At 61.3% G+C, this 57,671-nt stretch carries 43 protein-coding genes, 1 other RNA gene and 2 pseudogenes (1 of these 46 only partly in view); 33 read left to right on the top strand and 13 right to left on the bottom strand.

Going from position 1 to position 57,671, the window contains the following annotated elements:
* The 3 genes from WH303_RS14105 to WH303_RS14095 form a co-directional block, all read right to left on the bottom strand.
* Positions 1-698, bottom strand: partial view of a FecR domain-containing protein gene (locus WH303_RS14105; protein ID WP_021025562.1) — the 5' portion only. It extends 259 nt beyond the left edge of the window; 698 of the gene's 957 nt are visible here — the first part of the coding sequence; its start codon is at positions 696-698; the stop codon falls past the left edge of the window.
* On the bottom strand, positions 698-1,201 hold the full coding sequence (locus tag WH303_RS14100; RefSeq protein WP_021025561.1) for a sigma-70 family RNA polymerase sigma factor: 504 nt from the start codon (positions 1,199-1,201) through the stop codon (positions 698-700). Before WH303_RS14100 ends, WH303_RS14105 begins: the two co-directional genes overlap by 1 nt.
* A 123-nt stretch (positions 1,202-1,324) precedes the next feature.
* Positions 1,325-1,987, bottom strand: coding sequence for a TetR/AcrR family transcriptional regulator (locus WH303_RS14095; RefSeq protein WP_021025560.1), 663 nt, complete (start codon positions 1,985-1,987; stop codon positions 1,325-1,327).
* A 259-nt stretch (positions 1,988-2,246) separates the two neighbouring features.
* On the opposite strand from WH303_RS14095, the gene WH303_RS14090 reads away from it, so the two are divergent.
* The 7 genes from WH303_RS14090 (at position 2,247) to WH303_RS14060 (ending at position 13,669) form a co-directional block, all read left to right on the top strand.
* Positions 2,247-3,323, top strand: a complete 1,077-nt coding sequence (locus WH303_RS14090; protein WP_021025559.1) for an alcohol dehydrogenase — start codon at positions 2,247-2,249, stop codon at positions 3,321-3,323.
* A gap of 25 nt (positions 3,324-3,348) precedes the next feature.
* Positions 3,349-4,779: an NAD-dependent succinate-semialdehyde dehydrogenase gene (locus tag WH303_RS14085; protein ID WP_339519238.1), complete on the top strand. Its 1,431-nt coding sequence runs from the start codon at positions 3,349-3,351 to the stop codon at positions 4,777-4,779.
* Positions 4,780-4,846: 67 nt separating this feature from the next.
* A complete protein-coding gene (locus WH303_RS14080) occupies positions 4,847-8,128 on the top strand; it encodes a carboxyl transferase domain-containing protein (RefSeq protein ID WP_339519236.1) in 3,282 nt (1,093 codons plus the stop codon).
* A 58-nt stretch (positions 8,129-8,186) separates the two neighbouring features.
* Entirely contained in the window at positions 8,187-9,812 is a 1,626-nt protein-coding gene (locus tag WH303_RS14075; protein ID WP_339519234.1) for an AMP-binding protein, read from the top strand.
* Positions 9,809-11,623, top strand: a complete 1,815-nt coding sequence (locus WH303_RS14070; protein ID WP_339519232.1) for a class I adenylate-forming enzyme family protein — start codon at positions 9,809-9,811, stop codon at positions 11,621-11,623. Before WH303_RS14075 ends, WH303_RS14070 begins: the two co-directional genes overlap by 4 nt.
* A 155-nt stretch (positions 11,624-11,778) precedes the next feature.
* Complete coding sequence (locus WH303_RS14065) at positions 11,779-12,990, top strand: ABC transporter substrate-binding protein (protein ID WP_339519230.1); 1,212 nt, start codon at positions 11,779-11,781, stop codon at positions 12,988-12,990.
* 193 nt (positions 12,991-13,183) lie between these two features.
* The gene (locus WH303_RS14060) at positions 13,184-13,669 is read left to right on the top strand and encodes a toxin-activating lysine-acyltransferase (RefSeq protein ID WP_339519229.1); all 486 of its coding nucleotides are present in this window, start codon (positions 13,184-13,186) and stop codon (positions 13,667-13,669) included.
* Positions 13,670-13,786: 117 nt separating this feature from the next.
* On the opposite strand, the gene WH303_RS14055 is transcribed toward WH303_RS14060, so the two are convergent.
* On the bottom strand, positions 13,787-16,477 hold the full coding sequence (locus tag WH303_RS14055) for a DUF5979 domain-containing protein (protein ID WP_339519227.1): 2,691 nt from the start codon (positions 16,475-16,477) through the stop codon (positions 13,787-13,789).
* A 651-nt stretch (positions 16,478-17,128) separates the two neighbouring features.
* Here WH303_RS14055 and WH303_RS14050 point away from each other — a divergent pair.
* The 4 genes from WH303_RS14050 to WH303_RS14035 all read left to right on the top strand — a co-directional run bounded on the left by WH303_RS14050 (position 17,129) and on the right by WH303_RS14035 (position 21,263).
* The gene (locus WH303_RS14050) at positions 17,129-18,310 is read left to right on the top strand and encodes a hypothetical protein (protein WP_339519226.1); all 1,182 of its coding nucleotides are present in this window, start codon (positions 17,129-17,131) and stop codon (positions 18,308-18,310) included.
* Positions 18,311-18,593: 283 nt separating this feature from the next.
* Positions 18,594-19,172, top strand: coding sequence for an IPTL-CTERM sorting domain-containing protein (locus WH303_RS14045; RefSeq protein WP_339519225.1), 579 nt, complete (start codon positions 18,594-18,596; stop codon positions 19,170-19,172).
* A gap of 165 nt (positions 19,173-19,337) precedes the next feature.
* Positions 19,338-20,198, top strand: coding sequence for a hypothetical protein (locus WH303_RS14040; RefSeq protein WP_339519224.1), 861 nt, complete (start codon positions 19,338-19,340; stop codon positions 20,196-20,198).
* Between the two features lie 495 nt (positions 20,199-20,693).
* Complete coding sequence (locus tag WH303_RS14035) at positions 20,694-21,263, top strand: hypothetical protein (RefSeq protein WP_339519223.1); 570 nt, start codon at positions 20,694-20,696, stop codon at positions 21,261-21,263.
* A gap of 39 nt (positions 21,264-21,302) precedes the next feature.
* Here WH303_RS14035 and WH303_RS14030 read toward each other — a convergent pair whose 3' ends face one another.
* The 3 genes from WH303_RS14030 to WH303_RS14020 are packed head-to-tail and all read right to left on the bottom strand — an operon-like array spanning position 21,303 to position 25,893.
* Entirely contained in the window at positions 21,303-22,403 is a 1,101-nt protein-coding gene (locus WH303_RS14030) for a siderophore-interacting protein (protein WP_339519221.1), read from the bottom strand.
* On the bottom strand, positions 22,400-23,686 hold the full coding sequence (locus WH303_RS14025; protein WP_339519220.1) for an MFS transporter: 1,287 nt from the start codon (positions 23,684-23,686) through the stop codon (positions 22,400-22,402). The genes WH303_RS14030 and WH303_RS14025 overlap by 4 nt, the downstream gene beginning before the upstream one ends.
* A complete protein-coding gene (locus WH303_RS14020) occupies positions 23,686-25,893 on the bottom strand; it encodes a TonB-dependent receptor (protein WP_339519218.1) in 2,208 nt (735 codons plus the stop codon). The genes WH303_RS14025 and WH303_RS14020 overlap by 1 nt, the downstream gene beginning before the upstream one ends.
* Positions 25,894-26,045: 152 nt before the next feature.
* Between WH303_RS14020 and WH303_RS14015 the strand changes: the two genes are divergently transcribed.
* Together WH303_RS14015 and WH303_RS14010 are read left to right on the top strand one after the other, a co-directional pair.
* Entirely contained in the window at positions 26,046-26,753 is a 708-nt protein-coding gene (locus WH303_RS14015) for a Crp/Fnr family transcriptional regulator (protein WP_339519216.1), read from the top strand.
* A 291-nt stretch (positions 26,754-27,044) separates the two neighbouring features.
* Positions 27,045-27,911, top strand: coding sequence for a hypothetical protein (locus WH303_RS14010; protein ID WP_339519214.1), 867 nt, complete (start codon positions 27,045-27,047; stop codon positions 27,909-27,911).
* 613 nt (positions 27,912-28,524) lie between these two features.
* On the opposite strand, the gene ssrA is transcribed toward WH303_RS14010, so the two are convergent.
* From ssrA to ompA, 4 genes are all read right to left on the bottom strand, one after another.
* Positions 28,525-28,902: a transfer-messenger RNA gene (gene ssrA / locus WH303_RS14005) on the bottom strand.
* Positions 28,903-28,914: 12 nt separating this feature from the next.
* The gene (locus WH303_RS14000) at positions 28,915-29,580 is read right to left on the bottom strand and encodes an HAD-IA family hydrolase (protein WP_021027342.1); all 666 of its coding nucleotides are present in this window, start codon (positions 29,578-29,580) and stop codon (positions 28,915-28,917) included.
* Entirely contained in the window at positions 29,580-30,290 is a 711-nt protein-coding gene (ubiG, locus tag WH303_RS13995) for a bifunctional 2-polyprenyl-6-hydroxyphenol methylase/3-demethylubiquinol 3-O-methyltransferase UbiG (RefSeq protein ID WP_339519212.1), read from the bottom strand. The genes WH303_RS14000 and ubiG overlap by 1 nt, the downstream gene beginning before the upstream one ends.
* A gap of 84 nt (positions 30,291-30,374) precedes the next feature.
* Entirely contained in the window at positions 30,375-31,031 is a 657-nt protein-coding gene (gene ompA, locus WH303_RS13990; RefSeq protein WP_312986727.1) for an outer membrane protein OmpA, read from the bottom strand.
* A 227-nt stretch (positions 31,032-31,258) separates the two neighbouring features.
* Here ompA and gyrA point away from each other — a divergent pair, with 227 nt between their 5' ends.
* From gyrA to WH303_RS13915, 15 genes and pseudogenes are all read left to right on the top strand, one after another.
* A complete protein-coding gene (gyrA, locus tag WH303_RS13985) occupies positions 31,259-34,135 on the top strand; it encodes a DNA gyrase subunit A (protein WP_339519211.1) in 2,877 nt (958 codons plus the stop codon).
* A 103-nt stretch (positions 34,136-34,238) separates the two neighbouring features.
* Positions 34,239-35,342, top strand: coding sequence for a 3-phosphoserine/phosphohydroxythreonine transaminase (serC, locus tag WH303_RS13980; protein ID WP_339519210.1), 1,104 nt, complete (start codon positions 34,239-34,241; stop codon positions 35,340-35,342).
* 98 nt (positions 35,343-35,440) lie between these two features.
* On the top strand, positions 35,441-36,541 hold the full coding sequence (gene pheA / locus WH303_RS13975) for a prephenate dehydratase (protein ID WP_021027337.1): 1,101 nt from the start codon (positions 35,441-35,443) through the stop codon (positions 36,539-36,541).
* Between the two features lie 22 nt (positions 36,542-36,563).
* The gene (locus WH303_RS13970) at positions 36,564-37,457 is read left to right on the top strand and encodes a prephenate dehydrogenase (RefSeq protein WP_043340473.1); all 894 of its coding nucleotides are present in this window, start codon (positions 36,564-36,566) and stop codon (positions 37,455-37,457) included.
* Between the two features lie 146 nt (positions 37,458-37,603).
* A complete protein-coding gene (locus WH303_RS13965) occupies positions 37,604-39,691 on the top strand; it encodes a bifunctional 3-phosphoshikimate 1-carboxyvinyltransferase/cytidylate kinase (RefSeq protein ID WP_339519209.1) in 2,088 nt (695 codons plus the stop codon).
* 202 nt (positions 39,692-39,893) lie between these two features.
* Entirely contained in the window at positions 39,894-41,576 is a 1,683-nt protein-coding gene (gene rpsA / locus WH303_RS13960; RefSeq protein ID WP_021027334.1) for a 30S ribosomal protein S1, read from the top strand.
* A gap of 126 nt (positions 41,577-41,702) precedes the next feature.
* Positions 41,703-42,029 (top strand): integration host factor subunit beta, encoded by a 327-nt coding sequence (locus WH303_RS13955; protein WP_021027333.1) that lies wholly within the window; start codon positions 41,703-41,705, stop codon positions 42,027-42,029.
* Positions 42,030-42,292: 263 nt separating this feature from the next.
* Positions 42,293-43,507, top strand: coding sequence for a tyrosine-type recombinase/integrase (locus WH303_RS13950; protein WP_198833919.1), 1,215 nt, complete (start codon positions 42,293-42,295; stop codon positions 43,505-43,507).
* A 38-nt stretch (positions 43,508-43,545) separates the two neighbouring features.
* Positions 43,546-43,905, top strand: a complete 360-nt coding sequence (locus WH303_RS13945; RefSeq protein ID WP_103458166.1) for a type II toxin-antitoxin system RelE/ParE family toxin — start codon at positions 43,546-43,548, stop codon at positions 43,903-43,905.
* Between the two features lie 3 nt (positions 43,906-43,908).
* Positions 43,909-44,229, top strand: a complete 321-nt coding sequence (locus WH303_RS13940; RefSeq protein WP_103458167.1) for a helix-turn-helix domain-containing protein — start codon at positions 43,909-43,911, stop codon at positions 44,227-44,229.
* 34 nt (positions 44,230-44,263) lie between these two features.
* Positions 44,264-45,244: an ABC-three component system protein gene (locus WH303_RS13935; RefSeq protein ID WP_103458168.1), complete on the top strand. Its 981-nt coding sequence runs from the start codon at positions 44,264-44,266 to the stop codon at positions 45,242-45,244.
* Entirely contained in the window at positions 45,213-45,461 is a 249-nt protein-coding gene (locus tag WH303_RS13930; protein WP_103458169.1) for an ABC-three component system middle component 8, read from the top strand. Before WH303_RS13935 ends, WH303_RS13930 begins: the two co-directional genes overlap by 32 nt.
* Complete coding sequence (locus WH303_RS13925) at positions 45,448-47,244, top strand: DUF2326 domain-containing protein (protein ID WP_339519205.1); 1,797 nt, start codon at positions 45,448-45,450, stop codon at positions 47,242-47,244. Before WH303_RS13930 ends, WH303_RS13925 begins: the two co-directional genes overlap by 14 nt.
* A 258-nt stretch (positions 47,245-47,502) precedes the next feature.
* Positions 47,503-48,621, top strand: coding sequence for a hypothetical protein (locus WH303_RS13920; protein WP_339519204.1), 1,119 nt, complete (start codon positions 47,503-47,505; stop codon positions 48,619-48,621).
* A 198-nt stretch (positions 48,622-48,819) separates the two neighbouring features.
* Positions 48,820-49,204, top strand: a pseudogene (locus tag WH303_RS13915) (transposase); the annotation flags it as partial.
* Here the strand turns inward: WH303_RS13915 and WH303_RS13910 are convergent.
* Positions 49,155-49,331, bottom strand: a complete 177-nt coding sequence (locus tag WH303_RS13910) for a hypothetical protein (protein WP_339519360.1) — start codon at positions 49,329-49,331, stop codon at positions 49,155-49,157. The pseudogene WH303_RS13915 and the gene WH303_RS13910 overlap by 50 nt on opposite strands.
* An 11-nt stretch (positions 49,332-49,342) precedes the next feature.
* Here WH303_RS13910 and WH303_RS13905 point away from each other — a divergent pair, with 11 nt between their 5' ends.
* Positions 49,343-52,339, top strand: coding sequence for a TrlF family AAA-like ATPase (locus WH303_RS13905; RefSeq protein WP_339519203.1), 2,997 nt, complete (start codon positions 49,343-49,345; stop codon positions 52,337-52,339).
* Positions 52,340-52,492: 153 nt separating this feature from the next.
* Positions 52,493-54,094 (top strand): hypothetical protein, encoded by a 1,602-nt coding sequence (locus tag WH303_RS13900; protein WP_339519202.1) that lies wholly within the window; start codon positions 52,493-52,495, stop codon positions 54,092-54,094.
* 39 nt (positions 54,095-54,133) lie between these two features.
* On the opposite strand, the gene WH303_RS13895 is transcribed toward WH303_RS13900, so the two are convergent.
* Entirely contained in the window at positions 54,134-55,225 is a 1,092-nt protein-coding gene (locus WH303_RS13895; RefSeq protein WP_339519200.1) for a DUF3800 domain-containing protein, read from the bottom strand.
* 724 nt (positions 55,226-55,949) lie between these two features.
* On the opposite strand from WH303_RS13895, the gene WH303_RS13890 reads away from it, so the two are divergent.
* The 3 genes and pseudogenes from WH303_RS13890 (at position 55,950) to WH303_RS13880 (ending at position 57,566) form a co-directional block, all read left to right on the top strand.
* Positions 55,950-56,777 carry a DUF932 domain-containing protein gene (locus WH303_RS13890; protein WP_339519198.1) on the top strand — a complete coding sequence of 276 codons (828 nt, stop codon included), beginning with the start codon at positions 55,950-55,952 and terminating at the stop codon, positions 56,775-56,777.
* A gap of 81 nt (positions 56,778-56,858) precedes the next feature.
* Positions 56,859-57,293: pseudogene (locus tag WH303_RS13885) on the top strand (ParB N-terminal domain-containing protein); the annotation flags it as partial.
* A gap of 63 nt (positions 57,294-57,356) precedes the next feature.
* The gene (locus WH303_RS13880; RefSeq protein ID WP_339519196.1) at positions 57,357-57,566 is read left to right on the top strand and encodes a hypothetical protein; all 210 of its coding nucleotides are present in this window, start codon (positions 57,357-57,359) and stop codon (positions 57,564-57,566) included.
* Positions 57,567-57,671 lie beyond the last annotated feature (105 nt).

Below are 57,671 nucleotides of genomic sequence, written 5' to 3'. Positions count from 1 at the left end.
TGCGGGCCGATATGGCTGGTGCTGAAATCAGCGGTGTGCCCTTCTTGCAGCACTTGGGTGGCGCCCTGCTGGTTGGTGATGGCGACGGCGTGGCTAAAGACCGCCACGCGGCTGGTGCCCGCATCCACACGGCGCACGCTAAAGCGTGTGCCCAGCGCCTGCACGGTGCCTTGCCGTGTCTCCACGACAAAGGGGCGGTAGCTGGGCGATGGGTCAGCCTGCGTGGTCACCAAAATCTCGCCGCCGAGCAGCCGCACCCGGCGCTCCTTCGCGTTGAAATGGACGGCCACCGCGCTGGCGGTGTTGAGCGTCAAGGTAGAGCCATCGGGCAGCAGCATGGAGCGCGACTGCCCCACGGCGGTGGCCTGGTCGGCCATCCAGTCGCGCCAAGATAGCTCTCGCCAGGCCAACCAGCCGGCCGGGGCCGCCACCAGCAAGCCGCCCAGCCAGGCCAGACTCTTGCGCCGGTCGGGCCGCTGCACGGCAGTCAAGGTTTGCTGGCAGACCTCGGCAGGTACCTGGGCAAACACGCCCAGCATGGCTTCGGCCTTGTGCCAGGCGGCCTCATGCGCGGGGCTTTGGCTGCGCCATTGCTCAAAACGGGCCTGCTCCTTGGCCGTGGGCGTTTCGTAGCGCAGCACGATGAGCCAATCGGCCGCTTCGCTGAGCAAGGTGTTTTGTGCGGCAACGCCGGCCATCACGCGGCCTCCAGGCACAGCAGCAAGGCCTTGTGGATATGGCGGCGCACGGTGATCACCGGCATCGCGACCTGGTCGGAGATCTGCTGCAGGCTCAGGCCCTCGAGCTGCGCCAGTAAGAACACCTGGCGCGTCTTGGGCGCCAGGCCTGCCAGCAGCCGGTCGATCTGCACCAAGGCTTCGATGACCTGCAGCTGGGTCTCGGGCGATGGCGCATGCGGCTCGGGCAAGGCCTGCAAGGTTTCCAGGTAGGCGCGCTCGATCTCGCGCCGGCGCCACAAATCGACGACCAGGCCCTTGGCCACATGGGTCAGGAAGGCGCGCGGCTCGTCAGCAGCGTCCACATTGCGGGGCGACACCATGAGCCGAATGAAGGTGTCATGGGCCAGGTCGGCCGCGTCGCCCGCATTGCCCAGACGGCGCCGCAGCCAGGACTGCAGCCAGGCGTGGTGGTTTTTGTAGAGCGCTTCGATGGGCGAAGCCGAGTATCCGGGAGATGCCATGCGATATCCGCGCCCTGCTGCCACAGTGAATAGTTGAGAATGAATCTCAATTATATTCAAATGTAAAGACCGTCTTTACGCAGGACATTCGCGGCCGCCTGGCGCGCCAGCGGCGCGGGTAGATCAGCGCTGCGGCGCTGCCGGCACCGGCAGCACATACTGCCCCGTCCAGCCGACCAGGCGCAGCGCCATCTGCGTCATCTCCTGGCACAGCGCCTCGATGGACAGCTTGCCATTGGGCTGGTACCAGCGGTGCGTCCACTGCACCATGCCGCTGATCGCAAAGGCGGTCACCTTGGGGTTGCCGACCTGGAAAACGCCGGCCTCCACGCCGTTGACGATGAGCCGCGTCACCAGCGCATCAAAGCCGTGGTACTTGCTGCGGATATCGCTGATTTTTTCCGGGCTCAGGCTTTTTTCCTCTTCGAGCAGGATCACCGAGAAGGTGCTGAGCTCAATCTTGCGGCGCGTATAGGTGTCGATAAAAAACTCGAAGCGCCGCACCGGGTCCTTGTCCTCCAATTGCTCGCACTGGCTCACCGCCTCGTAAAGGCCGGCAAACACCTTGTCGAAAAGCCGCTCGAGCAGCTCGTGCTTGGACTTGAAGCGCTTGTAGATAAAGGGCTTGGTCACGCCGATCGAGGCCGCAATCTCGTCGAGCGTCGCGCTCTTGAAGCCGCGCTTGTAGAACAACTCGGCGGCGGCATTGATGATCAAGGTGTCCTTGTATTCCTGGATCTGGTTTTTGGCATCGCCTGCGTTGGTGTCGGTGGGTTGAAGCTGCACTGCTGAATATCTCCTGGTGGGCGTGGGGGCTGCGGCGGTGGCGCGCGCCGGCACGCTGTACGCATGGCCCCAGCATAGTGGAAAGGCGGGTGGTTTTGCACAAGATGCCAAGCAGCATCCATGCGTGAAATCCCCAATAGTACCAATCGATACTGATCAGTATCTTTGGGCTTTTCCAACGCTGAACAGCCGCTCCAGGCCCATGCCGACGCGCCGCGCCAGCAGCCACAGAGCCCCGTTGATTACAGGAGACAAGCGCATGTCGAACGCAACCGCCAGCCCTGGCGAACAGCTGAGTTACCAGGTCGTCGATTTTGGCCAGCCGCTGCAACTGGCCCGCCGCGCCATCGCTGCGCCCCAAGGCAGCGAGGTGCTGGTGCGCATCAGCGCCTGCGGCGTCTGCCACAGCGATCTGCACATGGCCGAGGGCTTTTTTGACCTGGGCGACGGCCGCCACTTCGGCCTGGAAAAAGTGCTCAAGCCGCCGCGCACCCTGGGCCATGAGATCGTCGGCAGCGTGGCCGCCAACGGGCCCGATGCCCAAGGCGCGCTGGGCCGCTCGGTGATCGTCTTCCCCTGGATTGGCTGCGGCCAGTGTGCGCTCTGCGCCCGGGGCGATGAACACATGTGCGCCCGCCCCGAGAGCCTGGGCACCACGCGCGATGGGGGCTTCAGCACCCATGTGCGCGTGCCCCACCCGCGCTACCTGATCGACCATGCCGGCATTGATGCCGCCTTTGCCGCCACCCTGGCCTGCTCGGGGCTGACGGCCTACTCGGCCCTGAAAAAAGTGGCACCAGCGACCGAGCAGGCGCCGCTGGTCATCATCGGCGCGGGCGGCGTGGGCCTGGCGGCGGTGGCGCTGGCCAAGGCCTTGCATGGCCTGGGGCCCATCGTTGTCGATATCGACCCGGCCAAGCGCCAGGCTGCGCTGGATGCCGGCGCCAGCCGTGTGGTGGACCCGGCAGAAGCCGATGCCGCCAAGACCCTGGCGCGCTCGAGCGCCGAAGGCGTGTCGGCAGTGCTCGATTTTGTCGGCTCCACGCGCACGTTCGAGTTTGCCAATGCCGTCGTCGGCAAGGGCGGCAAGATTCTTATCGTGGGCCTCTTTGGCGGCAGCGCCAGCATCCAGCTGCCGCTGATCCCCATGCGCGCCATCTCCATCGGCGGCTCCTATGTGGGCTCACTGGCCGAGCTGCGCGAGCTGGTGGCGCTGGCCCAGCAAGGGGTGCTGCCGTCCTTGCCGCTCAGCAGCCGCCCGCTGGGCGATGTGCAGACCGTGCTGGACGAGCTGCGTGCCGGCAAGGTCACCGGCCGCGCCATCTTGCAAAGCTGAAGCCAGAAAGAACCAGGAGCACCGCATGAACTACCAAGTCCAATTGCTGATCGACGGCCAGTGGCGCGACAGCAGCAGCCAGGAATGGCTGGACATCACCAACCCCGCCGATGAAAGCACGATTGGCCGCGTGACCAAGGCCAGCCGCGCCGACCTGGATGCCGCGCTGGCCGCCGCCCAGACCGGCTTTGCCGCCTGGCGCAAAACCTCGGTGATGGAGCGCTCGACCTATCTGCGCAAGGCCGCCGCGCTGGTGCGCGAGCATGCCGAAGAGATGGCGCTGATGCTGGTGCATGAGCAAGGCAAGCGCCTGACCGAGGCGCGCATCGAGCTCTCGGGCGCCAGCGAGGTGCTGGAATGGTTTGCCGAAGAGGCACGCCGCTGCTACGGCAGCATGATCCCGCCGCGCTCGCCCGAGCTGCGCCAGTATGTACAGCATGAGCCGGTGGGCCCGGTGGCGGCGTTCACGCCCTGGAACTTCCCGATCAACCAGGCCGTGCGCAAGATTGCCGCCGCGCTGGCTGCCGGCTGCTCGATCATCGTCAAGGGCTCGGAAGAAACGCCGGTGGCCCTCGCCCGCTTTGTCCAGGTGCTGGAGCAAGCCGGCCTGCCCGCAGGCGTGCTGGGCCTGGTCTATGGCGTGCCAGGTGATATCTCCGAGCACCTGATTGCCTCGCCCGTGGTGCGCAAGATCTCGTTCACCGGCTCCACCTCGGTGGGCAAACTCCTGAGCGCGCAAGCGGGCGCGGCGATGAAGCGCGTGTCGATGGAGCTGGGCGGCCATGCGCCCGCCATCATTTGCGACGATGCCGACCTGGCGCGCAGCCTCAAGCTCTTGGGCGTGCAGAAGTTCTGGAACGCCGGCCAGGCCTGCATCTCGCCGTCGCGCTTTATGGTGCAGGCCCCCATGTATGACGAGGCCATCGCCGGCTTTCAGCGCATTGCCGAAGGCTATGTGATGGGCAATGGCCTGGACAAGGCCACCCGCATGGGCCCGCTGGCCAACCCGCGCCGTGTGGCCGCCATGCAGGCGCTGGTGGATGACGCGGTGGCCAAGGGCGCCCGCCTGGTGACGGGCGGCAAGGCGCCAGATGGCAAGGGCTACTTTTTTACGCCCACGGTGCTGGCCGATGTGCCGCAGCACGCCCGTATCTTCAACGAAGAGCCTTTTGGCCCGATTGCCGCCTTTGCCCGCTTTGACAGCGATGCCCAGGCGCTGCAAGAGGCCAACCGCCTGCCCTGGGGCCTGGCCGCCTATGTGTTCACCGGCTCGGCTACGCGCGGCGAGTGGTTCAAGAACGAGATCGAAAGCGGCCTGGTCGGCATCAACTCGATCGCGATGGGCTACCCCGAGCAGCCGTTTGGCGGCGTCAAGGATTCGGGCTATGCCAGCGAAGGCGGCGCCGATGCGCTGGCCTTCTACCTCAGCAGCAAGTTTGTCAGCCAGACCATCTGAGCGCGCGGGCCCGCAGCCTGCGGGCCCCTTGCGCGGCGCACCGCGATTGAAGAGACAAGGGAGTTCCATGCACAAGGTATTGATCGCCAACCGGGGGGAGATTGCGGTGCGCATTGCGCGCACGGCCGCAGACCGGGGCATCGCAAGCGTTGCGGTCTACGCCAGCGACGATGCAGCCAGCCTGCACCGGCGCGCGGCCGACCACGCCCGCGCGCTGGGCACCCAGGGCGCAGCCGCCTATCTGAACGGCGCGCATCTGATCGAGATTGCCCGCCAGGAAGGCTGCGACGCCATCCACCCCGGCTACGGCTTTTTGAGCGAGAACGCGGCCTTTGCGCAGGCCTGCAGGGCAGCGGGTCTGCGCTTTATCGGCCCCTCGGCCCAGGCGCTGGAGACCTTTGGCGACAAGGCCCAGGCGCGCGCGCTGGCAGAGCGCGAACAGGTGCCGGTGGCGCAAGGCACGCACAGCGCCACCAGCCTGGCGCAGGCCCAGGCCTTCATGCAGCAGCTGGGCGGGCCGGTGATGCTCAAGGCGCTGGCAGGCGGCGGCGGGCGGGGCATGCGCGCGGTGATGGCCGTGGAAGACCTGGGCGCAGCCTTTGACCGCTGCAGCTCCGAAGCGCTGAGCGCCTTTGGCCGCAGCGATCTGTATGTGGAGCAGCTCATCGGCGGCGCCCGCCATATTGAGGTGCAGATCGTGGGCGACGGCAGCGGCGCGGTGCAGCACCTGTTTGAGCGCGATTGCACTTTGCAGCGCCGCCACCAGAAGCTGCTGGAGATTGCACCCAGCCCCTTTATCAGCGAAGCGCTGCGCGCGCAGCTCGTGCAGCACGCCTGCCGCCTGGGCGCAGCGCTGCATTACCAGGGCCTGGGCACGGTGGAGTTCCTCGTCGACAGCCGCAGCGGCCAGTACATCTTTATCGAATGCAACCCGCGCCTGCAGGTGGAGCACACCATCACCGAGGCCATCACCGGGCTGGACCTGGTGGCGCTGCAGTTTGCGCTGGCCGATGGCGCCAGCCTGCAGGACCTGGGCCTGGACCAGGCAATGCCGCTGCCCCGCCAGTTTGCGCTGCAGGCGCGTGTGAACATGGAGAGCATGCAGCCCGATGCCCAGGCCCTGCCCACCGGCGGCACCTTGGCGCGCTTTGAGCCGCCCACCGGCCCGGGCGTGCGCGTGGACAGCTTTGGCTATACCGGCTACGAGACCTCGGGCAACTATGACTCCCTGCTCGCCAAGGTCATCGTCAGCGGCCCCAGCCAGTTTGGCGTGCTCTGCGCCAAGGCCGAGCGTGCGCTGGCCGAGTTCCATATCCAGGGCCTGGAGACCAACCTGGACTACCTGCGTGCGCTGCTGCGCGATGCGCAGGTGCTGCGTGGAGATATCGACACCACCTATGTGGAACGCCAAGGCCCGGCGCTGCATGCAGCGGCCACCGCGCTGGCAGCACAGCGCCAGGCTGACCCACAGAGCACCAGCCAGAACGCCGCACAGACCGGCACCAGCGACGAGCCCGCGTTGCCCGTAGGTGCCCATGCGGTGCGCGCTGCGATGCGCGGGCGGCTGATTGCGCTGGAGCGGGATGCCGATACGGTGCAGGCCAAGGGTGCCTCGGTGGCGGTGCTGGAGGCCATGAAGCTCGAGCACAGCGTGGACCTGGCCCAGGGCGGCCGCTTTGTGGCGCGCGCGGCGCTGCTGGGCGAGGTGGTGGCGGCGGGCACCCTGCTCGGCTGGGTGCTGCCCGATGCATCGGCCGATGCGCTGGCCGCAGAGCAGCAACAGGCCGACCTCGATGCCATCCGCCCCGACCTGGCCAAGGTGCTGCAGCGCCAGCAGGGCCTGATGGATGCGGCCCGCCCCGAAGCGGTGGCCAAGCGCCGGCGCCACGGCAAGAACACCGCACGCGAGAACCTGGAGCAGTTGCTCGATGCCGGCAGCCTGGTGGAATACGGCGGCCTGACCCTGGCCATGCAGCGCGGGCGCCGCAGCGAGGAAGAGCTGATTCGCCTCAGCCCCGCGGACGGCACCATCACCGGCCTGGGCCGCATCAACGGCCCGCAGTTTGGGCCCGAACAGTCGCGCTGCGCGGTGATGGCCTATGACTACACGGTGTTTGCCGGCACCCAGGGCTTTATGGCCCACCGCAAGATGGACCGCATCGTGCATACCAGCGAACGCCTGGGTCTGCCCTTTGTGCTGTTTGCCGAAGGCGGCGGCGGGAGGCCCGGCGACACCGACTATGTGGGCGTGTCGGGGCTGGAGTTCACGACCTTCACGCACATGGCACGGCTGTCGGGCAAGGTGCCCACCATCGGCGTGGTCTCGGGCCGCTGCTTTGCCGGCAATGCCGCCTTGCTGGGCTGCTGCGATGTGATCATCGCGACGCAGGATGCCAGCATCGGCATGGCCGGCCCGGCGATGATCGAAGGCGGCGGTCTGGGCGTGGTGGCGGCCGACGACGTAGGGCCCGTGGACGTTCAGACACGCAATGGCGTGATCGACCTGCTGGCGCGCGACGAGACCGAGGCGGTGACCCTGGCCCAGACCTACCTGGGCTTTGTGCAGGGCAAGCTGCCGCCCGGCGCGCATGCCGACCAGCGCCTGCTGCGCGCGCTGGTGCCCGAGAACCGGGTCAAGGGCTACGACATCCGCGCGGTGGTGCAGACCTTGTTTGATAGCGGCAGTTTTCTGGAACTGCGCGAGCACTTTGGCCGCAGCGTCGTCACCGGCTTTGCCCGGCTGGAAGGCCAGGCCGTGGGCGTGCTGGCCAACGATGGCAGCCACCTGGGCGGCGCGCTCGATGCCAACAGCGCAGACAAAATATCGCGCTTTCTGGAGCTGTGCGACAACTACGGCCTGCCGGTCGTGTCGCTGTGCGATACGCCGGGCTTCATGGTCGGGCCCGAGAGCGAAAAGGCTGCAGCCGTGCGGCACTTTGCCCGCATCTTTGTGACGGCCAGCCATATCAAGGTACCCGTGCTGGCCATTGTGCTGCGCAAGGCCTATGGCCTGGGCGCGCAGGCCATGCTGGGCGGCAACCTGTTTGTGCCGGTGGCCACCGTGGCCTGGCCCACCGGCGAGCTGGGGCCCATGGGCATCGAAGGCTCGGTGCGCCTGGCCTACCGGCGCGAGTTGGAAGCGCTGGAGGACGCTGCCGAGAAGGCCGCCTACTTCCAGGCCAAGACCGATGAGATCTACGCCCAGGGCAAGGCGCTGAACGTGGCCAGCTACAACGAGATCGACGATGTGATCGACCCGGCGCAGACACGCAACTGGCTGGCCAGCATGCTCGCCAGCCTGCCAGCAGCCAGCCCTGGGCGGGAGGCATCGGGGGTATCGCCCTGGTAGGCCCCACCCAACCACTGCGACCGAGATCCCCAAAAACACCAGGACCGTAGGAGACACCATGAGCCCCATCGCATACCGGCAACAAGAAAAGCCCTTGCATGAGTACCTGCGCCAGCATGCGCGCACCCAGCCCGACAAGCCCGCCTTTATCTGGTACGGAACCGCCATCAGCTGGGCCCAGCTGGACCAGATGAGCGATACCTTTGCGCACCAGCTGCAGCAGCGCGGCGTGGCCAAGGGGGACCGGGTGGCCCTGTTCATGCAGAACTGCCCGCAGTACGTGATTGCGCATATCGGCATCCAGAAGCTCGGCGCGGTGGTGGGGCCCTGCAGCCCGCTGTTCAAGGGCCATGAGCTGGAGTACCAGCTCTCTGACCTGGGCGCCAAGGTGATCGTCGCAGCCGATGTGCTCTACGAGATCGTGCAGGCGGCGCGCCCCAAGACGGCGATTGACCATGTGTTCCTGACCCACTACGCCGACCTGCTGCCGGCCCAGCCGACGATCGACCTGCCCGCCGAGATCGGCACGCCCAAGCGCCATATCGATGGCACGACAGACTTTGTGGACTGCTTGCGCGCGCCCCTGCCCGCGCCCGATGTGGGCCCGCTGGACATGGACGATGTGGTGCTGATGACCTATACCTCAGGGACGACCGGCCTGCCCAAGGGGGCGATGCTGAGCTACCGCAATGCGCTGTTCAAGGCCCATGCGGCAGCGGACAACAACCCGATCCGCGATGACGACACCATGCTGGCCGTCGCGCCGCTCAACCACATTGCGGGCATGCTGATCGGCCTCAATGTCACGCTCTACACCGGCATCCGCTGCGTGCTGCTGTACCGCTTTGACCCCGTGCAGGTGCTGCAGGCGCTGGCGCGCTACCGGGTGACCTGGTGGTACAGCGTGGCGAGCATGAATGCGGCGGTGATGCAGGTTGACGCAGCGCACAGCTACGACCTCAGCGCGCTGCGCATCAACCCCAGCACCAGCTTTGGCATCACCATCAACCAGGCGCTGGCCGAGCAGTGGCGCGGCTTTGCGCCCAACTGCCAGCTGTTTGAGGTGACCTATGGCATGTCCGAAACCCACACCTGGGACACCTCGATGCCCGTCGATGCCATCAAATGGGGCGCGCACGGCATTCCGATCGACGGGGTGGAATGCCGCGTGATCGATGCGGGCACCGGCCAGGACCTGCCCGCCGGCCAGGTGGGCGAGCTGGTCTTGCGCAGCCCGGGCAACTTCAAGGGCTACTGGAACAAGCCCGAGGCGACGGCCAGTACCTTGAAGGACGGCTGGGTGCATACCGGCGATATGGCCAAAATCGACAGCGATGGCTACCTGACCTTTGCCGGCCGCTTCAAGGAGATGATCAAGGTCTCGGGCTACAGCGTCTTCCCCGAGGAGGTCGAGTCCATCATGATCAAGCACCCTTCGGTGGCGCAGGTGGCGGTGATCGGCATCGATGACCCAAACAAAGGCCAGGCGGTCAAGGCGGTGGTGATTACCCGCAAGGGCGCGCCGGCAGTGAGCGCGCAGCAGCTGATCGACTGGTGCCGCGAGCAGATGTCGGTCTACAAGGCACCGCGCGAGATCGAGTTTCGGGATGCGCTGCCGACGACGGGCACCGGCAAGGTGCTGCGGCGCCTGTTGAAAGATCCGCAGAAAGCGAGCGCCGCATGAACGCGCAAGCCCACCCCGTTGCGGCGCTGGACAACCAGGCGCTTTTGGAACTCTTGCAGCGCGATGGCGAACTGGTCACCGAGCGCCTGGCGCACTGGGCACGTACCAAGGGTGACCAGCTCTTCTACCTGTATGGCGAAGACGATGTGCGCTTGAGCTATGCCGAGTTTGACCGCATCACCGATGCCATCGCTGGCAACCTGGCAGCTGCCGGTATCGGCCGGGGCATGCCAGTGTCGGTATTCATGCGCAACCAGCTCATCAGCGCCTTGGCGATGTTTGGCATCTGGAAGGCGGGCGCCGTGTTTGCACCGATCAATTTTGGGCTGACCGAGCGCCTGCTGGCCTACCAGATTGGCGACACCCAGCCGGTGATGCTGCTGGCCGAGCGCGCACTGGTACCGGCGCTCAACGCGATCGTCGACGAGCTGGCCCAGGTCGCGCCCTTGGCCCATGTGGTGGTCTACGAGCCGCCCGCCGGCAGCCATGATGCGGTGACAGGCGGCGTGGCCTACCGCGGCCCGCAGGTGGAGACGGACTGGGCCGCGCTGCTGCAGCCCGCAGCCAAACCGGATGTGGCCCTGGCCTATGACGACCTGTGCAACATCATCTACACCTCGGGCACGACCGGGCCATCGAAAGGCGTGGTGCAAAGCCACCGCTGGATGAACCAGTACACCTTCCTGTTCCGCCAGATGCTCAACGGCCATGACGTGGTCTACAACGACTTGCCGATGTACCACGTGGGCGGCGCGGTGTTCAATGTGGTGCGGGCGGTGTGGGCCGGCAGTGGCCTGGCCTGCTGGGACCGCTTCAGCCCCAATGATTTCTGGCGCCGCATTGCGCTGAGCGGCGCCACCAGCGCGGTGCTGGTGGACACGATGATCTCCTGGCTGGCCAAGGCGCCGCCAGCGGCGACCGACCACCACAACAGCCTCAACAAGGTCTATATGCAGCCGCTGCCCCAGCGCCATGCAGAGATTGCGCGCCGCTTTGGCTTTGACTTTGTGACCGCCGGCTTTGGTCAGACGGAGTCGGGCATGTCCTGCTTCACGGTCATCGAAGAGACGGACGCCAGCTGCGAATCCCCGCCCGCCTACCGGCGCGGCCAGACGCGCGAGGCCATCCGCGCGCAGGCGGCAGCCCTGGGCCTGGAACTGCTGGGCCCCGCGCAAGCGGGCCAGGTGGGCAAGGGCTACCTGGGCCATCCGAGCCTCTTTGTAGAGGCCGCCGTGCTGGACGAACGCGATGGCGAGTGCCCTGTGGGCGTGGCTGGGCAGCTGGCTTTTCGGTCGAAGCTGCCCTATTACCTGCTGGTCGAATACCTGGGCAAGCCCCAGGCCACCGCCAAGGCCTTTCGCAATCTCTGGTTCCACACCGGCGACTCAGCGCTGCGCCATGCCGATGGCAGCCTGAGCTTTGTCGACCGCATGGGCGACCGCATCCGCGTGCGGGGCGAGAACATCTCGTCCTTCCATATCGAGGACATGGTTAACCAGTACCCGGCCGTCGAAATGACGGCCGCCTTTGCCATTCCCGCGCACGAGGGCGATGAGGACGATGTCGTCGTCTATGTCGTGGCGCGCGAGCAGCAGCTGATCGACCGCCAGGCGCTGCACGCCTGGTGCGACAGCAAGATGCCCAAGTTCATGCGGCCGCGCCATATCCGCGTGGTCGAGCAGTTCCCGCGCACGCTGACGCAAAAGATCGAGAAGTTCAAGCTCAAGGCGATGATCCTGGCCGAGCTGCAGGGCCAGCCTGCCAACGAGACAGCGGCCACGCCACCCACCAAGGAGCGCCGCATGACCTGACACCTCCGCCCTGCCCCAGCTGGCTTTGTGCCAAACCCTTTGTGTGATCCGCTACGCCGTGCCCACCAGGCCCAACCCCTTGCCCTGAACCCTTTGACAGCGGGGCAAACCCACCTGGCCGTGGCCAACGATAAAAATACCAGGAGACCATTTCCATGAAGTTCAGAACCACTTGTTTGACGACCCTGCTTGCATCTGTTGGCCTGGCCTCTGGCGCATGGGCGCAGGGCATTTCCGACAACGCCGTGCGCATTGGCGTGATCAGCGACACCTCCAGCGCCTACGCCGATATTGGCGGCAAGGGCACGGTCGCGGCGGCCACGATGGCGATCAAGGATTTTGGCGGCACGGTGCTGGGCAAGCCCATCGAGCTGCTGTCGGTGGACCACCAGAACAAGGCCGACATTGGCGCCACCCGCGCCCGCGAGTGGTTTGACCGCGAGAACGTGGACATGGTCATCGGCCTGGGCAACACGGCGGTGCACAACGCAGTCGCCACCGTGGCCAAGGAAAAGAACAAGGTGCTGATCAACACCGAGGCGGGCTCGAGCTCGATCACCGGCGAGAACTGCGCGGCCAACATCGTGCACTACACCTACGACACCTATGCCACGGCCAACAGCACCGTCAAAGCGGTGACCGAAGGCGGCGCCAAGAGCTGGTACATCGTGGCGGTGGACTATGCCTTTGGCCAGGCATTGTCGAACGACATCACGGCCGCCGTCGACAAGAACGGCGGCAAAGTGATCGGCACGGTCAAGCACCCGCTCAATGCGCCCGATTTCTCGTCCTACATGCTGACGGCGCAGGCCTCCAAGTCCGATGTGATTGCGCTGGCCAATGGCGTGAACGACACCATCAACTCCATCAAGAGCGCCCGCCAGTTCGGCATCACCGACAAGCAAAAGGTGGCCGCTGCGCTGATGTTCATCTCGGACGTGCATGCGCTGGGCCTGAAGACCGCCCAGGGCATGTATGCGACAACCGCCTTCTACTGGGACCGCACGCTCGAGAGCCGCGCCTGGTCGCAAAAGTACTTCAAGGTCATGAATAGGATGCCGACCATGGCCCAGGCCGGCACCTACTCGGCGGTGATGCACTACCTCAAGGCGGTCGAAGCTGCGGGCACCGACGAGACCGCTGCGGTAATGACCGCGATGAAGAAGATGCCTATCAAGGACTTTTTCAGCGACGACGGCAAGATCCGCGAGGACGGCCGCATGGTGCATGACATGTACCTGGTGCAGGTCAAAAAGCCCGAGGAGTCCAAGGCGCCTTGGGACTACTACAAGATCATCGCCACCATCCCGGGCGACCAGGCCTTCCGGCCGCTGTCCGAGGGCAAGTGTCCGCTGGTCAAGTCTTGATGGGCATCAGCCACTGACGGCCCCCAGCGCTGCGCCCCGGCACATCTGGCTCAGCCATTAGCTGGGCTGCTGCGGCAGCGGCTGGCTCATGGCCGGCCGCTGCGCACCATGCCCAGCCAACTGCAACGCCCTGCTCACGATGCCCCTGGGCTGCGCGTATATTGTCAGCCTAGGGAAACTTTTGGAGCCTTGCATGCTGTTGGATGGTGTTCGCGTCATAGCACCCAGTTGCTACCCCGAAGACGCATGGAATGAGGCGGAGGTTCTAGGCGGCATGGTGTGGCTGTGGAACCAGCACAGCTACTACCGCCAGGGCTCGGTCGAATCGGCGATGGAAATACTGACCGCGATCATCGCTTCGCGCCATTTCTGCTTCTTTGTCAAAGACCAGCAACCTTTGGGCTATGTCAATTGGGCCTTTCTGAACGAGCAGGACGAGCAGGCTTACATCCACAAAACCGAGCCGTATGCGGCTTTTTTGAACCGTCCCCACGATGGCATCACGCCAGTGCGCATGTGGATGCTATCCTGGTTCTTTCCCGCGGGCGGCAGCACAGTCGCCAAGCGCCTGCTGAGAAAGCATGTGCTCAAGGCGGAGCGGGCCTATTTCCTCTACCACAAGCCCGCCGCAGGCACGGTAACGACCAAGTTTTTCTCCGGCCTGGAGCGGGGCCGCTGAATTGGCACTGCAGGCCGAGCGCTGCGCACAGCACCCCATAAAGCCACACTGCTTGAACAAGCAGCATGGCTTTGCTGGGGCTAGCGGTTCATCGGTACCCGCCTTCGGCACTGGCGCTTATGGCTTGGGCTGCCTCTCAGCGCGTTGGCGCCGCCAGGCCAGCATGCCGATCAGGGCGGCCAGCCCTCCCAAGGCCAAAGGCGCATTGACGGGTACACGGGCCAGATCACCCGTGCCTCTGGCCAGCTGGTTGCTAATGGTGGCGGTGGCCGTCTGCCCGGCCACGATGCGGCCAGGCTGGGTATAGACAGGTGGCGCCCAGACCAGGCCATCGGGGGCCGCCGGCAAGGTTTCAGTCACCGTGCATTGGCTCCCTTCTGGCACTGCAATCGGGGCGGCACTGCCCTGGTTACCCGCCACAGCGATGCTGCCAGCGGTGTTGAAGTTCGGGCTGACGCAGGCGACGCTGAAGCTGATGCTGCCGCTGTACGCAGCAGCACCTGCAGGCACGAACACCGCCTTGTTCACCTGCAGCGTCCCCATGGCCTGCATCGTATTGGACAGCGTATTGGTAATGGTGGCGGTCTGCTCCTGGCCAGCGAGCACCGGGGTGATCGCCGAGTAAGCCGGTGGCCCCCAGGCATAGCCAGCCGGTGCTGCAGGCAAGGTCTCACTCAATGCGCACTGGCTGCCCGCTGGCACCGTGATGGCGCTGGATGCACCCAGGTTGTTGGCCACGGTGATGCTGCCATGGTGCGTCGCGCCGCTGTCGCAGCTTAGCGCAAAATCAATGCTGCCATTAAAGGGCGCGGCGCCCGCCGGTGCGTTAACCTCTTTGCGCACCACAATGGATCCAGTGCCAAGCCTGGACTGCAAGTACCAGTTGTTGCCCACCTTGACCAGCGCATAAACAAAGCTGCCCTGCGCGATGGAGCCACCATCGAGTGTGAAGGTCGCGGCGGAATTGCCCGAGACCTCGACCACTAAGATCCCGTTCCCGGTGGTGAGCGCGCCTGCGCAAGCCGCGCCCGCCGCAGGTGTTACCTTGAGCACCGTGCTGCCACTGGTGTCTCCCACCACCTTCAGCACATCGGAGGGTGCACTGCTGTCGCCCAGACAGGTATCGACCGCCAGCACTGCCGCATTGCTGCCGCTATAGCTGGGCTGGATGGTCAGCACATCATTGGGCTCGCTGTCCACCAAGTTGGTGGTCGATGCATCCGAGTTGACCGGTCCGTTCATCACAAAGGCCCCAGCACCCGCCTTGAAGGCATCCAGCCGCGAGCCTGCCGCCATGCCAAAGCTGGTGTAGGTGGAGGTTTTGTCGCCGTTCGTCTTCTCGGCCAGGGCCCAGACGGAGGCATGGTTTAGCGCGATATCGAGGCTGGAGTTGACATAGGACTTGTTGCTCAGCCCTCTTGCCACGCTGGCGTTGTCCAAGCTCAACAGGGCCGAACTGGCCGCCGCCGAGCTGCGGTACTGGATGATGTCCACCAGATAGCCATTGCTCGCTGCAGTCAGGTCTGAGCCTTTGTCAAACAGCATCTGCACATCCTGCTGCCCGCTGTCGACCAGCAGCAGTGGCGCCGTCGCCGACTGGGTCGTTAGCGTGGCTTTGCCAAATTGCGCCTGGATGCCTTGCGAATCCACGCTGGTGCCCCAGTCATCAATCCCGATGGCCAGCGCAGAACGGCTGGCCTGGATGTTGGCAGAGCTGTTGGCGCCGTTTGCCAGCAACTGCGAGCCGGTGACGGCCAGCTTGATGGCCGGGCTCATATAGGGCTCGCTGCCTCCCAGCGCCGGGTCCATCGTGATCTGCATCGCCCCCTGAGACGTGACCAAGCCCTTGCCGGTACCGATGGCCCGCGATTTGCCAATTTTGATGGCGCTGCTGTCGGCGACCGCGCCGCTTCTGGTCAACGTGATCGTGCTGTCGTTGAGCACCACCTGCGAAACGGCCTCACCGCCACTGCTGGCGGCAGCCCCGGACACATAAATGCCCTCCAGGCGTGCACCGGTCATCGACATACCGAGCCGCCCCTTGATCTCGATCTTGCCCGAGCTGCCATTGCCCGCATCCTGGTAGGCGCCCTGGATGGCCCGCAGGCCGGCGTTCAGGATGGGGTTCTTGGTTCCTCCCGACGAAGTCTGGTTGAGGGTCAGGTTATCGAGCGTCACCGTCGTGAAAGTGCCGTTGCGTGCGGTATTGCCCGTCCCTCCTTCGCCCGACACCACGCTGGACCCGGCCAGCACGCCATAGATCGCGGCACCACCGGTGGTATTGCCTCCGCTATAGCTCATGGCCGCTGTGATGTTGGTATTGGCCGCACTGATGTTGACACCACTGTGGCTGCCGATGCTGGTCGCATTGTCTGTCGTCGCCACATCCAGCGTGATATTGCCCGCCTGCATGGACGCATTTCTCGCTCCAGGTGCACCTGGGCCGGTAGCGTACTGGTTGCCGATGCCGCCATAGCCCCCACTGACATGGGCTTGGACATTGGCATTGCCAATGGTCAGCACGCCATCCAGGTTGGAGCGGGCTAGCAGGTAAAAGCTGGCAGTGGCTGGCTGCGTCAGCAATCCTGCCGTAGCTGGCACCACGGTGCAGGTGGCATCGGCCCCTGAGTTGCCTGGCAGGTAGGAGCCATCGGCTGCCTGGCTGCAGTTTTGTGCCTGGGCCAGCGCTGCAGTGCACAGCAACACAGCGCTCACCGTCGTTTGCTTGCCTGCACGCTTGGTGATTTCGGAGCATGCCACCCAGGCCCCGAGCGCTGCGCTCCACTTGCTGGTGTAGGTTTTATTCATGTCACTCCTTTGAATTATCCGTCGACAGAATATCCATCAACAAAATACAAATAACACTTGATTGTGGGCCTCTTCAAACGGAATGTCGAGAATCGAACACCCCCACTGAATGTCAATCAATGTGAATACAGCAGCAGCGCCTGATTTAGCCCGGATGCTTCAGACACAACAAGAAACAGATCTATTGATTCAGCTCAAGAAAATACGCTCTTGGTTGCACCCGCTGGCACTTTGAAGAGCACACCACCCGGCACGACGAGATGGCAAGCATTTGACTTTCATGAAAAAAGTACCACCTCGGTGATCAATGTCGATCAGCCTACCCACCGGAATCCCTGGCTTTCTCAGTTCTCCCTTTTCAGTTTCCGCCTATACCGCAATTTATGCCCCCGGGAATTTCCATTACGCCCCTTTAAAATACGTCCCTGGCATAGGCAAGTTATCACTGAAAATCTGACACAGCTACAAATGTCAATTAATGTCATCCGATCAATTAATTGATCACCTAATGCTATAAATTAAATCTAATTTAAATCCCAGGCACCGCCATTTGCTGCCTGCGCACGTCCTATACCGTCGCTGTTGACCATGCTTTTGAACTTACCGATTCTTTCTTCTTCGCTCATGGGTCTGGCCTTGGCGGCCCCATTGATGGCCCAGGCCCAACTGGTCTACCGGCCAGACAGCCCGCTCGGTATTCCCACCTTTACCTGCAGCAACGCCTCCGAGCCCTTTCTGACAGCAGCGGCACTCAAGGATCCGGGGCAGGTGCTCAACACCCAAGCCACCAGCATCAGCGACCGAGGCAACCAGCAGCGCTGGGCCTATGCCTTCAATCCCGCAGCGCCGGGCTCGCACACCATTCCACAAGCCACGGCCGGGGCCACCGAAGAGATCCCCACGTCGCTGACCTTTGCCGGCAATGCAGTGCCCGCCGCGCTCAGCAGCCTGCCCACCATGGCCTGGCAGCATTTCTCGGGCCGTGAGGTGTTTGCTTATAGCGGCGGCACGCTAACAAGCCCCCAACTGGGCACCGCCCAATCGCTCAGCTCGGTGGGCTTCTACCTGGCCAATCCCAATGGGGGCGCGCCCTCCAACCAGACGCGGTTCTTGCGCTACCAGTTCTATCTGGCACCTGAGGCCGATGCGGCCACCTACCAGCTGAGCTTGAGCGGCGTGGGCGCCGATGACCAGATTGCCGGCTACTACATCAACGGCGTGCTGAGCGGCACCAGTCCAGTGCTGGGCGCAGGTCCCACTGCGGATCTGCAGTGGAAAACGGGCCTCAATACGCTGACCGTGGCCCTCTATGACACCATCCCATCAGCTACACGCTTGGTCGTAGGCGGCGCGACTGCGTCTGCCTGCATTCCGCAAACCCTTGCCGTAACGCTGGCCGTGCAGGCGCCGCTCATCACCACCGCGCAGACGCAGGTGCTGAGTGGCATCGCAACGTCGGCGGCACCGGGCGGCGGCGCATCCACGCCCTTGCCCCCGGGCACCACCATCACCTTGCAACTCTCCGGCCCCGATGGATTTAGCACCAGCCAGACCACCACCGTCATCGGCAGTGGTGGCGCGTATTCACTGACCTGGCCGGCTGGCCTGGCGCCCGGCAACTACGAGGTCATTGCCCTCCTCAGCGACCAGCCAGGCGTGCAATCGAGCGTGGGCAGCTTTACCGTGCAAGCGGTGGTCGTGCCGCCCCCTCCGCCACCGCCGCCGCCCACCACGCCGCAGGCTGTGCCAGCGCTGGCGCCCTGGGCCACCATCGGCTTGGGAGCGTTGCTTGCCCTGCTGGGCAGGCAGCGCCTGCGCCGCCGTACAGGCTGATCCGATCCAAGGCCGCCTTCGGGCGGCTTTATTTATCTATCTGATGGATCATGACAACAATTAGCTGCATATCCATTTATTTTTAGAGAGAGTGCCTACCACGTCACAAGGACGAGCGCGGAGGTGCTTGGGGGGAGATGACAGCTAGGAAATGGCTTTTTTCTCAATAAACTGAGATTTAGACAACGAAATGCAGATTTTTCTTGAAAACCAGCAAATATAAGGATTGCTATTTAAGTTACATTTTGTTAACTTCGTCTCCTTTTACACCGAGGGAGACACCATGAACAAACTTTTGGCATCCGCCGCGCTGGCGCTCAGTTCTCTGGCGTTCACTGCCGCCGCCCAAGCCGCGCCGCTGCAGTGGACCTTGAAGGACGTGACCTTTGACGATGGCGGCACGGCCACCGGCTCTTTTGTGTATGACGCCGACAGCGACACCTACAGCAATGTGCAGCTGAGCACCACGGCAGGCAGTGTCGGAGGAGCCTCAGAATTTCGCAGCAAATGTGTCACGCCCCACTGCATCAACGCCTTGCCGGAGCTCATCTTTGTCGCCTCCAGCAACCAGAGCGACCTGACCAATGTGCCCTACCTCGATATTGAACCGTCGGCACCTCTCACCAATACGCCGGGTACGGTCGAGCTGGTGTTTGGCATGTCCACCACCTGCGGCAATGCAGCCTGCTCCACCAATGGCCCCGGATTGCGCGCGTTCTTCAGTGGCCAGCTCGTTGGGATACCCTATATCGCTCCACCTGCTGCACCCAACAGCGTTCCGACGCTGAACCAATGGGGCCTGGCCGGACTCAGCATGCTATTGGCTGCATGGGCCTTGCTGTATCGCCGCCGCCCATCCTGATATAGGGCGGTTCCTTTTCCCCCGGATATCAAGCCATCTGCACTGGTCCTTTACCCAGCCCTGCCTGCGAGTAAACCTCCAAGGGTGCCTCAAGACACTCCCTGACATTTAGGCAAGCAATATGTAAGGATAAGTTGATAGAATGTAAAGATTAACAACGGGGATATGATGATTTTCAAGAAGATTGCATTGGTTGGCGCCTTGCTCGGCACTGGTTTGGCACAGGCCTTTGCGCCGCAAACAGGCACCTGGATTGTGACCAGCGAAGTCAATGGCAAGCCAGGCCGTGGCTTGGCGATTGATGTGCAGGACAATACCTTGGTCATGCAAATGTACGCGTATGATGCAAGTGGTAACGCTACGTTCTATATGACCAGCGGCACCTTGGCGAATGACCGCTATTCTGCGCCCCTGAACAAATACCGTGGCGGCCGTTATCTGGGCAGCGGAGACCTGTCGGGCAAAGAAGACGGCAGTGCTGGCAACGTTTCGATCCGCTTTGAGTCGGGCACCAAGGGGTACATCACCCTGCCTGGCGAGACCGAGAAAGAGATCTCCCGCTTCAATTTCGCCTATGGCAATAATCCAGAAGGCCTCAAAGGAATCTGGATTTTCAGCCCACTCAATTCGCTGACGCCGACCTCGGACTTTTTCAGACTTGAAAAAGTGCAGGCCCCAACGGCCGATGGCAATGGCGTGATCACTACCGCTGCAGGCACTTTTGGCTGCGAATACCAAGTATCTGGAAGCGCTGCCGGAACGGTGATTTGTGCAAAGGTGAGTTCGGCTGGCAGGTTGCTCGGTGGCTACCAGTTCACCTACAGCGTGAACGAGGGTGAAGGCTATTACCTCAATAGCGCTGGCGTGCGCGCTTCCATCGCGACCATGCACCGCTTGGCCAATCGCGCAGATACGGGAACGGGTATTGTCCTCAAAACGGAAGCGAATGACGACAGCGCTGCCCCGGAGGTGAGCCCAGAGCAACTGCGCCAGGCAATCGAAAGCGTGGCAGCGCAAGTGGAATAAGCGGCAGCACGCTGCGAGCAAACACCACCAAACCGCCCTTAGGCGGTTTTTTTATGGGCGATTTCGCCGCTGCAGACGTTTGCAGCTTTGGCCCCAAACGGCGCAGCCCATTTTTGACATCGCCAGGCTTGGCGAGCCACTAAACTGGCCCACTACCGATAAATCAGGACATGCTTTGATGCGGACACCTTATCTATTTGCCTGCCCTTAGAACCTGTTCAATGTCTCCTCGCGCCGCGACAGTGTCTTTGCGGGATAGGATGCTAGGCGCAGTGCGCAGCCAATAGCCAGCTATTGGCAAGCGCTGCAACGCCGCAGACCGCCCCTGCCCGGGCGGCCGCAAAGCCACTGTCCCTACGGGTTGAAGTGAAATCGGGCGATTTCTTCGCGCTGGCCCTTGCTTGCACCCCAGTGCAAGCTGCGTTCCATCCCTTCGAACTCATCCCGATTGCACTCCAACGCGGCTGCGTAGAGACTTTGAACAGGTTCTTAGCCTTGGCACTCATTGCCTGCCAGCAAGAGAAGCCCAAAGCCACAACGCAGGCAGCCACCAAACCCACATTTACGGCGCCAAGCGTGGATATAGCAACCCTCGACAAGGCGGTGAAAAGCTGGTGGGCCTTGGTGGATGCAAGGGCCAGCTTTAAACACCAAGAGTGCACACAAGCCCCTAATGCCGAGCAAGCAGCGCTGCGACAAGCCCAGTTGCGCTTGAGCACTGGAGCCGTCAAGAGCTATCTGCAACAAGACCCCAACTGCACGTTGTATACCTACGATCGCAGAATCGATCGCGTAGATATGGAAACGGAATCCAGAGCCTTGGTGGTCGCCACGATCAAGAACATTACCCGCCCTAAAGAAGGACAGTCGATAGCGGGCAATTACGCAGAAGGTGGAACCGTCGGTGCCGAATACCGCTATGTGCTATCCCGCGAGGATGACGGCTGGCGTGTGGACGACATTTTCCAGTACGACGAGGTCAACAAGCTCATGGGACGTGACCCCTGGAAACAGGAATACAAGCGCAACTCGTCCGAGCTGTACCTGCTGATATTCAATCAGTAGCCAGCTGGGGAGAGAAGGCGCCCCGTTCTCGCCCGAAGCTTAGCGCCAATAGGTATGCACCAGCGACTTGATCTGCACCAAGGACGGTAGCCGCGCCGCACTGCGGCGCACCGCCTGCGTCAACGGCAGGCCACCCGCAACCCACAGCACCGTATCGTGCGGGTGCCAATCCTGCTGCGCCAGCCATTGCAGCACTTGCGCAATCTCCAGCTGCGACGCACCGGGCACGCCGCCGCGCATCCAGGTGACCTGCATGCCGGCAAACGCTGGCGCCAACGCGGCTTGCTCTTGGGCATCGGACACCCAGAGAAGCAAAGCGGTGGATTGACCCGCCAGCCGCGCCTGCGCAATGCGTGCCGCTGCGGGCAAGGCGCAAGCATCTGCCACCAGCACGCAATGCTGTGCTTGCGGCACCATGCCGCCGGCCGGGCTCAGCACGCCCACCTCGGAGTCCGGCTCGGCGCTGGCAGCCCAGACGGCACCAGGCCCGGCCATGTGCGGATCGGAATGGCCCGTGCCATGGTGGAGCAAGGCATCGACTTCGAGCCAGCCCTCTTCAGGATCCATCGCGCTGATCGTGTAGGTGCGGCGTGCCAATGCCGGTTTGCCGGCAGGCCAATGCAGGCGGTTGCCATCGGCCAGGGTCGGCCATGCCGGCGCTTGGCCGGGCTCGGGCAAGAGCATGCGCACATGCAAGCCACTGGGAGCAAAGGCGCTGATATCGCCCGCCGCCAGGCGAATGCGGCGCATGCGCGGCGACAGCGCCTGGTTGCTGAGAACACGCATCACTTGCAGCCTGGAGGTCGCAGGCGGGGCATCGCCTTCCCAGACCAGCTCCCAACTGCCCTCCACCCAGGCCATCTGGTCGGCGAACTCGGCCAGGTGCTCGGCCAAAGACAGCTGCATCAATTCCCCCATGCGCGGCGCCACCGGTTGCAGCAGGCAATCAATGCCGCTGGCGCTGGTTTGCTGCAGCCTGGCCGTGCCCACATCGGCCAAGGCCAGCAACAAGGTGCCCGCTTGGGGCTGGCTCACGTCGATGCCCTCATCGCGCCAATGCTGCAGCAACCAGTCCACAAACGCGCCGGCTTGCGGCAGATGGATATGGGCCTTGCGTACGAGCGTCTGCGGCACCGTCATATGCGTCTCCCGGTATCGGCAACCACTTGCGCATGGCGCCGCAGCAACGCAGCGGTGGCCAGCCAGCAGCCCACCGCAATCGCCGTCGCAATCGCAAACAGTCCAGAGAACTCGAAGTGCTTGGCAATGAAGCCGCCCGCCATCGCGCTCAGCATATAGCTCAGCAACTCGGCACAGACAAAGATCGAAAAATCCGTGCCCGGCTGCTGGCGGCTGGACGAGGCCATGAACAGCGCATACAGCGCCACCATCTCCATATAACGATGCACGCTCAAGCCCACGGCCAAAACAGCCAAGGAGGTCGTGCCGCCCAGCCAGTGCAGCGAATGCGCCAGGAACAACGCAAAGGCCAGCACACGCAAGGCACTCAAGCCCAGCAGCACCTGGCTGCGGCTGCGCTGCCGCAACCACTGGGCCGCCAGCCAACTGCCCAGCAAGCCGGCCAGTGCAGCGCCGCTGCCGGCAATCACCCCCACTTCGCTCAAACTCAGGCCGCTGTGCAGCAGGTAGCTGCTTTCCATCGAGCGCAACATGCCTTCACTCAGCCGATAAACGGCGGCCAGGCCCAGAATTGCCCAGACACCGGGGCGCGCAAAAAATTGGCTGATGCTGGGGCGCACAGGCACTGTGGCAGCGCCGTCTTGCGCATCCTCCGCGGCGGCAGCAGGCATGCCTTCGTCCATCCACGGCAGCGCCAGCAAAGGCAGCAACGACAGCGCGGCCATCAACAGCATGGTGGCTTGCCAGCCCCATTGATCGACCAGCGCCATCGCCAAGGTGCCGCCCAGCAGCACACCACCGGCCACCGATGCGGCCTGGATCGCATTGCCCCGGCCCAGCTCATCGCTGCGCAGCTGCTGCGTAGCATAGCCGTCGGTGGCGATATCCTGCGTGGCGATGCTGAGCGCCAGGCACATGCCGATGCAAACAATCGTGGTGATGGACGCCTGCGGCCCCACCCAGGCCAGTGCGCCAATCGCCAGCACCGACGCCAGCTGGGTGCAGACGATCCAGCCCCGGCGGTGGCCCCAGCGCAAGGGGCGCAAGCGGTCCACCCAGGGCGCCCACAAAAACTTCAGCACCAGCGGCAGCATCAGGATGGACAGCATACCCACCTGCTGCAAAGGCATGCCGGCAGCGCGCAGTGCGGCGGGCACCGTCATGATCATCAGATACGACGGCACGCCCTGCGCAATATAGAGCGCCACCAGCACCGCCCAAAACTGCCAGGGGCGCTGCGCCGCGTTCAAGCTTGCGCCCTGGGTTTGCACACCTGCCGCCATCAGTATTCAACGCTGTAGTTCAGCGAGAAGGTGCGCCCGCGGCCATAGAACGCAAAGGTTTGCGGTGACACCGCACCCACGCCGTACAAGGCCATCGCGCGCTGCGACCAGGTCGTCAGGTACTGCTTGTCCAGCAGGTTCTGGATACCGACGTTGAGGCGGCCGACCGGCAGCTTGACGCCACCCATCAGGTCGAGCACCGTGAAGCCATCGATCTTGCCCGCGCTGTCATCCTTGAGCCTGAACATGTGGGAGGCCTGCAGGCGCAGTTGCCAGGGGTTCGGGCTCCACTGCACATAGGTCGACAGCTTGGAGGGGCTCGCCGTCATGATGGACTGCTTGGCCCAGCTGCCGTTTTGCCGCGTCTCCGAGCGGATCCACAGCGCATTGCCACCCAGCGCCCAGTTCTTGGCGACGGCCACATCCAGGCTGCCTTCCCAACCGTAGTTGCGCCGCTTCTCATCGAGCACATTGATGGTGACATTGTTGTTGGCGTTGTTGAGCTGCAAGGTCTGGTCCGACCAGGCATAGAAAAGCGCGGACTGCAGCTTGACGGCACCGCTGGCCTGTTTGAAGCCCCATTCCACCTGCCGCGTCTTGATGCCTTGCAGCGGAGAGCTTTTCGGATCAATACCGCTGACCAGTTGCCAATGCGTGCCATTGGCCTGGTAGTTGCCTTGGCCGTAGTACTTGCCGGGGTCCGGCAGCTCAAAGCCTTCGGCGTAGTTGAGCCAGGTGCTGCGGGCAGCATCGATCTGGTAGCGGGCGCCCAGGTTGAACAGGCTCACGTTGTAGCTGTTCTTGCCGCCAGGGATCGCATCGGCCGAGTTGCCACGGCCCAGCAGCATGTAGAGCTGCTGGGTGTAGCCCACAAAATCGTCCACCTGCAAGTCGGTGCTTTGGTAACGCAGGCCGCCGTTCAAAGTCCACTGCGGGTTCAGCTTCCATTCAGCCTGGGCAAAGGCGGCAGCGGTATTGACGCGGTAGCCCGGGTAGCGGCCGGTGCTGCCGATTTGCCGGTTGACCATGCCGCCGCTGGCCAGCGCCTGCGCGGTATCGAACACGGTGGCACTGCCATCAAAGCTCTCGCGGTCCCAATCCAGGCCATAGCGCACACTCAGGTCGCCCCAGGACTTGGCCAGCGCAGCCTTCAGGCCCCAGGTGTCTGTGTTCTGGTGGGAGGCGGTCACAACGGAGCTGGGGAAAGGCGCAAAGTCCAGCTTCTCCTGGCGCCAGAAGGCCTGCAGATACAGGTCCTGGTCGCCCCAGACCTTGGCGGCATGGTAGTCGGCATTGAACATGGCCCGCTCGGTCTGCGGCATCACATCGCTGACAAAGCCGCCCCGCTGCTCCAAGAGCTCCGGCTTGCCACCCATGATGCCTGCCAGGTTGGGGCCGCCATACAGGTAGGAGGAACCATCAAACCGGTTGCGGTAGTACTGCGCGGTCAGGCCCAGGCTTTGCTCGGGGCTGATCTTGATCTGCACATTGCCCAGCACATCCACCCCCTTGGTGTTCTGGGCATCGGTCTGGGCAATGTCGGTGCGCACCGGCTTGCCCTTGCCGTCATAAAAACTGCCATTGTTTTGCAGCGCAATGCCCAGGCGCGCCTGCACCTGCTCATTGCCGCCGGCAATGGATTGGGCCAAGCGGTACTGGTGGTCGCGCGAGCCCTGGAAGCCGGAGGTGACCCCCACTTCGCTGCCCAGCTGCAGGCCAGCGGCGCTGCCTTTTTTGGTGATGATGTTGACAATACCGCCGGTGGCGCCGCCCCCATACAAGGCGCTGGCGCCTGACAGCACCTCGATACGGTCAATATTGAACGGGTCGATCGCATCGAGCTGCCGGGCCGTGCCGCGCGAGCTGTTGAGCGAGACGCCATCGACCATGACCAGCATGGTGCGCCCACGCAGGTTCTGGCCAAAATTGCTGCGCGACTGCCCGCCCAGGTCAATCCCCGGCACCAGCTGCCCCAGGGCCTCGGCCACACTTTTGCCAGCCGTCACTTGCTGCTGCAGTTGTTCGCTGTCGATGACCTGGGTGGTCTGCGCCAGCTCGCTGCGGATGCTGGGCGCGGCCGATGCCACCACATGCTGCACCGCCAATGGGGTGTCTGCCTCGGCGCCTTCAGACTCTGCGGCCGCAGCCGCCATCTGTGCCTGCGCGCTGCTGGCCAATACCCCGATAGCCAGGCTGATGGGCACCATCGCCCATCCACCACCCCATTTGTTCCGCTGAGCTGCGACCGACCGCCCCTGATTTTGCATAGCTACGCCTTTTGTTCTCTTACAACGACAGCGGAAGAGCTTAATTGGAAGAGAATGGGAAGTCTTTTCTCTTGAGAACAATTCTCATTTAAATGAAACCCAAGGCCGCATTTCTCAGCAAGGACCAGGTGCTCGGCCAGTGGCAGCATTGCATGTGGGCACACACGGTGGGCGAAGCACAGGCGCAAGAGTTGGTGCACGCCCATCTGCAGGTACGCCATGTGCATGCGGGCCAGTACCTGTGGAAGGCGGGCGACGTCCCCACGGGCTGGACCGGTGTCACGCGCGGCGCAGCCAAAATCTGCGTGCCCACGCCTGATGGCCGCTCCATCACCTTGTGCGGCTACGCGGGCAGCTGGTTTGGCGAAACCTATTTGCTACGCCCGCACATGGCCATGGACTGCGATGCCATCGCCTTGCATGACCTGACCATGCTTACATTGCCTGCCCACGCCTTCCACGCGCTGCGCCAGCAATCTGCCACGTTCAGCCAGTTTTTGCTGGAGCTGATGGCCGAGCGCAGCCACCAATTGATGCGCCTGCTGACCGCCAAGCAATGCCTGAGCGTCACCGGCCGGGTCGCGCAAAGCCTGGGCTCCCTCATCACACCGCTGAACTTTCCCTTCCCCGATGCCGGCTTGCTCAACATCACCCAGAGCGAGCTGGCCGATTTTTGCCAGGTCTCGCGCGCCCGCTTCAATGAAGCCTTGCTGGAGCTGGAAAAGCAAGATTTGCTGGAGGTGGGCTACCGTACGGTACGGTTGAAAGATATTGAGGGTTTGAGGCGCTACGAGTACTGAGACGCTTTGTTGCTTTAATCAGTCATCGGCCATAATATCCGTGATCACTGAGGCTGCAGCCAGTGTGCTTAGCAGATGAAGAATAGATACGTTTATGTCGCGCTTGGAGTTCAGCAGCACCAATGGATGCTTGCAACCATGCGGATGCCCCAATTGATCTTTTTCCTATCGGATCGCAGTTGCTAGGCGACAAAGGAATAGATCGTATTGAGAGCTACTCCGCAGTAACTGATTGCTGCCGCATATACTGCTCCAGCGTCCAAATGAAGATTAAACAGACAAGGAGTCAGAATGCGAATTACGTGTCATGCCCTGCTAGCAGCAGCGGTCAGCTGGTTTGCCATACCAGCCCTCGCTGCGCTTCCTGAAGCCGGCTATTGGTCGTTTGACGGCGAACTCAATGGGAAGCCGGGACGCGGTCTCCAGATTGAACGCCAGGGTGGTGAGACAGTCATCTTGTCTTACTACGGCTATCGCCCTGATGGATCCGCCACCTTCTATCAAGCATCTGGAAAGATGGCAAAACAGGAGATCTTCACAGCAGATCTGGTGGAATACAAAAATGGTCCCGCGCTCGGCGGCAGCATTCAGAGCGGAGAGATCTCTCAGGCAGTTGGGACGGTCACCCTAAAGTTCGACACCAGCCAATCAGGCACGATCAGTCTTCCTGGTGAGCCTCAGAAGGCAATTTCGCGCTATGTGTATGAGGACACCAAGCAGCGTCTGCATAATCAATTCTCTGTCTCATTTTTTGGAATAAGCAATCATTCCGGCTTCATTCACAGCGCGAAATTGATATTGTCTCTCACGAGCGATGGTCTCTCTGCCGAGCTATCAACTCCCGACGGCATTCACTGTGAATACAAAGGGGACCTCCAACGAGAAGGCTCAGGATTTGCTTCTGAGGGGCAAATCAGCCCATGCAATGATTTCTTCAATATTTCTAAACCCCTTACCAATGCGCGCTTCATGAACCTGAAAGTCAGCGATGATGGTGTGCTATCCGGTATCTATCGATCTTCCGATGATGGATCAGCACCCTTTGTGGACTACCATGTTTTTGGAAGATGCTTCTACTTTCCAGGTGCGGTAATCCTTGGCACACCACCCAAACTTTGCTCGCCGAAGCGCCTTGGCCTTGAGGACACTGCTGAATAGAAATCTTCGGAAAGAGACCCTTTTGGCTTGCGATGAGAGTTCTCGCACAACTCTCAGCCAAAGAGCGAATATGGGTGTCGAAACGGAGCCATCGGCAAATACTTGGCTACGGATGTCTTCTCGCGTCTTACCCAAGACCCTGATTCGCACGAACCCAGAAAGTTGGCGAAAGATGTTGACTGCCATTGAAGACGTGCTCCCTGCCCACTTGGGTGGCCATCCTCTGCAGTCGTTCAATCAGTGCGAGGAGATCGGCTGGTTTGTCCTTGGGCGGGATGACCTGTCTCCAAGCGCCCTGCTTCGGTCCTGCCTACCTTCAGCTGTGACCGTTGAAATCCCAATCTGATACAGCACTCATACGCCTACACTCTACTGAGTGCTGGTGGCATTCCCTGTTACGTTGTCCAACAGCTAGATCATGAAGATGTAGAGATGGTTTTCCGCACCCATGGGAAATTCATCCGCGAGGACTTCCAGAAGCCCAGGCTAGCCTCAAAGCCGTTCAGTGAGGCCTGTGTGATTCCGGTGTGATTTTCTGGACAACCAAAGACAACCGAATGGGCAAAAAATAACGCCACACAGAGGCATTCCTCTTGTGTGGCGTTGTGCTGTATGGTGGAGCTGGCGGGAATTGAACCCGCGTCCGTCAGCCTTCGTCGAGCAGATCTACATGTTTAGTGTTCTGGTTTGAATCTCGCCTGCAAAGCCGCGCAGACACACGCTGCATTGCAAGCCAGTACCCTTGGATCTTGCCATCTACCAAGGTACCCGGTAGACGGCCAGCTGATGTAAATTCCCTTGCAGCCGGGAGGTATTGCTACCCCCTTGCCCAGCCCATCAACATACTGTTGCAAGGCTCACCGGATTTAAGCGGCGAGTGCGAAACGTTCGTCGTTTGCAGTTAGTTTTTTGAACGGAGATTTACGAGCGTCATTCAAGCTCGACATGCACCACACCGATCCCGAACCCACGTCGAAACCAGGACAGCCCCATAGCATCTATTTTAGGCCAGATTCAGCCGTTTCAAGAGCTCGTGTGGAGAATTGATGACATCATCGGCCTCCCAGTGCGCGACCGACTGCTTTTCGCCCAGGTAGCCGTAGACAGCGGCGACGGTGTGCATGCCGGCAGCCTTGCCCGCGATGATGTCGCGCTCGTCATCGCCCACATAGACGCAGTCCTGCGGATCGACGCCGATGCGGCGTGCTGCTTCAAAGAGCGGCTCGGGATGGGGCTTGGCATGCGGCGTGGTGTCGCCACTCACGACGGCACCGGCACTGGCGAACAAGGCCATCTGGCGCGACAGCGGCTCGGTAAAGCGCTTGGACTTGTTGGTCACCACGCCCCAGTGCAGCTGGCGCGCCACAATGCTGGCCAGCATGTCGGAAACGCCATCGAACACGGTGGTGTCCTGCGTCATGCGGCGCTCGTAGTTCTGGAAGAACTCTTCGCGCATCGTGGGGAACTCGGCATCTTCGGGCTGCATGCCAAAGGCCACGCGCAGCATGCCGCGCGCGCCCGATCCGGCATACGGCCGGTAATCGGCCATCGGCAAGGATGGCATACCCCTTGCCACCCGCATCTGGTCTGCAGCGGCGCCCAGATCCGGGGCGCTGTCAATCAGGGTTCCGTCCAGGTCGAACAGAATGGCGCGTATCGATCTTTGCATCAGCCGGGCTTTCGGGTTGCGATCATGTAGTTGACGCTGGTGTCTTCATTGAGCCAGTAGCGCTGCGTCAAGGGGTTGAACTGCAAGCCCTTGCTGTGCGCATGCACCAGGCCGGCGCTGCGGCAGTAGTGGGCCAGCTCCGAGGGACGGATGAACTTGGCAAACTCATGCGTGCCCTTGGGCAGCATCTGCAAGATGTATTCCGCACCCACAATCGCCAGCGCAAAGGCCTTGGCATTGCGGTTGATGGTCGAGAAAAACACCCAGCCGCCGGGCTTGACCAGGTCATGGCAGGCCTGGACCACCGATGCGGGGTCGGGCACGTGCTCGAGCATCTCCATGCAGGTGACGGTATCAAAGCTCTCGGGCTGCAGCTGTGCCAGCGTCTCGACGGCGATTTCCTGGTAGCTGATATTGGGGGTTTGCGCCTCCAGCGCATGGAGCTGGGCCACACGCAGCGCCTTGGTGGCCAGGTCGATGCCGGTCACGGTGGCGCCCTTGCGCGCCATCGAGTCGCTCAAAATGCCGCCGCCGCAGCCCACATCCAGCACCTTCTGGCCATTCAAGGGACTGAAGGTATTGATCCACTCCAATCGCAGTGGATTGATCTGGTGCAAGGGTTTGAAGTCACTGTCCGGATCCCACCAGTGCATGGCGAGCTCGGAAAACTTGGCCAATTCGGCCGGATCGGCATTCACAGTCTGGTTCATGGCCTGATTGTCCACCATCTGCAGGCGCATTCAGGCATAAAAAAAGCCCCACGAATGGGGCTTTTTTGCGCAGGGGCAGAAGAATTACTTCTGGGTGCCCACCACTTCGATTTCCACGCGACGGTTCTTGGCGCGGCCAGCTGCAGTCTTGTTGTCTGCCACTGGTTGCTTTTCGCCCTTGCCTTCGGTGTACACGCGGCTCTTGTCGATGCCCTTGGACACCAGGTAAGCCTTCACAGCTTCAGCGCGACGCACGGACAGCTTTTGGTTGTAAGCATCGGAGCCGATGGAGTCGGTGTGACCCACAGCGATGATCACTTCCAGGTTGATGTTCTTCACCTTGGAAGCCACATCGTCCAGCTTAGCCTTGCCTTCTGGCTTCAGCACCGACTTGTCGAAGTCGAAGAATGCGTCAGCAGCGTAGGTGACCTTTTGGGTCTGGGCAACTGGAGGAGCCACTGGAGCTGGTGCAGGAGCAGCTGGAGCAACAGCAGGTGCTGGTGCGGGTGCTTCAGCAGCCTTCACCAGGGCACCGTCGCAGCCTTCAGCAGCGGTAGCAGGGGTCCAGTTAGCATCGCGCCAGCACAGTTCGTTGGTACCGTTCTTCCAGACCAACTCACCGCTGCCGTTTTGCCAGTTGTCAACTACTTTGCCGCCATCAGCAGCCTTAATTTGTGCTCCAGCGGCGGTTGCAAGCGCTGCAGAGGCAAACAACATCGCCACTTTGTTCAGTTTCTTCATGGTTCTCCTCTTGGGGAAAAAGCCGCAGCCGCGCTGCGAATCAAGACGTCGTCAGTGACCATCACCAAAAACGTTCTTACTTATTGTGCCATAGGCGTACCGGATCGCCATAGTTATCTGTAGCGCCAACGGTAAGACAAAAGCGCATTGGGCCTAGAATGTTGCCCACATGCAACATCAGCTTGCGCCTAAAATGCCTCTTGTACTTCGCCACCTATGCACGCACTATGACCCAGTTTGCTAAAGAAACATTGCCGATCAGCCTGGAAGAGGAAATGCGCCGCAGCTACCTCGATTACGCGATGAGCGTGATCGTTGGCCGCGCTCTCCCAGATGCCCGTGACGGCATGAAACCGGTGCACCGCCGGGTTCTGTATGCGATGCATGAGCTGAACAACGATTGGAACCGCCCTTATAAGAAGAGCGCGCGTATTGTGGGTGACGTGATTGGTAAGTACCACCCGCACGGTGACAGCGCCGTCTACGACACCATCGTGCGCATGGCCCAGGATTTTTCGCTGCGTCATATGCTGGTCGATGGCCAGGGTAACTTCGGCTCGGTGGACGGCGACAGTGCTGCGGCCATGCGTTATACCGAAATCCGCCTGTCCAAGATCGCCCACGAAATGCTGGCCGATATCGACAAGGAAACCGTGGACTTCGGCCCCAACTATGACGGCTCCGAAAGCGAGCCGCTGGTGCTGCCCGCGCGTGTGCCCAATCTGCTGATCAATGGATCGGCCGGTATTGCGGTGGGTATGGCCACCAATATTCCTCCGCACAACTTGAATGAAGTGGTGGATGCCTGCCTGCACCTGCTGCACCATCCCGAGGCATCGGTCGATGACCTGATGGAGATCGTGCCCGCGCCCGACTTCCCCACCGCCGGCATCATCTACGGCATCAATGGCGTCAAGGAAGGCTACCGCACCGGCCGCGGCAAGATCGTGATGCGCGCCAAGGTGCACTTTGAAGATATCGACAAGGGCCAGCGCCAGTCGATCATCGTCGACGAGCTCCCCTACCAGGTCAACAAGAAGACCTTGCAGGAGCGCATGGCCGAGCTGGTGCATGAGAAGAAGATCGAAGGCATCAGCCATATCCAGGACGAATCGGACAAGTCCGGCATGCGCCTGGTGATCGAGCTCAAGCGCGGCGAAGTGCCCGAGGTGGTGCTCAACAACCTGTACAAGCAGACCCAGCTGCAGGACACCTTCGGCATGAACATGGTGGCGCTGGTCAATGGCCAGCCCAAGCTGTGTAACCTGAAGGACCTGATCAAGGTCTTCCTGGAGCACCGCCGTGAAGTGGTGACGCGCCGCACCGTGTATGAGCTGCGCAAGGCACGCGATCGCGGCCATGTGCTCGAAGGTCTGGCTGTGGCGCTGGCCAATATCGATGACTTCATCGCCATCATTCGCAATGCGCCCACACCCCCGGTGGCCAAGGCCGAGCTGATGACCAAGAGCTGGGACAGCAAGCTGGTGCGCGAGATGCTCACCCGCACGCGCACTGATGGCGGCGTCATCAATGCCGACGACTACCGCCCCGAAGGCCTGGAAGTGGAATTCGGCATGCAGCAGGACGGCCTCTACCGCCTGTCCGAGACGCAGGCGCAGGAAATCCTGCAAATGCGTCTGCAGCGCCTGACCGGTCTGGAGCAGGACAAGATCGTTGCCGAGTACAAGGACATCATGGCGGTCATCGAAGACCTGCTGGACATCCTGGCCAAGCCCGAGCGCGTCTCGACCATCATCGGCGAAGAGCTGGTGGCCCTGAAGACCGAGTTCGGTCAGACCAAGCTGGGTGCACGCCGCAGCCAGGTGGAATACAGCGCGCAAGACCTGTCCACCGAAGACCTGATCACCCCGACCGACATGGTGGTGACCTTGTCGCACACCGGCTATATCAAGAGTCAGCCGCTGAGCGAGTACCGCTCGCAAAAGCGCGGCGGGCGCGGTAAGCAGGCCACCGCCACTAAGGAAGACGACTGGATCGACCAGCTCTTTATCGCCAACACGCACGACTACTTGCTGTGCTTCTCCAACCGGGGCCGCCTGTACTGGCTCAAGGTCTGGGAAGTGCCTGCCGGCTCGCGCGGCTCGCGCGGTCGCCCCATCGTCAACATGTTCCCGCTGCAGGACGACGAGAAGATCAACGTGGTGTTGCCGCTGACCGGTGAATACCGCAGCTTCCCGGCCGATCACTATGTGTTCATGGCCACCCGCATGGGCACGGTCAAGAAGACCTCGCTGGACGAGTTCAGCAACCCGCGCAAGGCCGGCATCATCGCCGTGGGCCTGGACGATGGCGACGTGCTGATTGGCGCGGCGCTGACCGAAGGCCGCCACGATGTGATGCTGTTCAGCGATGGCGGCAAGGCCGTGCGCTTTGATGAAAACGATGTGCGCCCCATGGGCCGCAATGCGCGCGGCGTGCGCGGCATGAACATCGACGACAGCCAGAACCTGATCGCGATGCTGGTGGCCGAACAGCACCCGGCCGAAGTCGAAGCGCGCAAGGCCAAGGACGCGCTGGACAACCTGCAGATCCGCGACAAGGAATTGCAGGACGCCCAGGCACCAGCGGCTGACATTGACGCGGTGCGCAAGCAGATCGACGAGGCCCGCGCTGCGCTGGAAGCGGCCGACCTGGCGGCCATTGCCGCACTGGGCGAGCTGCCACGCGAGACCTTGCACAGCGTGCTGACCGCCACCGAAAACGGCTACGGCAAGCGCACCTCGATCGTCGAGTACACCCGCCACGGCCGTGGCACCAAGGGCATGATCGCGATCCAGCAGTCGGAACGCAACGGCAAGGTCGTGGCCGCCACCCTGGTGAGCCCGGATGACCAGATCATGCTGATCACCGACACCGGCGTGCTGGTGCGCACCCGGGTGGCCGAGATCCGCGAGATGGGCCGCGCCACGCAGGGCGTGACCCTGATCAGCCTCGATGCAGGCGCCAAGCTGAGCGGGCTGCAGCGCATTGTCGAGAACGATGCGCAGGCGGACGAGAACGCCGAGGCCGACGGTGCCGATGGCGCCGATAACGCCCAGGGGGCGGACGGCAACGACGCCGCAAGCCCGGCAGACGGCTCCTAAGCCCGCACAGAAAAAGCCATGTTGCGACATGGCTTTTTCCTGCCCTTTATGCTCCTTTTTCCATAGCTATCACCGCTCGCTGTGCGAGCCAACAAGGCCTTCCATGCAACGCCCCTATAACTTCTCGGCCGGTCCGGCCGCCATCCCTGAAGACGTGCTGCAGCAAGCAGCCAGCGAGATGCTGGACTGGCGCGGCAGCGGCATGAGCGTGATGGAGATGAGCCACCGCGGCAAGGAGTTCATCTCGATCTGCGAGAAGGCCGAAGCCGATTTCCGCCAGCTGCTGGCCGTGCCGCAGAACTTCCATATCCTGTTCATGCAAGGCGGTGGCCTGGCGGAAAACGCCATCGTGCCGCTGAACCTGTCGCAAGGCGGCGCGGTCGATTTTGTCGTCACCGGCAGCTGGAGCCAGAAGTCGACCAAGGAAGCGGCCAAGTTCTGCAACGCCGCAGCTGCCGCCACCGACGAAGCCCAGGGCTTTACCCATATCCCCGATCCCGCCAGCTGGAAGCTGCGTGCCGATGCGCGCTATGTGCACATCTGCAGCAACGAGACCATCAATGGCGTGGAGTTCCAGCAGCTGCCCGACCTGGCCAGCCTGGGCTGCCAGGCGCCGCTGGTGATCGATTTCTCGTCGCATGTGGCATCGCGCAGCGTGGACTGGAGCCGCGTGGGCCTGGCTTTTGGCGGCGCGCAGAAGAACCTGGGCCCGGCGGGCCTGACCCTGGTCGTCGTGCGCGATGACCTGCTCGGCCACGCGATGGCCATGTGCCCCAGCGCCTTCAACTACCGCTTGGTGGCCGACAACCAGTCGATGTACAACACGCCACCCACCTGGGGCATCTACATTGCCGGCCTGACCTTTGAATGGATCTTGCGCCAGCAAGAAGGCGCTGCCAGCGGCGTTGCCGCGCTGGAAGCGCGCAACAGCGCCAAGGCCGAGCTGCTCTACCAGGCCATCGATGGCTCGCAGCTCTACGAGAACCGCGTGGCGCGCGACTGCCGCTCGCGCATGAATGTGCCCTTCTTCCTCAAGGATGAGTCACGCAACCAGGCATTTCTGGATGGCGCCAAGGCGCGCGGTCTGCTGCAGCTCAAGGGCCACAAGTCGGTCGGCGGCATGCGCGCCAGCATCTACAACGCCATGCCGCTGGCAGGCGTGCAGGCGCTGGTGGACTATATGCAAAGTTTTGAAAAACAGGGCTGATCAGCAACGCCCCGGTTTTGCCCGGGAAACACTCTTACGTTATTCTTACTGGCTGGCAGTCTCCCCGGGAGCTGCCCGCATCGCACACCCAGGCCACCATGAGCACTTCACCCCAAGCGTCCCCCGAACTCGCCGCACTGCGTGTCCAGATTGACAATCTCGACACGCAGCTGCTGACCTTGTTGAACCAGCGCGCCCTGGTTGCCGAACGGGTGGGCGAGCTGAAAAAGCGCGAAGGCACGCCCTTCTTCCGCCCAGACCGGGTCGCCCAGGTCATCCAGAAGATTGAAAACGCCAACCCTGGCCCCTTGAAGGCCGCCCATGTCTCGGCCATCTGGCGCGAGATCATGTCCGCCTGCCTGGCGCTGGAATCGCCCCAGCGCGTGGCCATCCTGGGCCCGGCCGGCACCTTCTGCGAAGAAGCGGCCATCCAGTACTTTGGCGGCGCTGCCGACATCAAGTACTGCAACAGTTTTGAAGAGGTCTTCCATTCCACCGCTGCGGGCAGCGCCCAGTTTGGCGTCGTCGGCGTGGAGAACTCGAACGAAGGCGTGGTCACGCGCTCGCTGGACATGTTCCTGCACACGCCCTGCCATGTCGTGGGCGAGGTGAGCCTGCTGATCCGCCACAACCTGATGCGCACGACCAACTCGCTCGAAGGCATCGAGGTCGTGGCCGCGCATCCCCAGGCGCTGGCGCAGTGCCAGGGCTGGCTGTCCAAGCACCTGCCCCATGCCGAGCGCCGCCCGGTCGAGAGCAATGCCGAAGGCGCGCGCCTGGCGGCCCTGCACCCGAACATGGCCGGCATCGCCGGCGAGCGTGCGGCCCAGCAGTACGGCCTGCACATCATCAGCCATGCCATCCAGGATGACGCCTACAACCGCACGCGCTTTGCGATCATCTGCCTGCCCCACACGCTGGCCACGCCCGAGCCCAGTGGCAAGGACTGCACCAGCCTGGTCGTCTCGGTGCCCAACCGGCCCGGTGCCGTGCATGAGCTGCTGATGCCGCTGAGCAAGCATGGCGTGTCGATGACGCGCTTCGAATCCCGCCCGGCCCGCACCGGCCAGTGGGAATACTATTTCTATATTGACCTGGACGGCCACCCGTCGCAGCCCCATGTGGCCAAGGCCCTGGATGAGCTGCGCGCGCTGTGTGCGTTCTACAAGGTGCTCGGCGCCTACCCTGTCGGGAGTTGAATCGGTGAAAAAGTTTGAACATATGGCGCTGATCGGCTGCGGGCTGATGGGCGGCTCATTTGCCCTTGCAGCCAAACGGGCGGGGCTGGTCAAACGCATTGTCGGCTACAGCAAGTCGCCATCCACCACCAGCCGCGCGCGCCAGATGGGTGTCATTGACGAAGAAGCCAGCTCGGCCCTGCAGGCCGTCTCGGGCGCCGATCTGGTGCTGCTGGCCATCCCGGTCGCCTCGACCGAGTCGACCCTGGCCAACATCAAGCACCTGATCAACCCCGACACCCTGGTGATGGATGTGGGCTCGACCAAGATGGATGTGGTGGCTGCCGCGCGCCGCGCGCTGCGCGACCGCTTTGGCTGCTTTGTGCCGGCCCACCCGATCACCGGCAAGGAAGTCTTTGGTGTGGACCACGCCGACGTCAACCTCTACCGCGATGCCCAGGTGGTGCTCACCCCCACTGAGCTGACCAAGGTCGCCCAGCTGCGCCAGGCCGAGGCCATCTGGAAGGCCATTGGCACCCATGTGACCAGCATGGCGCCCGAGCAGCATGATGCGGCGCTGGCCGCCAGCAGCCACGCGCCGCATCTGGTGGCCATGGCCTATATGAACTCGCTGCTGTCGCAAGACGGCGCGCACCGCATGCTGTCGCTCGCCGGCCCCGGCTTTCGCGATTTCACCCGCATTGCCGCGGCCGAGCCGCAGATGTGGCGCGATATCTTCCTGGCCAACCGCAGCGAGATCCTCAAGCAGATCCAGTCGCTGCAGCACATGCTGGGCAGCTACGAGGCCGCGTTGCTGAGCGACGACCAGCCCGCGCTCGAGCAGCTGCTGCGCGAGGCCAGCGGCACCCGCGCGCAGTGGAAGCAGGGCAAGCTCTACACGCCAGAGTCGCTGTCCAAGCACAAAACCACCGCTTGATCGGCGCAGTGCCAGCACTGGCCCAGCCGGTGGACCGATAATAGCCAGTGGCGCTACCTGACAACGGGCAGCGCCACCTTCGTTTGCGACCACCGCGCCGCCTGCGCAGCAGGCCTGGCGCAACCACCCCACAGCAGAGCCCCGCCATGTTCTCCACTGCATTTCTCGATATCCCCGCCTTGCAAAGCGCCCATGGTGAAGTGCAGCTGCCCGGCTCCAAGAGCATCTCCAACCGCGTGCTGCTGCTGGCCGCGCTGAGCGCGGGCACCACCACCATCCATGACCTGCTCGATTCCGACGACACCCAGGTGATGCTGCGTGCACTCGAGCAACTGGGCTGCGCCGTGGTGCGCAGCACCGACCCGGCCCACCTCAACAGCTACCACATCACCGGCATTGCCGGCCAGTTGGCGCCCGCGCTGGCCGCCCGCAGCACCGCGCTGTTCCTGGGCAATGCCGGCACCGCCATGCGGCCGCTGACCGCTGCGCTGGCTTTGCTCGGCGGCCACTTCGAGATGAGCGGTGTGCCGCGCATGCACGAACGCCCCATCGGCGACCTGGTCGATGCGCTGCGCCAACTGGGCTGCCAGATCGACTACCTGGGCAACGAGGGCTTTCCGCCGCTGCGCATCCAGCCCGTGACGGCCGCGCAGCTGCAGCTGAACACGCCCATCACCGTGCGCGGCGATGTCTCCAGCCAGTTCCTGACCGCCCTGCTGATGGCCCTGCCCTTGGTCACCACGCGCCAGGACATCGTGATCGAAGTCGCCGGCGAGCTGATCTCCAAGCCCTATATCCATATCACCCTGGAGCTGCTCAAACGCTTTGGCATTGCCATCAAGAACGAGCAGTGGCAGCGCTTTACCGTGCTGGCCGGCAGCCGCTACCAGTCCCCGCACGAGATCCATGTCGAGGCCGATGCCTCGTCGGCCAGCTACTTCATCGCGCTGGGCGCCATTGCCGCCAGCAAGGGCAGCCGGCCCAATGCGCAAGGCGGCACCTCCAGCGTGGACCGGGTCGTCAAGGTCGTGGGCGTGGGCGCGCAGTCGATCCAGGGCGATATCCGCTTTGTCGATGCCGCCCGTGCGATGGGTGCGGCCATCACCAGCGGCCCCAACTGGCTGGAGATCCGCCGGGGCGCCTGGCCGCTGCAGGCCATCGACATGGACTGCAACCACATCCCTGATGCGGCGATGACCCTGGCCGCGATGGCGCTCTACGCCAATGGCACGACCACCTTGCGCAATATCGCCAGCTGGCGCGTCAAGGAAACCGACCGGCTGACCGCGATGGCCATCGAGCTGCGCAAGCTCGGCGCTGTGGTGGTGGAAGGCGCGGACTACCTGACCATCACCCCGCCCGCCAACCGCGAGGCCTGGAAGCCCGCCAGCATCCGCACCTATGACGACCACCGCGTAGCGATGTGCTTCTCGCTGGCCGCCTTCAACCCCGCCGGCCTGCCGGTGCGCATTGAAGACCCCAAGTGCGTGGCCAAGACCTTCCCCGGCTACTTCGAGGCCATGTTCTCGGCCGTGCGCGCCGTGCCCGGCTCGATTCCGGTGATCTGCATTGATGGGCCCACCGCCTCGGGCAAGGGCACCGTGGCCTCGGCCGTGGCCGAGCAGCTGGGCTACCACCTGCTCGACTCGGGCGCGCTCTACCGCATCACCGGCCTGGCCGCCACCCGCGCCGGCATCCCGATCGATGCCGAGCATGCCAGCCAGATTGCCGCGCTGATTGCGCAGATGGACATCCAGTTTGGCGCGGACCATGGCGTGCGGCTTGACGGCGAGGACATCAGCCTGGCCATCCGCAGCGAAGAAGCGGGCATGAACGCCTCCCTGGTCTCGGCGCTGCCCGCCGTGCGCCAGGCGCTGGTGCAGGCCCAGCATGATTTTCGCCAGCTGCCCGGCCTGGTCGCTGATGGCCGCGACATGGGCACGGTGATTTTCCCGCTCGCCCCTTTGAAGGTCTATCTGACGGCCAGCGCCGCCAAGCGCGCCGAGCGCCGCCATAAACAGTTGATTGAAAAAGGAATACCGGCTACAATAGCCGACCTTCGTGCTGACCTTGAGGCGCGGGACGCGCGCGACATGAACCGCGCCACCGCCCCCTTGCATGCAGCGCAGGATGCATTCTTGCTGGACAACTCCGAGATGAGCGTGGACAACGCGGTCACTCAGGTGCTGTCCTGGTGGGAAAAGCGACAGCCGTTTGGCAAAGAGCCGGCCTGAGGCGCCCAGCGCGCCCCTTCCCCTGCCTTTGGCGGCGGTGTTACCCGCCCCTGCAACCTTCTACTGGTGGATCTAACCGCCATGGGTTGCCGGGTTGTTTAACTTTGAACCCCGTGGTGTCACAACCACACAACCTGCACGGCCAGCCATAAAAACGTCAGCAATAGTGCTGCCGGAAACCTGCCCGTGTCTAAGGAAATACATGTCTGAATCTTTTGCCGCCCTTTTTGAAGAGTCGTTGACACGCACCGAAATGCGTCCTGGCGAAGTGATCACTGCTGAAGTCGTGCGCGTTGAGCACAACTTTGTGGTGGTGAACGCCGGCCTGAAGTCCGAAGCCTATGTGCCAATCGACGAATTCAAGAACGACCAGGGCGAAATCGAAGTCCAAGTGGGTGACTTCGTGTCCGTGGCCATCGGTTCCATCGAAAACGGCTACGGCGACACCATTCTGTCGCGCGACACCGCCAAGCGTCTGGCTTCCTGGCTGGCCCTGGAAAAGGCGCTGGAATCGGGCGAATTCGTGACCGGTACCACCTCCGGCAAGGTCAAGGGCGGCCTGACCGTTCTGGTCAACGGCATCCGTGCCTTCCTGCCAGGCTCGCTGATCGACACCCGTCCGATCAAGGACCTGACCCCTTACGAAAACAAGACCCTGGAATTCAAGGTCATCAAGCTCGACCGCAAGCGCAACAACGTGGTGCTGAGCCGCCGCGCTGTGGTGGAAGCCTCGATGGGCGAAGAGCGCGCCAAGCTGATGGAAACCCTCAAGGAAGGCTCCATCGTTCAAGGCGTGGTCAAGAACATCACCGAATACGGTGCGTTCGTGGACCTGGGCGGTATCGACGGCCTGCTGCACATCACCGACATGGCATGGCGCCGCGTGCGTCACCCATCCGAAGTGGTGACCGCTGGCCAGGAAATCACCGCCAAGATCCTGAAGTTCGACACCGAAAAGAACCGTGTCTCGCTGGGTCTGAAGCAAATGGGCGATGATCCATGGATGGGCGTGTCGCGCCGTTATCCATCGAGCACCCGCCTGTTCGGCAAGGTCACCAACATTGCCGACTACGGCGCGTTCGTGGAACTGGAACCAGGCATCGAAGGTCTGGTGCACGTGTCCGAAATGGACTGGACCAACAAGAACGTTGCTCCTTCCAAGCTCGTGACCCTGGGCGACGAAGTCGAAGTCATGGTTCTGGAAATCGACGAAGACAAGCGTCGTATCTCCCTGGGCATGAAGCAGTGCAAGGCCAACCCATGGCAAGAATTCGCGCAGAACACCAAGCGTGGTGACCGCGTGAAGGGCCCGATCAAGTCGATCACCGACTTCGGCGTGTTCGTGGGCCTGGCCTCCGGCATCGACGGTCTGGTTCACCTGTCTGACCTGTCGTGGAACGAAACCGGCGAAGCCGCGGTTCGTAACTACAAGAAGGGCCAGGAAGTGGAAGCCATCGTGCTGGCCGTGGACGTGGACCGTGAGCGTATCTCGTTGGGCATCAAGCAGCTCGACAGCGATGCATTCACCACGTTCGCTACCGTGAACGACAAGGGCCAGATCGTGACCGGCAAGGTCAAGTCTGTGGATGCCAAGGGCGCTGAAATCGACCTGGGCGACGACATCGTCGGCTACCTGCGTGCTTCCGAAATCTCGGTGGACCGCGTGGAAGACGCACGTTCGGTGCTCAAGGAAGGTGATGAAGTTACCGCCGTGGTGACCAATGTGGATCGCAAGAGCCGCAGCATCTCCCTGTCCATCAAGCAGAAGGACCACGCTGAACAGCAAGAAACCATGGCTTCGCTGTCGCAGCAATCGTCCAAGGAAAATGCTGGTACCACCAGCCTGGGCGCACTGCTGCGCGCCAAGCTGGACGCCGACAAGTAATTGACGGCTCCGCTACCGACCCATGCCTTGCCCGTCTTGGTATAGTCGGTAGCTTGCAGACAAGGTGGGCGCCCAGTGCGCCCACCAACGCTTTGACTATTTGATTCACGAAGATTCCACATTCGTATGACCCGATCCGATCTGATTGAAGAGCTTGCCGCTCGATTCCACCAGCTGACGCAGCGGGATGCGGAGCAGGCCGTCAAAACGATTCTGGAGGCCATCGAAGACTCGCTGGTACGCGGACAACGCATCGAGATCCGTGGCTTTGGCAGCTTCACCATCACCCACCGCCAACCCCGCCTGGGCCGCAACCCACGCAGCGGCGAAGCCGTGCAGGTGCCCGCCAAGCGCGTCACCCACTTCAAGCCAGGCAAGGCCTTGCGCGAATCGGTGGACGACCCCAGCAACATCCTGACCTCGACCGCCAGCCCCAAGAACAACGACGAATAAAGCGCCGGCTGAACCACCCGGATGGCCCATCTGCCGCTGGCAGTTGGCAGCCAGCCCAACGAACGCTCCCTGTGGGGCGTTTTTTTATTTCACCATGACTCCCGTACCGAACTTCGCTGGACTACGCCGAAGCCCCATACAGCAGGTTTATCAATAACTTAGGCGAGTCCAACATATGCCGGTGCTTTCCGAAACCTGACCTAGCTTCCCCTCTGCTGGCCCCTACAAGGCTCCTGGGAATCGGGTCCTTCCGAGGAGTCATCATGGCAAGAATCAAGCTCACCAAGTCCGCCGTGGAGGCGGCGAAACCCCAGGCGCAGGCCGTCGAACTCAGGGACACGCTGGTGCCCGGCTTCCTGTGCAAGATTACACCGACGGGCCGCAAGGTCTTCATGCTCCAGTACCGCACGAACGCCGGGGAGCGCCGCAAGCCCGCCTTGGGCTTGTTCGGGGAGTTGACCGTTGAGCAGGCTCGCTCGCTGGCGCAGGAGTGGCTGGCGCAGGTGCGCCGGGGCGGCGATCCCAGCGCCGATAAGGCAACCGCCCGATCCGCCCCCACGGTCGCGGAACTGTGCAAGAAGTTCATGGAGGACCACTCCAAGCAGCGTAACAAGCCCAGCACGCAGCGCGGGTACCAGGCGGTCATCGACCGTTGCATCGTCCCGATGCTCGGCCGCATCAAGGTGCAGGACGTGAAGCGGCCCGACGTGGCGTCGGCCATGAAGAAGATGGTCCACAAGCCGGCCGAGGCGAACCGTACTTTCAGCGTCATGCGTAAGATGTTCAATCTGGCCGAGGTGTGGGGCTATCGGCTTGACGGCACCAACCCGTGCCGCCATGTCCCGATGTATCCCAACGGCAAGGCCACCCACCTCATCAGCGACGAGGAAATGGGCAAGCTGTTCCGGTATCTCGCCTTTCTGGAAACCGACGGCCTGGGGCAGGATCACGCGATCCTGCCGCTGGCGATCCGGCTGCAATTCGAGTTTGCGGGCCGCCGCTCCGAAGTCGTCGCGCTGCAATGGGATTGGGTTGATCTGGAGAACCGGCGCGTGGTCTGGCCCGACAGTAAGACCGGCTGCATGTCCAAGCCCTTGAGCGAGGAAGCCCATCGTCTGCTGTCTACCGCGCCCCGGAAGGACGGTTGCCCGTATGTGTTCCCGTCCCCGAACCATCCCGGGAAGCACATGACCACGGGCGAGTATTACGGCGGTTGGACGCGCATCCTCAAGCGCGCCGGCGTGACCCATGTGGGGACGCACGGCATCCGGCATCGCTCGGCTACCGACATTGCCAATTCGGGCATCCCCGTCAAGGTCGGCATGGCGCTGACGGCGCATAAGACCGTGGCGATGTTCATGCGCTACGTCCACACAGAAGACAAGCCGGTACGGGAGGCGGCCGAACTGGTGGCCAACCGACGCCAAGCCATCACCGGGGCGCGGCGAACTGATCCGGTGGAAACAGCGGCTAGCTAGGCCAACTTCTTGCGATTCATACCCGAACGGATATAATCCTGGTTCAGGAACGCAAGCTGCTGTACTGGGAAGGCTCCTCTAAGAAGGACTTCAAGGAGTTTCCCATCGACGTACAGAAGGACATGGGTGTCGCGTTGTTCATCGTCCAGTTGGGCAGCACGCCGCCTTCGGCCAAGCTCTGGAAAGGGTTGGGCTCCGGTGTGTACGAATTGGTGGAAGACCACCGAAGCGACACCTTCCGGGCAGTCTATACAGTGAAGATGGGCGATGCGGTACATGTACTACATGCGTTCCAGAAGAAGTCCAAGTCCGGCATCGCCACGCCGCAGCCGGACGTGGAACTGATCGAGAAGCGGTTGAAGGCCATGGTGGCCCGTCATAAGACGAGCGGGAGATAAACGATGAAGCGTAGTGACCATCCGCAAGGCACTGACAACGTGCTGCGAGATTTGGGCTTTGACGATGCTGAAGAGCTTTCGGCAAAGGCAGCGCTCGCGCTCAAGCTTAATGAATTGATTGACCATCGCGGCCTGAGCCAGACGGAGATTGCTGCGATCACGGGCATGACTCAACCGAAAGTGTCTCAAGTCCGCCGCTACAAGCTCCAGAACATTTCACTGGAACGGCTGATGCAGGCACTGGTTTCACTGGACCAGCGCGTAGAGATTGTGGTGCAGCCTGCGCGGCATGCACATTCGGCGTGCATTACGGTTGCCGCATGAGTCTGTGGCGTCTGTATAGAGGGAGATGGGGAGAATGAAGTTTGCCTATGAAGATTTGAGCGACGATCAGTTCGAGGTACTGATCGTGCTCTTGTGCCAACGCTTGCTCGGTATCGCCGTTCAGGGATTCGCAAAAGGGCCGGATGGCGGGCGCGACGCAAAATTTGTCGGCACGGCGGAACTGCACCCCAGTAAGGCCGCCCCGTGGGTGGGCACGGTCATTGTTCAGGCCAAGCATACCAACGGGTACAACCGCAGCTTTTCGGAACTGGATTTCTACAGTACATCTAGCAGCAACACGGTGGTCGGCAAAGAAGTGCCACGCATCAAGAAGCTGCGCGAGGCCAAGCAACTCGACCACTACATGCTGTTTGCGAATCGCCGCCTGACCGGAAATTCCGAGACAGAAATCCGTGACCACATCGCCGCCGAATGCGGCGTCCCTGCTTCGTCTATCTATCTTTGCGGCCTGGAACAACTAGAACTTTGGCTGAAACGCTTTCCAGAAGTGGCCCTGGAGGCGAATTTGGATGCGGTGGACTCGCCTCTGATTGTCAGTCCAGATGATCTTGCCGAGGTTGTTCAGGCGCTTGCGCGCCAAAAGGATGACCTGACAGCGTTACTCGACGACCCGCCCACCGTGCGCGTGACGTATGAGGAGAAGAACGCGCTCAACAATATGACGGCAGCATATGCAAAGGAGCAGCGGCGTAAATACCTGAAGGAAACGGCGCAAATTCGCACTTTTCTGGCTGCGCCAGAGAATATCGAATTGCTGCGCATGTACGAATCTGTGGTCGATGAGTTTCAGCTCAAGATCCTTGCGAAGCGCAAGGACTATCAGACCTTCGACGAAGTCATGGAATATCTGGTGGATCTGTTGTTCAGTCGCGACCCTGTTCTTCGGCAACACGCCCACAAGCGACTGACGAGAGCCATTCTTTTCTACATGTATTGGAACTGTGACATCGGGGAGGTGGATGATGCTGCGGCCAACCAAGCACTCACATCCTGATCGCACAGTAATTAATGTTTCTCTTCTGCTCCTTTCGCGGCTGAAAGATCGTCGCGTCGATGAATACGATGTGCTGCGCAAATTTGCAAAGAAACACGTTGTCGGCGGCGACGTGCTTTTCCTGCCTGCACTCAATTTTCTCTATCTGATGGGCCTGATTGAATATCGTCCTAAGACGGACGCAGTCGAATACGTAGGGCCAAATGAAGCTATCTAAACTCTATTCCAACAAGCCGGATGTGTTTGAGCCCGTGGACTTTGCTCTTGGGCTGAATGTCGTCATGGCGGAAATCCGTCTGCCGGAGAATCGGAACAAGGACACACACAATCTTGGGAAGACCACGCTGGGGCGTCTTTTGGACTTCGGATTCTTGGCAGGAAAAGACCCTAAGTTCTTCCTCTTCAAGCATTTTGAATTGTTCAAGGATTTCGTCTTTTTCCTTGAAATTGAACTGGAGGACGGCTCCTTCATCACGATCCGACGCAGCGTAGAAGACGCGACCAAAATCGCCTTTAAGCAGCATGAGGCAGGCCATCAGGACTTGTCGGCGTTGGCGCTCGCGGAATGGGGTCATCGGGACGTTCCTTTTGAACGTGCACGAGAACTGCTTGATGGCCTGCTCGACTGGCGTGCTCTCAAGCCATGGTCGTACCGCAAAGCGCTTGGCTATCTGTTGCGGTCACAAGAGGATTTCCGCGAAGTTTTCCAACTTCGCAAGTTCGCTTCCAAACATGCTGATTGGAAGCCATTCCTTGCACACCTTCTTGGCTTTGATGCCAAGCTTATTGCCGAGCACTATGCAAAAGAGCATGAGCTCGCCAAAAAGCAGGAGACGGCGCAAGCCATCAAGAATGAATTGGGGGGGTCGATCGAGGACATCAGCAAGATTGAGGGCATTCTTCTGCTCAAGCAAAAAGATGCGGAGAAGAAGCAAGTGCTGCTGGATGCTTTCGATTTTCGCGCTCTAGACAAGGATCGCACCAAGAAGGTGGTGGAAGAAGTTGATGAGCGCATCGCTGCGCTGAACTCGGAACGCTATTCTTTGAGTCAAAACAGGAAGAAGGTGCAGGCATCATTGCAGGAGGATCAGATTCTGTTTAGCCCTGATGAAGCCCAGAGGTTGTTTGGCGAAGCTGGCGTGCTGTTCCAGGGACAGATCAAGAAAGATTTCCAGCAATTGATCGCCTTCAACCGAGCTATCACAGATGAGCGGCGCGGCTATCTCCAAGAGGAATTTGCGGAGATCGAGGGGGAACTGAAGCGAGTGAACGCAGAACTGAACTCCTTGGGAAAAAAACGTTCAGAGATGCTCTCCTTCCTAAGCGGAACGGATGTTTTCACCAAATACAAGTTACTTTCGGATGAGATGGTGACGCTGCGTGCGGACATCACATCGCTGGAACACCAGAAAGGCCATCTGCATCGTCTTCAGGAGTTGCGTACAGAGATTAGAGCCTTGACGGAAGAGCGCGACCATTTGCAGGCGCGGATCGAAGCCGACGTGGATAAGCAGAACTCTGATCAGGCAAGCCTGTTCTCCACGATTCGAGTTTTCTTCAGCGAGATTGTTGAGGAAGTCATTGATCGCAAGGCGCTATTGAGCGTGGCGCTCAATCAGGCAGGTCATCTGGATTTCAAGGCGGAAATTCTCGATGGCTCTGGCAACGCCACGAGCGCTGACTTGGGACACACTTACCGAAAGCTGCTGTGTGTTGCTTTTGATATGGCTGTGCTTCGTGCGCACCTGAGTGAGAAGTTCCCGCGCTTTGTGTATCACGACGGTGTGCTGGAATCGCTGGACGACCGAAAGAAAGAGAACTTGATGACAGTTGTGCGTCGTTATGCAGATTTAGGGTTGCAGCCGGTCATCACGCTGATTGACTCCGATTTGCCAGTACGAGCAGAAGATGATGCCCCTGTTTTTACAGCGGGTGAAATCGTCGTCACGCTACATGATGAGGGGGATCACGGCCGAATCTTCAAAATGAGAGGATGGTAATTCAATCCTCATTGGTTCACGTAGTTATTCAGGGCATGCTCCTGGCATTCAAAGTGATGGCTTGTGCGCGTTAGAGCGTGTTCTGAACTTTGAGCGCCGCAATAGTAATGAGGCTGGGGTGCTGTGATGCCCCGCAAGGCGATGCCGCGTTGGGTGCCGGTTTGGAAGTAGGAGCCACACACGTGCAAGCTTGGCTCTCAAACGGCACGCCAACGATGGGATTGACCGGCCGGATTTTGAAGGATAAGCGGTGACGCGATGAAGCTAAACAAGGCTTGGTGGGAGCATCTTGCGCCGAAGTCGATGATCGGAAGGCGGCGCGAGGTTGAGCAGCTGCTTGAAGACTTCGTGCGGTCCTCCGAATACGGGCGGGAATGGGCGCGGGTGGCTGCGAATCCCCACGGCGTGTTTAGGCTCAAGCCAGGCCAAGTGATACCCGTGGTGCGCATGATTTTCATGGGCGACCGTCCGGGGTTCATCTCTCCGTTCCGGAAGCTCATGGATGGGCACAGAACGGTGGACCGCAAGCCAGAGTACGGTCTCGGCGCCCTAGGTGAAGGCGAGTTAGCTATCCAGCCTACTATTTCGGTGGAAGTCGTTACTGACCCCGCGTACTTGGCTGCGGCCATGCGCGGAGCTACGCAGATTAACGAAAGCACCATCAGGAGCCCTAGCCTTGTATTTTCGGTGCCCGCGCACTTCCTGCTATCGCCCAAGCACTACCCCGAACGCGCATACGTCCTCTACCAGCACATCTTCGGCGCTGGTGCGTCATACCCCGACGACGGGTCCTTTTATGTGGGTGTGTCCACCCGTAGCTGGCAAAAGCGCTGGTCCGAGCACCGTCGCGCGATTGAGACGGGCAGTCCATTGCTTTTCCATCGCCGATTTCGAGAAGAGCAAGAGGGTGGGCGTCTCACGTACGTGCACCACAAGGTGATGGCTATCACCGACGATGTGGAGCAGCTCTACGAGGCGGAAGAGTTCCTGGTGGAAGGGCATTGGGATGACGAACGCCGGCTCAACATGGTGCCGGGCGGAAAGAGCGGCCTACACTACCTGCGCGAAAACGGATTGCTTTTGAAAGGCGTCGTTCCTCTGCCCGATGACCGCGACAAGATTCTGCACAAGTGGTTGAATGACCATCCCCGCTTGGGGTTACCGGCGCCATGGGTCGCCGAAAAGTGGAAGGACAACGACTGGGCGATAGCGCAGATTTGCGGGCGGGACGGGCGCTTATCGGTGGTCCAAGTCAAGGCGATACGCGAGCTCGCCAAAAACCACACGCCCGAGGAAATTTACGTGCGCATCGGGGCGAAAGACGTGGACCAAGTGAAACGAGTCTTGGATGGAAAAACCTACGCACGAATAGCCTGATCTCCATAGCGTTGTACCAAGCCGCCACGGTTCGCGCTGGCGGCTTTTCCGATGCTTAAAGCGTTCGAAACAATCAGCCACTTAGAGCGTTTTCTGAACTTTAAGCGCCGCAATAGCAGTGAGGCTAGAGTGCGGTGTTGCGCCGCAAGCCCTACCCGACGGACGTCAGCGGCGAAGAATGGCTTCGCTGGCTATCACCTGCTGGCAGTGCACCTTACGCCGGCCGAAGAACGCGAGCGTGCCCAGGTCGACCACATCTGCGCCGCAGTGCAGCGGCCGCGGGCCACACAGTCGAGCTGGCATGGGCCGACCGGAGCTAACCGGAGAGAAAGCGCGAGAGGCCGAAAAGGAACATGACATCACACTGCAGATCGTGAAGCTGCCTAAAGCGAAGAAAGGCTTCGTACTGCTGCCCAGGCGCTGGGTGGTCTAGCGTAGCTTTGGTTGGCAGGCGCGCTTTCGACGACTGTCTCGGAACTATGAACGGCTGCCCGAAGTGCTCAGCGGACTGCACTTCCTCGTCTTTTCCGTGTTCATGCTGCCCAATGCCGCGCGACTGCTGGCTTCTGCCAGTGGTTCATAACAGGCTCTAGCTCCTGTTGAGCCGGCATCACTTTGTGTAGTTGAGTGCTCATCCCTCCAGAAATCTTATAAAGTGTTACAAACACGCTTGCTTCGGTCACGCCGAGCAAGTCTTCCAGGATGGTCACAAGGACGGTCTATGGCCGCAAAGGATGAGCAAATGATTGGTCGTGGATCTGAATGGCGTCGCTGGGAACCGCACATCCATGCGCCAGGAACCGTTCTAAATAATCAGTTTGGCAGCGACTCCCCTTGGGATGCCTATCTCAGAAAGCTTGAGACAGTTACGCCGAAAATTGAGGCGTTGGCTGTGACTGACTATTACCTTACTGAAACGTACGAAGAGGTGGTAAGGCAAAAGGCGGCTGGCCGTTTGCAAGATGTACAACTCATTTTTCCCAACGTCGAATTGCGTTTAGATGTCGCTGCAAAGTCTGGCTTTGTCAACGTGCATCTCCTAGTCAGCCCTGAAGATCCGAACCACGTCGCAGAACTACACCGCATCCTTCAGCGCCTTCAGTTTCAGGCGCATGGCGATACCTTCAACTGCACCCGCCTGGATCTGATTTCCCTCGGCAGAAAAGCCGACACTAGCATCCTCGATGACCGCGCTGCGCTTTCGCACGGCGCCACGCAGTTCAAGGTGAATTTTGACCAGCTCCGCCGGGTCATGCGAGAGAGCGATTGGGCGAAGACCAACATCCTCATCGCGGTTGCTGGCGCGACAGGCGACGGAACTTCGGGGTTACGCCAAGCCGCAGACGCAACCATGCGTCAGGAGATCGAAAAGTTCGCCCACATCATCTTCTCAAGTAGTACAGCACAGCGCGAATTCTGGTCTGGTCGCAAGGGTGTGACGCTCGACCAACTCAAGGAGCGTTATGGCGGCTGCAAGCCCTGCCTCCACGGCAGCGATGCCCACGACCAGAAAACCGTAGGCGAGCCGGTTGAAGAGCGTTATTCGTGGATCAAGGGCGGTCTAGAGTTCGACGCCTTGCGCCAGGCTTGTATCGACCCCGAAGGTCGCGCTTATGTCGGAAGCGAATCGCCGTCCACGGCCATGCCTTCCCAAGTAATCTCGAACATAACTATCGGAGATGCGAGTTGGGCATCAACTCCGAACATACCACTTAATCCTGGGCTCGTCGCGATCATCGGCGCGCGCGGCTCAGGCAAGACCGCGCTTGCTGACATGATTGCCGCCGGCTGTGACGCAATCACTCCAGCCGCTTGGAATGCGAGCGTAAACATCAGTCCGTCATTTCTCGTCCGTGCCCGCCAGTTGCTTGGCCAGGCGACTGCAACGCTGACATGGGGTGGAGGTGCTTCAGTCAAACGCTTCCTCGACGGGCGCGATGCAAACGGTCATCTAGCTTTTCCCCGAGCGCGCTACTTGTCTCAGCAATTTGTAGAGGAGCTTTGCTCCTCTGCTGGCGTCTCCGATGGACTCATCGCGGAGATAGAGCGTGTGATCTTTGATGCCCATCCACAAGATGATCTTGACGGCGCTATCGACTTTGCCGAATTGAGGGATTTCCGCACCGCCCGTTTCCAGCAGGCCCGGGAACGGGAAGCTGAGGCAATCGCCGATTTATCCGAGCGCATTGCCACGGAGATTGAAAAGGAAGCTGCTGCCACAGGCCTAGCGCTGCAAGTCACGCAAAAGACCGGCCAAATCAAAAGCTACAACGAAGATCTCGCCAAGCTTGTCGTGAAGGGAACTGAGGCTCAGGCCAATCGCCACACCCAGCTCGGACAGGCCGTGCAGACGCTGCGCGGAACGATCCAAGCCTACGGCAATCAGCGCCGGACATTCGTTGCGCTGCAGGATGAGGTGGCAAGCACTCGCAATACCAAGGCCCCCGAGCTGCTGCGCCAAGCCAAGGAACGACATGTTCACAGTGGCCTCAATCAGCAGCAATGGGATGAGTTCCTGCTGATCTATAAAGGCGATGTCGATACGAGTTTGACCGGCTATGTCACATGGTCCGATCAGCAAATTGCAGAACTCACAGGTCCGGCCATTTCGGCCAGCGATCCGAATACGCCGCTCTTCCCTGACACTGCTGACCTCTCTAAATTAACCCTCAATACGCTGTGGGCTGAAATGGCCCGGCTGGAGGTGCTGGTAAGCGCCGACAATGTCATTCGCGGTCAGTACTCCACTCTGTCAAAGCGCATCGCCCAAGAGAACGCCGCGCTCATTAGCCTTCAAACACGCCTAACCGACGCTCAAGGCGCTGGCGCGCGTCGTAAGGAACTCCAGAGCGAGCGGGAAGCGGCTTATGGCCGAGTATTTCAGGCGATCATCAACGAGCAGAATTCGCTCGCCGATCTTTATGGACCCCTGATGGCGCGCTTAAATGCGTCCACCGGCACTCTTCGAAAGCTCGGGTTCTCGGTTCGTCGCGTCGTTGACGTTTCCGCCTGGGGAGCTGTAGCTGAAGAAGACCTTCTCGACCGACGGAAGGCAGGGCCATTCCAAGGCCGCGGCGCGTTAATCGCTCTGGCGGACACAACCCTACGATCAGCATGGGAAACAGGTTCGGCTGCCGACGTGCAGGCAGCGATGACGAATTTCATTTCGCAATACATGCGCGACCTTCTGAGCCAGGCTCCCTTTGGCCAGAATCAACAAGCAGAGTTTCGTGGCTGGTTGAAGCAGTTCGCTCACTGGCTTTTCGCCACCGATCACATCTCGGTGCGATACGAAATAGTCTATGACGGAATGGATATCCGAAAGCTGTCGCCTGGAACACGGGGTATCGTACTTCTTCTTCTCTACTTGGCACTGGACGATGCTGACGATCGGCCACTTATCATCGATCAGCCAGAGGAGAACTTGGACCCCAAATCTGTGTTCGAGGAATTGGTCGCCCTGTTTATCGCGGCTAAGGCCAAACGCCAGGTAATCATGGTCACGCACAATGCCAATCTCGTCATCAACACCGATGCGGACCAGATCATTGTCGCCGACGCTGACCCTCATCCTGCTGGTGGGTTGCCCCCACTCAAATACACATCTGGTGGCCTTGAGAACACTGCTATTCGCAAGGCGGTTTGCGACATTCTGGAGGGCGGCGAAGAGGCCTTCCGCGAACGCGCACGTCGATTGAGGGTTAGGCTGGATCGCTAACTGCGGCAGCATTGAACGCTCGGTGCGTAGATTGATTGCCAGATGTTTGGGAACGAACATCGGTTTTTCTTACCTCGATTCCTTGCGCCGGTATGAACGCAAATTGCACTTGGGTGCGATCCCATTGACCAACGGAAGGATGCAATAGCTCCGATGACGACCTCCGCTCCTATAGACACTACTGGCCTGCTCACCATATTGGGAGTCATCGCCGCTGTGTGGGCGCTCATCTCTCCCACTAATCGGCTCCGGCTTCGCTTCTGCACGACATGGGTGGATTGGGTCGTGGGTGGATCGGTGTTTTTTCTTGTCCACTACCTGATGTACGCCCCGGTCTTGGAGCAACTTGGGCTGTACTACAGCTTGGGACCTTGGAAATGGGGGTTCGACAGTTCCAGCGCGGTGTATCTGCTGCTGCTCTCGGTGGCACTGTATTTCTTTTGGCGAACACGCTTTCCGAAGCTGGCCCGAGGGCGAGTTCACGTCTTTCGTGAATTGATCGAAAACTTGCACCTCACCAAGCGCTATGGCGAACTGGTATTGCTGGTCGAACCCCAACTGCCCACTCTTATTTCCCTAACCCGGCAACAGTCTTGGCTGGTGCGCTGGATTAACAACGCGGGTAATTCCAAGGATGAACTGGCGGCACTCTTGCGCGGGGAGCCCCCCAAACCTCGTTCAGCATGGCGCAAGCAGTGGCGCCGTTCTCTGCACACATTGAAATCCAGATGTGCAGAGCGAGATCAGGCCAGCTTACAAGCCCGGGAGATCCTGTTGAATCTGGTCACCTCGCCTGAGTTAACCGTTCACTTGGCGCAGGCACACCCACATTTCTGCCTCAAGCTTCTGGAAGCGGACGAAGCGATACGTTCTGACTTTATTGCGCAGTACATCGACGCGCTGTTGGACGCCACGGGAAGCCGCCTCTACGTTGAGCTGAAGAACAATCAGAACCTCAATGGCGGAAGCCGTCTTTACCTGCCGGAAAGCAATCGGCTACTTCGTTTTTTCTTCGCCGATGCAGCGATGGCGGTAAAGAACGACGTGGAGGCTGCGATAGGTGATTCTGTACGCCGTCGATTGGACGAAGACAAGCATTTGGCCGAAAAGCTCAACGAACCATTGGGCTCCTACCAAGAGGTGGGGCGGTTTCGCTGTCCAATCAATTCAGGTATCACACTCTTTGAAATCATGGTGCACGAAGGCATCCACCAGGGGTTGCAAGACCATATGTGGCTGCACTATTTTGACGACTTCGCCGAAAAGATCCTCAAGCAAATGTCTGGCGTATCCGACGACGGGGCCTATCTGGAGTGGCCAACGCCATTTCACTACCTTCTCGGCCGCCTGGTTGGCGTTGCTACGGATTGGGCTGAGCAGTGCGCGCGAATGGATGATTCCGAAATCCCACAGGCAACCCGTTGTGCAGTTGATTTCGATCGCCACTACATCTCCAAGCAAGCCACCAAGGTAATGGGGGCGATGCTGCAACACATCATTCCGAGTGAGAAGCTATCGGCGTCATTCAAGACGCATCTGCTGGAAATCGCTATTCGCAGTTATGTAAGGCTCCAGAACGATCCAAGGATGGCCGATGTAGCCGCGTCATTCCTGAAGGCCGTGATCGTCGGATCGGATTTGCCTACAAAGGACGCTTACCGGCAGGAGCTTCGTAATGTATTCGGAAATCTGGATCACGTTCTGCGGGACAACGCGTCCACCTTCAAAACTGCGCTGGACGCCTCGCTGCCTTGACGCTTCGCCGCACGGGGGCGGTCATCGCGGCTGATTCACTTATTCGGCATGCCGGACGTTGGCAGTGGCTACGAGTTGATTAAGGCCATAGCCCCTTCGTTCATCGCTCTCGTCAATGAGCCGCATCATGGCTTCGCGCAGTTCGCTCGACACGGGTGTGCCGGCGTCCGTGTCGCGAAAGTAGCGCATCACGGTGCCCGCGACGATGTCGGCCAACTGCACGCCGATGGCCTCATGCGACTGCGCAAACTCGATGCTGGCTTCCTCCTCGAACCGGTAGTCAGACTGCGGGGTGTAGGGCAGATCCACGAAGTGGCACAGGTTTTCGGCCGTCATTTTTCCCTGGCGCAGAATGTTCTCCACCTCCAATTGCTGGTCGTGTACCAAGCGGATGCCGGCCAAGCGCCTGCTGTAATAACGATTCATCCTGGCGTAGATGCTCGTGAATGACGTCATGTTCGGCAACATCCAGACCTGTTTCGCATGTTTGTTAAGGTCGGGGGGCGGAAGAAACCGCGACCAAGCCTCGCCACCGTTAACACGTTGCTCGTCGTATTCGGCTTCAGCCTCCTGCACCATGTGGGCAATGCCTTCCGCGATTTGCACGGCCGATCCGGTATAGCCCCGATCTGTGGCCATGTCGCGCAGCACGGCGAATGAGGCGCGGAGCGTCCCGTCACCCGGCGCCAGGCACGAGGCGACGAATGTATCGAGGACGCGTTCGGACGCGTGGAAGTACAGGAAGTCTGCCACCGTGTTCTTGATGAAGTGGAGCTTCACCGACTCGGTATAGCCAAGGCATGCTGGCAAGAGTTGGAACGAGGTGATGCTGGTGCAGATAAAGAAGCGCTTGTCGACCACCTCGATGAAAAGCGGAGCGCGTTGATCGAGCAATCCATTGATGACTTCGGCCGAGAATCTTGGCTTGGCTGTCAGCGACTTGGACTTGAGTTCGCCAGCAGGAATGCGGTGACGGCTTCGTAGCTCATTGATGCGATCTTCCCAGTCATGACCGTCCTCAAGACCAATGCCGGCTAGGGCAAAGTAGGGCTGGCCCTTGAAGTCGTAAGCATTGCCGCTGTTGATCATGTCCCCGCTGTGGCCGCTTTCATCAATATAGACGGTGGTCATGTTTCGATGCTGTCCCTGGAGTGATTCGTCTTCGGATGTATAGCGCATTCTGAACGCGCGCTCGACCTTAGTGTTAGGGGATGGGCGCGTTTGCGCCTTTCCTGGGGCTGGCGGCCGTTGGTGTCTTCCTGCCACCTCTGCGGAACGTCAATGTCCCGTTGAAGTTGCAAGAACGACTCTTTGATCACAGTGTGCCCAAAAGCCTGCTGATCCGTTGAATCATGGGCGTCCCCGGCCCAGAAGCATGGCCGGTCGCGCTGTCGTGCTGCGCATCGAGCCTCGCTGCGCGAGTCTCGCCCCTGACGGGCTTCCATCGTTCCCTCGCTCCGCTCGGCTGACGCCTACGGCCCGGCTTCCAGCTTCGGGCCTGCGCGCTTCGCTTGCGTGCGGTCGGCACACAGGGATGGCCGTTGCCTTGTCCAGCCGTCTCCCCTGACTTCATCACCTTACCCGCGACCGTAGCCCGCTCCCGTGTGCCGTCAAGGCGCGCAGGGCCGTGTCCTCGGCTGCGCCTGCGGGCCGCACCAACCCTGCGCTTGTCTCCTTGACGGCCCCCGTCCGCGCGCTCATTTGGCCGCGGGCGATGAACTCAGGAAAGACGGTGGCAACAGGGCCAACCGGGTTCCTCGTGCCGACCGCACCGAACAGCCGAAAGGCTGGGCTCCGAATCTTGGAATCCGGTGCGGGTGAACAGCAAACCCTTTCTTTGTCAGGAGAAAAAGCCATGCAACTCGCATCTCGTTTCGCTTCCCGTTCGCCGTCGCTGCGCAGCGACACCCCGCTGTCCGACGATCAAATCCAGCGCGTGGCCCCGTCCATCTTCGCGGATGCCCCGCATGAGAGCCGTTCGCAGCGGTACGCCTACATCCCCACCGCCGCCGTGCTGGCCGAGCTTCGCAAAGAAGGTTTCCAGCCTTTCATGGTGACGCAAACCCGCGTGCGCGACGAAGGCAAGCGCGAGCACACGAAACACATGCTGCGCCTGCGGCACGCCAGCCAGATCAACGGAACGGAAGCCAATGAAATCGTGTTGCTGAATTCGCATGACGGCACGAGCAGCTATCAGATGCTAGCCGGAATGTTCCGCTTCGTTTGCAGCAATGGCCTCGTTTGCGGCGACACCGTGGCCGATGTGCGCGTACCCCACAAAGGAGACGTTTCCGGGCACGTCATCGAAGGCGCTTACGAAGTCTTGCGCGGCTTCGACCGGGTGAAGGATTCCCGCGATGCCATGCGCGCTATCACGCTGGACGAAGGCGAGGCCGAAGTGTTCGCCCGCGCCGCGCTGTCGCTCAAGTACGACGACCCGGACAAGCCCACACCCATCACCGAATCGCAAATCCTGATGCCGCGCCGTTTCGACGATCGCCGCCCGGACTTGTGGAGCGTGTTCAACCGCACCCAAGAGAACCTGACCAAAGGCGGATTGCATGGGCGCAGCGCCAACGGACGCCGCCAGCAGACCCGCCCGGTGCAGGGCATTGATTCTGATATCCGCCTCAATCGCGCCCTGTGGCTGCTGGCCGATGGCCTGCGCCAGTTGAAAGCCTGATTCCCCTGCGCGGCAGGGGCAGGCAGCAACCCTTGCCGCGTTATTCGCTGCTGCATTCCATCATCGCAAGGAGTTTTCACTATGAACGCCATCAACCACACCGAAGCCCAAGCCATCCACGCCGCAGCCAGCGCCTCGCCTGCCGTGCTGCTGGAAGCCGCCGACCCGAGCAAGAATCTGATTCTTGTGCCGCTGTCGCGGCTGGTATCGCGCCCCACGGGCTGCAACGTGCGCAAGACCCTGCGCATGTCGATTCCCGAACTCGCCGCCAGCATCCAGCGTGTCGGCCTGCTGCAAAACCTGATCGTGACCGCGACCGCTGACGGTGAGCGTTACGAAGTCGTGGCCGGAGGCCGTCGCCTTGCCGCCCTCAAGCTGCTGGCGAAGAAGCGCCGCATCAGCAAAGAATGGGATGTGCCTTGCCTGCTGGTGGCCGATGGCACCGAGGCAGCCGAAGCACCGGAGGAAGTCGCCGCCGTGGCGGATGAGCAGACGCAGGCGGAGGCACTGGCCGCTTGACCCCGCACACAGATAGCGCCCCGGTTCCGGCCGGGGCGCTTTCATGCCGAGGATTCCCCCATGAGCCACAACACCACGAGCCGCCCACGCATGGCCGCGACCTACGCCACCGGCACGGTACGCGCTCGCCGTCGGCATGGCGATGGCGACGTGCGCGGCTACCGCCCGCCTCGCGGCTGGACAGCCCGCGCCGACCTGACCGACCGGCACCCCGTCACGGGCCGCGCCCTGCCGCGTGCCGTGTGGTGGATCATCGAAACCAAAGAATAGGGAGCAGCCCCCGGGGGCCGCGGGGGGGGGGGGGGGGGGGGGGGGGGGGGGGGAAAAACGGGCGGGGGGGGGGGCGGGGGGGGGGGGGGGGGGGGAGACAAACAC

The sequence above is a fragment of the Comamonas sp. MYb69 genome (assembly GCF_037479315.1).
Taxonomy (GTDB): Bacteria; Pseudomonadota; Gammaproteobacteria; order Burkholderiales; family Burkholderiaceae_C; genus Comamonas.
The sequence above is the reverse complement of the archived record's forward strand: the minus strand, read 5'-3'. Positions and strand labels throughout refer to the sequence as shown.

What these genes read in the sequence shown, in the direction of transcription:
- WH303_RS14100 (WP_021025561.1), bottom strand. Translation starts at nt 1,201, where the DNA reads ATGGCATCTCCCGGATACTCGGCTTCGCCCATCGAAGCGCTCTACAAA.
- WH303_RS14090 (WP_021025559.1), top strand. Translation starts at nt 2,247, where the DNA reads ATGTCGAACGCAACCGCCAGCCCTGGCGAACAGCTGAGTTACCAGGTC.
- WH303_RS14085 (WP_339519238.1), top strand. Translation starts at nt 3,349, where the DNA reads ATGAACTACCAAGTCCAATTGCTGATCGACGGCCAGTGGCGCGACAGC.
- WH303_RS14080 (WP_339519236.1), top strand. Translation starts at nt 4,847, where the DNA reads ATGCACAAGGTATTGATCGCCAACCGGGGGGAGATTGCGGTGCGCATT.
- WH303_RS14075 (WP_339519234.1), top strand. Translation starts at nt 8,187, where the DNA reads ATGAGCCCCATCGCATACCGGCAACAAGAAAAGCCCTTGCATGAGTAC.
- WH303_RS14070 (WP_339519232.1), top strand. Translation starts at nt 9,809, where the DNA reads ATGAACGCGCAAGCCCACCCCGTTGCGGCGCTGGACAACCAGGCGCTT.
- WH303_RS14065 (WP_339519230.1), top strand. Translation starts at nt 11,779, where the DNA reads ATGAAGTTCAGAACCACTTGTTTGACGACCCTGCTTGCATCTGTTGGC.
- WH303_RS14060 (WP_339519229.1), top strand. Translation starts at nt 13,184, where the DNA reads ATGCTGTTGGATGGTGTTCGCGTCATAGCACCCAGTTGCTACCCCGAA.
- WH303_RS14055 (WP_339519227.1), bottom strand. Translation starts at nt 16,477, where the DNA reads ATGAATAAAACCTACACCAGCAAGTGGAGCGCAGCGCTCGGGGCCTGG.
- WH303_RS14050 (WP_339519226.1), top strand. Translation starts at nt 17,129, where the DNA reads ATGGCCCAGGCCCAACTGGTCTACCGGCCAGACAGCCCGCTCGGTATT.
- WH303_RS14045 (WP_339519225.1), top strand. Translation starts at nt 18,594, where the DNA reads ATGAACAAACTTTTGGCATCCGCCGCGCTGGCGCTCAGTTCTCTGGCG.
- WH303_RS14040 (WP_339519224.1), top strand. Translation starts at nt 19,338, where the DNA reads ATGATGATTTTCAAGAAGATTGCATTGGTTGGCGCCTTGCTCGGCACT.
- WH303_RS14030 (WP_339519221.1), bottom strand. Translation starts at nt 22,403, where the DNA reads ATGACGGTGCCGCAGACGCTCGTACGCAAGGCCCATATCCATCTGCCG.
- WH303_RS14025 (WP_339519220.1), bottom strand. Translation starts at nt 23,686, where the DNA reads ATGGCGGCAGGTGTGCAAACCCAGGGCGCAAGCTTGAACGCGGCGCAG.
- WH303_RS14020 (WP_339519218.1), bottom strand. Translation starts at nt 25,893, where the DNA reads ATGGTGCCCATCAGCCTGGCTATCGGGGTATTGGCCAGCAGCGCGCAG.
- WH303_RS14015 (WP_339519216.1), top strand. Translation starts at nt 26,046, where the DNA reads ATGAAACCCAAGGCCGCATTTCTCAGCAAGGACCAGGTGCTCGGCCAG.
- WH303_RS14010 (WP_339519214.1), top strand. Translation starts at nt 27,045, where the DNA reads ATGCGAATTACGTGTCATGCCCTGCTAGCAGCAGCGGTCAGCTGGTTT.
- WH303_RS14000 (WP_021027342.1), bottom strand. Translation starts at nt 29,580, where the DNA reads ATGCAAAGATCGATACGCGCCATTCTGTTCGACCTGGACGGAACCCTG.
- ubiG (WP_339519212.1), bottom strand. Translation starts at nt 30,290, where the DNA reads ATGAACCAGACTGTGAATGCCGATCCGGCCGAATTGGCCAAGTTTTCC.
- ompA (WP_312986727.1), bottom strand. Translation starts at nt 31,031, where the DNA reads ATGAAGAAACTGAACAAAGTGGCGATGTTGTTTGCCTCTGCAGCGCTT.
- gyrA (WP_339519211.1), top strand. Translation starts at nt 31,259, where the DNA reads ATGACCCAGTTTGCTAAAGAAACATTGCCGATCAGCCTGGAAGAGGAA.
- serC (WP_339519210.1), top strand. Translation starts at nt 34,239, where the DNA reads ATGCAACGCCCCTATAACTTCTCGGCCGGTCCGGCCGCCATCCCTGAA.
- pheA (WP_021027337.1), top strand. Translation starts at nt 35,441, where the DNA reads ATGAGCACTTCACCCCAAGCGTCCCCCGAACTCGCCGCACTGCGTGTC.
- WH303_RS13970 (WP_043340473.1), top strand. Translation starts at nt 36,564, where the DNA reads ATGGCGCTGATCGGCTGCGGGCTGATGGGCGGCTCATTTGCCCTTGCA.
- WH303_RS13965 (WP_339519209.1), top strand. Translation starts at nt 37,604, where the DNA reads ATGTTCTCCACTGCATTTCTCGATATCCCCGCCTTGCAAAGCGCCCAT.
- rpsA (WP_021027334.1), top strand. Translation starts at nt 39,894, where the DNA reads ATGTCTGAATCTTTTGCCGCCCTTTTTGAAGAGTCGTTGACACGCACC.
- WH303_RS13955 (WP_021027333.1), top strand. Translation starts at nt 41,703, where the DNA reads ATGACCCGATCCGATCTGATTGAAGAGCTTGCCGCTCGATTCCACCAG.
- WH303_RS13950 (WP_198833919.1), top strand. Translation starts at nt 42,293, where the DNA reads ATGGCAAGAATCAAGCTCACCAAGTCCGCCGTGGAGGCGGCGAAACCC.
- WH303_RS13940 (WP_103458167.1), top strand. Translation starts at nt 43,909, where the DNA reads ATGAAGCGTAGTGACCATCCGCAAGGCACTGACAACGTGCTGCGAGAT.
- WH303_RS13935 (WP_103458168.1), top strand. Translation starts at nt 44,264, where the DNA reads ATGAAGTTTGCCTATGAAGATTTGAGCGACGATCAGTTCGAGGTACTG.
- WH303_RS13930 (WP_103458169.1), top strand. Translation starts at nt 45,213, where the DNA reads ATGCTGCGGCCAACCAAGCACTCACATCCTGATCGCACAGTAATTAAT.
- WH303_RS13925 (WP_339519205.1), top strand. Translation starts at nt 45,448, where the DNA reads ATGAAGCTATCTAAACTCTATTCCAACAAGCCGGATGTGTTTGAGCCC.
- WH303_RS13920 (WP_339519204.1), top strand. Translation starts at nt 47,503, where the DNA reads ATGAAGCTAAACAAGGCTTGGTGGGAGCATCTTGCGCCGAAGTCGATG.
- WH303_RS13905 (WP_339519203.1), top strand. Translation starts at nt 49,343, where the DNA reads ATGGCCGCAAAGGATGAGCAAATGATTGGTCGTGGATCTGAATGGCGT.
- WH303_RS13900 (WP_339519202.1), top strand. Translation starts at nt 52,493, where the DNA reads ATGACGACCTCCGCTCCTATAGACACTACTGGCCTGCTCACCATATTG.
- WH303_RS13895 (WP_339519200.1), bottom strand. Translation starts at nt 55,225, where the DNA reads ATGACCACCGTCTATATTGATGAAAGCGGCCACAGCGGGGACATGATC.
- WH303_RS13890 (WP_339519198.1), top strand. Translation starts at nt 55,950, where the DNA reads ATGCAACTCGCATCTCGTTTCGCTTCCCGTTCGCCGTCGCTGCGCAGC.
- WH303_RS13880 (WP_339519196.1), top strand. Translation starts at nt 57,357, where the DNA reads ATGAGCCACAACACCACGAGCCGCCCACGCATGGCCGCGACCTACGCC.